Raw genomic sequence first — 56,907 nt, 5'->3', positions numbered from 1 at the left:
TGCTTGTTAAAATTGTCTTTTTTGACATCTTTATCGTTAAATTTTTCAACCATATGTTCACATATGCTTGAAAAATTTATCAATAAATCTACTCAAAAAATTTCAATTTTTCTAAGCAAAGCTAATTATGCAAGAAGTCTAATTCAATGTTTGCCAGTGGGGCAAAATTGGGAAATAATTATGATTATTCTGTAAAAAGGCCATAAAGATTTTCTTATAATTACCATAAAACTGTATCGATAATGTTCTACCCTAATTTTGTGTATCAAACCGCCTTATTAGATGTGCATACCTCATCGATTTAGCCATATAAAAAGGATAATGACTATAAAAAATACATCAACAAATCGACAGTTGCATTTTTATTGACCGATTGTTGATGGAGCAAATCTAGCGAAGCAAGTGTAACAGATATTTGAGGAGATGCAATGATTTCTAAAAAACGCATTGCAAGCATTTGCTTGTTATTATAGACAAAATGAGTAGCTTCTTGTACCGATGTCTTCACTATTTGAAGGAAATGTTGTACGGGATCTAGAGGTGTTGGCAATTTATCTTTAATGACTTTATCAAGTACATCTCTTGCTCTTGTTTCTAAAGAAGCGTAAAACTGGTCTCTTATGGTAGTTAAAGCGCTATTATCTAATAGCTCTATCTGTTCAGCTCGCAGCCATCGTACATTAACTAGGAGTAAAATGAAAATCCGACCAAAAGCCTTTAGAATTCATAGCCGATGCCCATACCAACATTAACCCCACCTACATTCAGCCCAACACCTTCTACAGCCAGATTATCAATAGAAGGCGCTCTAAAATATTTAAATGAATAAGAGACAAATAGATCCAAAATAATGTGATCATAAATAGCCGTCATTACACCAGTTTCAACAACAGCTCCAACACCACTCCTATCAATCACTTGTTGAACAACATTAGAATCATTATGCGTATGCACAAAGTAATACCGCATACCAGCAGCTACATAACAAGTCAAAGGTAACTTAAAACACAAGCTTGGTAGATAATACTTCAACCCCAATGTTAGTGGAATTATTTGTATATGAGTTTTATCACTTAAAAACGTTGAGTGTCCATCCTTATAAAAATAGTCTATACCTGTCCATAAGGTAGCTCTTTTTAACCACAAATTTTGCCTTTTATAAATCGGAATTGTACTGGTTAATTGAAAGTTAACTCCTCCCTGAAACATATCTCGAAAAGTAGAGGAGCTTGGATAAAAATAGCTAGTGCGAAACGCTACTACAACCTTTTCTAAAGGACATGCCTTATGAATCACATTAGCATGTAGATAGTGGCTCATCGCGACAACACAACCAAAAATTATAGAAATATATTTTTTCATCATTGGCCTTAAAACTATTGGATAAAAACTGTTATAGGAGCACTCTCTGAACCAATTGCGTTCACGGCAGTTACGCCATATGTATATCCTTCTGATTTATTAATAGAAGTATCTATGTAACTCAAAAGGGCGCTAGAAGAAACAGAGCCAATCAAAACACTATCTCTATAAATATTATAAGACACAATATTACTACTTGAGCTTGCAGTCCATGATAATACATTTATAAATTGCTTTTGAAAAGGAAAATTATTTGTTTCTTTTTGTCCGGTTAAACTAGCTGGAGGTAGTGGGGATGAAGTAATAGCAATTCCTTGTGGTCCAGCACCAGTACTAATAGTCTCTATAACTAGATTGGTGTTAGTATCAATTACAGAGGCATTGTTACTACCGTTATTTGTGACATAAACAAAACCACCCCCTGGTACAATTGCTACACCAAAAGGACTTACTCCAATAGAAGCAGAAATTGTGTCTGTGACTGTATTGCTTGCAGTAGTAATTACCGAAATTTCATCACTACCACTATTGGCAACATAAACAAACTCACCATTAGGAGTGATCGCAAGATATCTAGGTTCTGATGCAACAGTAATTTCATCCACAACTATGTTGCTACTTGTGTCAATTACAGAGACAGTACCAGAAGTTAAATTAGTTGCATAAACATAACTTCCATTGGGAGTAACTGCAACACCAAAAGGAAATCCTCCAACAGGAACTGTATTTATGACAGAGCCACTTCCTATATCAATTACAGAAATATTATCTTCAAAAGTATTAGCTACATATGCAAAATTTCCATCGGGAGTAAATGCAATTCCAACTGGAGCAAAACCCACAGTAATAGAGCCAGTAACGATATTAGTTTCTGCGTTGATAACAGAAACCGTGCTTTCACCATTATTGGATACGTAAACAAGGCTTCCATCAGGAGAAACTGCAACCCCGACAGGAGTAACTCCTATACCTACTGAAATTACATCAACAACGGCTTTAGTAGTTGTATCTATAACAGAAACAGTATTACCACTTGCATTTGTTATGTACGCATAGCTACCATTTGGGGTGACAGCAACCCCCTGAGGACCATTGCCAACAGGAATTGTTTCTATAAATACTCTTGTATTAGCATTAATTACGGTTACACTATTATCACTATTATTAGCTATATATGCCTCACTGGCAAAAACCTGCTCAAAATAAACCACAAGCACTAATAACAAGAAAATTATAAAATTAAAATAAGTTACATTCTTCTTCACAAAAATTCCCAAAACCATTTTTTAAACATCCGCTTATATACCCCACGCCTTTATTTTGTCAAAAAAATCTCATCAAAGAGCACGAAAGAACTTAATAAATAATGATAAGCATTTTTCCAAGCCAACCTGCATTTTCAACACCGTGTTAAAAAAATGCAGTTCTTAAATATCTTTAACGCACTGAAAATTTGGTTTTCCCCATCGCCGGCATCTTCACCTTTGAAACCGCGATCGTCAGCCATGTACTTACACATGGCTGACGATCGCAACCAACAACAACCAAGATGGTTTAGCACAAAAAGTTATTGCCGCCATTTGTGGAGCCCTAATTTTGTGTATCAAACCGCCTTATTAGATGTGCATACCTCATCGATTTAGCCATATAAAAAGGATAATGACTATAAAAAATACATCAACAAATCGACAATTGCATTTTTATTGACCGATTCTTATATTCACAAAATCGATCAACAAATCAACAAATATCATTCCAGCGCTAATCCATGTAAATGGGGTGGATGAAAGTGTTTTAGATGAGGGTTATTTTGATAAAGTAATCGATTTTGGCCGGCTTTTAGAATAAGTTTTTATCCTTCTTTTGCTAAAAATTACCCAAATGACAACTCATGATGTACCAATCTAAAATGGACCCACACCTCAAAACTATTAATCATAATAACTAAGAAGAGCGATGTTTGCTTTTAAGTGCTTCCCAACGCTTATACTGCTCTTGTTTCACAGGGTTTAGGTCTTGCTTATCAAGTAGCCAAAAATTAAACCAGTCCGTTTTACGTTGCATAGAAGCTACGCGAACCTTGGGTCTTACAAAGTTGCGCTCTTCTTTATCATATACAACAAGCTCTGCAGGGACACCTAAATAACGAAGAGGCGCATACATTTCAAGCCCTCCAAGACCATCATGTGCAAATTCTAAAAGCAACGGTGTTGTCACTTTATCCACCTGAAAGAATGGAGAAAATCCGACATAATTTTTTAATGAATCACCCCAAGGAGGGCCTCCAAACATATTATTATAAATTCCTTGCCAGGATGAATTTCCAGATAACCAGAAGTTCATAATTCCATAATCTCCCCCATCCAATAAACAAACGATTGAAAAACTCATCCTTGTTGCAACAGGTCCTAGCCATCGCTTTATCTCAACAGCTAAGAAAAAGCTGGCAGAGATCGGCAGTCCTGAACAAATCCAAGTCAGCCAAAAATTATGGGAAGGACGATTTACTTCCACTGAAGAAGTGGAACGCTACCTTCAATTGATGATGCCATTATATTCAAAAAGACACGTCCCAACAGTGCCTTCAAAAGACGAACTTCCTTTTGCTTACGAGCCTCTTAATAAAGGGTTTTTAACAGACCTGCGTACTGTAGATTATAACAATCAACTCAGTGCAATCGCCTGTCCAACTTTTGTGATTACTGGGGACAGCGATTGGATTTTTGATGAGATGTACTCAAAATTCATGAGTAATAAAATCCCAAACGCGGAACTTGTGATTTTGAAAAACGCGGGGCATTTTATTGAGATGGACGCTGCGGAAGAGTTTTATGGCGCTATTCGAAAGTTTATCAAAGGTTTTTCGCATACGCATCGATGATATGTCTAGAAATGCTGCATGGATGGGGCAAAGGAGGTAGTTGTTTAGGATCAAACCACCGGGCATCTTCGATTTCTGTTGGATCCATCTGAATTTCCCCCGAGTCATGTTTTGCCTTGAATGCAACTGCTATTGAGGAAGGAAACGGCCAGGATTGACTTCCAAAGTAAGTGAGGTCTTTGACTTTAATTCCAACCTCCTCCTGGGCTTCTCGGCGAACCGCATTTTCATACGATTCTCCCGCATCAACGAAACCTGCAAGAGTACTGTACATCCCTTTTGCAAAATGGGGAGAACGGGCTAATAAAAGTTTCCCTCCCTTTTCAATGAGTACAATTACAAATGACGAGGTGGTAGGATAGATCGTTTTTTTACAGGTTTCACAGATTTTGGCGATTTCGGTCAGACTTAATGTTGTCGGCACACCGCAACATCCGCTGTAAAGAGAAGAGTGATGCCAATTGAGCAAATGTTTCGCACGGCAGATGAGATGAGAGGTTTTTGCATTTGCCATCACGAGTGCATCCCGCGCTGGAGTCAAGATTAATCTGCCTTCCTCTTCTGGTAGATTATAAGAAGCCCCAAATATTTTTTTGCTGGCATAGTCACCGATATAAAAATAATCTCTTTTGCTAGGCAGTTGATTTGGACTTTTGTATACATCGCCGCAAGGAATGATAAATGAATCTTTGTCTTTGTGTTTGAGAACCTTGTCACCATTAAAAAAAATGGCATAATCATCTTGTGTTAGCATCTTAATTCTCTCTTGTCTGATCGGTAATGATAAACAGGGTATAGCCGATGTATTAAACCTTCTTTGTACAATAGACTTCTTGCGTAATTACATTTGCTTGTTAAAATTGTCGTTTTTGACATCTTTATCGTTAAATTTTTCAACCATATGTTCACATATGCTTGAAAAATTTATCAATAAATCTACTCAAAAAATTTCAATTTTTCTAAGCAAAGCTAATTATGCAAGAAGTCTAATAGAAAAGGTTCTTGGGGTACCGTATAGTGCATTGCGACTCTAATTGATTGTAGGCCTGCCCAGCTTAGTGTAGTCTAGAGGAAAGAGCTCTAATTGCATACATAAAAAACCTTATTTGTTAGAGAGTATATTAAAGAGAAGAAATGTTGTCAAAGGACAGAAATCGCAATCTTATGGCTGGCTAATACATTGTGATACACATACACCTCTATATCCTTGGGAAGGTAATGCGCCACCCCTTTCAAGCAATGGCTCTCTTCATCTATCCTCTCCATGGCAATAAATCGAGGGATAGGGTTTGCAGAAAAACCGATACCGACAGCTTTAAGCAAAGCCTCTTTTGCGCACCATAAAGCCAAGGCCCCTTCGCCGGGATCTTTAAAGGAATTGAAAAGCCATTGTTTTTCACAAGGAAACAGAAAACTTCCTGCCGCTTCAATAATGCCATCATCCATCTCCTCAATGTCAACTCCTATCTGTTTTGAAGAATGAATACCTAGAAATGCGTAGCTTTTTGTATGAGAGATATTGAAATGCAAAGGATAGCCTTGCAAATAAGGTTTTCCGAATTCGTTTCGTTGGAGTGTCAATTTTTGAGGTGGTTGATTAATTAGGGATCCGAGATAAAATTTCACAATTGCATAGACCAATGCAAATTTGTATCTGTCCTGTTCAAAAACTAATGCCAACGATCTTTTTAAATCATCTGGATTTAACAGAATTTTGGCTTTCTCGACTTCATCAAAACGGATCTTTTCCAAGTTAATTAACCAAAACCATCCCTCTTTAAAAGGAGATAAAAAAAGCCTAGATGATCGATGTAGCAAGCCAGTACCTTATTAACAAAATCTTTGCTGGTGCGCTTTTCCGAGAGGTAATCTATCAATTAGAGGGGATATTATCCAAAACTTTCTAAGTGAAAAATGACTCATGAATGCTTCAAATTCCTAAAAGGAATTTTATACAAAGATGATTCTTTTTTGCAAGATCGCATAGCATAAGCATGACAAGTTCAGATGAATAATATGCTTTTCTATCCCGATACTACGGAAAAGCTGGACAGGGGTTAGACAAAAATTGCCTTTCAGAATTTTCTGCTGAAAGGCAATTCCTGTAACTCTTTGAAAGTAAATATGCTCGGAGCGAGCGTCGAACTCGCACGGGATTGCTCCCAGGGGATTTTAAGTCTTCCACAGTCCCACACACTACAACACATCGCCAATCGTAACAACAACCAGATTAAAAGTTTAGCACAAAAAGTTATTGCTGCCATTTGTGGTACTTTACTGTAATTCAATGTTTGCCAGTGGGGCAAAATTGGGGCATAACACATTAAACAATCCAAATATTTTCTCTTGAATAATATTCTTATATCTTGCACCCTCCTCAATTTATTTTGAGTGAACATTATTTTAAAAAATACAATTTGGATTCAATCCACTCTAAAATCAAAGGCAAATATGAAAAATAAAATAACACTTACATTACCTGCTATTTTAACCTTGTTTACCTCAATAGTGCATGGAAGCTCTACAAATAAGCAATTAAGCACATTAGAGTGTGTTAATTTTAGAAATCCTGCTTATTGTCAAGATGACGTTCAAATATCTGGTGAATTACTTTATTGGAAAACAAATGTTCAAATTCCTTATGCTCTCACTCATGAATCTTCAGTTTCTCCAAATATCGATACAAATCAAAAAATTCAAAATGTTTCATTTGATTACAACCCTGGCTTTAGAATAGGTGCTGGCTATAAATTCTCTGAAAATCAATGGGATACGAACGTCATTTGGACCTATTTTCAAGAAACGGACCATAGTTCTGTATTTAGAACAGATACAATAGACGTGCATACTCTATGGGATGTTGGTACTGCCTCAGGAATACTTTCAGCAACATCTGCAACGGCGGGTTTTACTCAGAACTTTCAAACTCTGGATGCAGTATTAGGGAAAACTTTTTTTCCGAACAAACCTACAATTTTACGTTATTTTATAGGAATAAAAGGTGCTTTGATAAAAGAAAAAGAAAATATTTTTTATAATGGCACTAGCAATGGAGATGGACTACCTCTATCTTCTACTGTAACTTTAACAAATGATTTCAAGGGGATCGGATTAACCAATGGCCTCAATGCAACATGGAATATTGCAGAGGGTTGGAGTCTATATGGAAAAGGAGAATTTGCTGCTTTGTGGGGTAATTTCGATTTAGAACAAAACTATTTTTTTCAAGGAACTACAACAGATTTTCCTGTGCCTTTTACAATAAACAACCAAAATACTATTTACGCTCTTAAAATGAATCTCGTTACTGCAATTGGTGTAGCATGGAAATATCGATTTAACAATGCAGCATTGCTTACATTGAGTTTTGGATATGAATTCAATTATTGGCCCAACCAAGTTCTTCTGGCCAATTTTTTCGAAAATGACCAGAATTTAAATGGAGGTTTAGCGCTCTTATTTCAGCAACCAAGTGACGTAGGCATTCATGGATTTGTCTTGAAGGCTGGATTAGATTTTTAAATAAATTGCATCTCATTTTGTAAGCATCTAATCAAGAATCCTTAATATATATAAACAACTTGAAGGAACGATTCTTGTCCATGGCTTTTCCCAAATTTTGAACAAGATCTTTTACTTGTATTAGATGACTATTATCAAGTTATTTTTATGCGCGTGCGTAATGTAAGTAACTTATGTTACGCAAAAACTTTAAAATAATTAACAATAATGTAGACAGGATCAGCCGAAACGGCTGATAGGATAGGGCAAGAAAGCATTTTTCAAGAAACATTGCTTTTTTAATCAAAGGCTATCCTGCTAGCCGTTTCAGCTGATCCTGTCTACCCTGTTATTATTTATACACAAACAAGTTCAAGAATTGGCTTGTGTATAATTTTCTAAAGTGACTCATGCGTAACATGAGTCACTTATTCCGGAAAATGGTACTTTATAATAATTCAATGTTTGTCAGCACTCTTACTCGTCATAATGAAGGTATTGCTGTAATCATTTCTCTCGACAAATGGAAATCCATTGAACAACTCCTGCAAAAGTTAGAAGATGAAGAAAAATAAAGTTTGAAGAACCCTTGGCGAGCCGAAAAATCGAAAGATATCGTGCTATTTTAAGAAAGATAAAGCGTTTATAAGATTGCGAGGAGCAGCGACGAGCATGAGCAAAATATCGAAGGATTTTTTACAGAAACCCGGCAGATTTTGATTTTGGAAGCAAAGCCAAGGTTTGAAGAACCCTTGGCGAGCCGAAAAATCGAAAGATATCGTGCTATTTTAAGAAAGATAAAGTGTTTATAAGATTGCGAGGAGCAGCGACGAGCATGAGCAAAATATCGAAGGATTTTTTACAGAAACCCGGCAGATTTTGATTTTGGAGGCAAAGCCAAGGTTTGAAGAACCCTTGGCGAGCCGAAAAATCGAAAGATGCTGGGTTTCTGTGGAAAAGACGAGATATTTTGCGAAATGCTCGGAGCGAGAGTCGAACTCGCACGGGATTGCTCCCAGGGGATTTTAAGTCCCCAGTGTCTACCATTCCACCATCCAAGCAAGAAAGAGCTAAAGACTACAAGTTTTTGGAATTTGAGTCAATTAGAACACTTCTAGTCATCAGGAAAAGAGGGAGGAAAGGGCATCTCATCATTATGTAGCTCAGTATCTACATGAGATGTTTCTTCAACCTTTGGCTCTTCTTTTTCTTCATCAAAGAAAGCTTTACGGTACTCTGCATTACCTTTATACATAGAAATCGTCTCTGAAATCAATGTTGTTGGAGGCGGCAATAATGTTGGAAAAGATGGCAGAGATGCATGAGTTTCAACAACACGTTTAATAGGCGTACCAAATAATGCATTTTCTGAAGGAGCCTCTTCTTGATAACTCTCACCCATGTCATCTAAAACAAGTCCTTCTGGAGCGTCTGGTGTAGGAGCTTCTTCTTTCTCATCTACACGTGTTTTACGCCTTCTATTTTTTCGTCTATCCCTTTTCTTGTCAAAACGAGTATCTGCAGTAGCCGCTTGTTCTGCAGTCTCAGCTTGATTGAATTCCAAATCACTATCATCAAACTCATCTATCAAAGAAGATGACTCTTCTTTATCCTGTTGATGCCCTTTATTCTTGGAACTAACTTCTCTGCCACCACCAATTTTTATTCCTTTATCTGTTGGAGCAGCCTTTAAAATCATGCGGGTTTCTCTCGTTTCAATGACTTCATAATCCGTTACAGGGACTAAAAACGATTTGGGTCTCTCTGACGATCTAAAGAAGAGAGCTTGTCCAAAGGAGACAACTTCAATTGCGTCCACATAATACTCTTCTTGCCCCACACACTTACTACTCTTTATTACGAGCTTACACCCCTCTCTTGGGGTGATTACAGTTTCTATAATAGGTTCTCTTGTAAAATTCACTGGCTTAATCCATTGTTAAATCGTTTTATAAACCTGTTCAAGACTATTTCTTTTCTCTCGAAGCCATATAACTTAGAAAATCAACTATTCTATGAGCATATCCCATCTCATTGTCATACCATGCAATTAACTTAAAAAATTGATCATTTAAGGCAATACCTGCACCTGCATCAAAAATACCAGAAAACGTAGTTCCAATAAAATCAGAAGAGACAACTTCTTCATCGGTAAAACCAAGAATACCCTTCATTTCCCCTTCCGAAGCTCTCTTCATTTCTTGAATAATCTCTTGATATGACGTTTTTCTAGACAAACGAACAGTTAAATCCACAACTGAAACATCAGCAACAGGGACTCTAAATGCCATACCCGTCAATTTACCTTTAACTTCAGGTATGCACAAAGCAACGGCTTTTGCAGCCCCTGTAGATGCAGGTATAACATTTTGTGTAGCTCCACGACCACCTCTCCAATCCTTACGAGAAGGGCCATCAACTGTTGGCTGAGTTGCTGTCAATGCATGCACCGTCGTCATAAGGCCTTCTTCAATACCAAAAGCATCTAACAGCACCTTTGTAATCGGGGCCAAACAATTTGTTGTACAAGATGCATTCGAAACAACTCTATCAGTATGTGGATTATATTTTGCATGGTTCACACCCATAACAAACGTAGGAACATCTCCCTTGGCAGGAGCTGAAATCATTACTCGTTTTGCTCCAGCATCTAGATGCTTACTTGCATCGTCCATATGTGTAAACAATCCTGTTGCCTCAACAACATAATCAACATCCAATACCTTCCATGGCAAATTTTTTGGATCTCTTTCAGAAAATACTTTTATTTTATTGTCATTAACATACAGATGGCTTTCATCTGCTGTTACAGACCCTTTAAATCGTCCATGAGTAGAATCGAACTTGAGTAAATAAGCAAGATTGTCACTTGGAACCAAGTCGTTAATAGCAACCACTTCTAAATCCGTGTGCGCACTAATCAAACGACATACAAGCCTTCCAATGCGACCAAAACCATTGATACCAATTCTTATAGCCATATGTTCCTTTTCGTACATATCAAACAAATCCTACCAAACTATAAAGAAAAAAAAGGCGCGCTGCAAGCAAAAACAAAGAACATGAAAAAATTGTTATCTTTGGAAAGTTTATGGTACAGCTTTTCAAAATGAAAAGCTGTAGGTCATACTTATTAGAAGGAATTATTCGGTTAAATACTCAAGTAGGCATACTGGAGCACTGTCACCCTGTCTTACATTTGGCATACGTATGATACGCGTATAACCGCCCTGACGGGTAGCAAAACGGGTACCTAAATCGTCAAAAAGCTTTCCAATAACAAGTCTATCATTATTATAAGAACTTTTGTCTTGGTCTTTAGTTGCAGCCCTTGCTTCCTTAGGCGTTAGTGAATTAAACACAACCATCAACTTAGCAATTGCAAGTCGTCTACTAGCCAAATCATTCTTTTTAGCTAACGTAACCATTCTATCCGCATGTCTGCGAAGCTCTTTAGCCTTTGTGATTGTGGTTTGAATACGACCATTAATAATTAACGACTTTAACATGTTCGCAATCATACAACGTCTGTGCGCACCTGTTCGTCCAACTTTAAAAGTAGCTTTACGATGTCTCATTCTTCCTTACCTTGAATCTCTTGAATATATGCCAAAATAATATCTCTAACATTATCTCTAGTGATACCATATTTAGCAAGATCCATACCGAGATGTAAACCCATTTCCATTAATTTAGCTTTAATTTCATTAAGCGATTTCTTGCCAAAATTTCTAAACTTTAACATTTCAGACTCAGCACGAACAACCAGCTCACCTATAAACTCAATCTCAGCACCATTTAAACAATTTGTGCTACGTACAGATAATTCAATCTCACCTATACGTAATGCGAGTTTTTGTAAGATCTCATCCCTATCTGAATCTTCTAAAATTTCTTCCTGCTCAAAAATAAGCTGATGTTTTTGTACTTTATTAAAAACTTCAAAATGCTTAATACCAATTTGTGTTGCATAAGAAAGTGCCTCTTCAGCAGTTACTCTACCATCTGTCGTAATTTCAAGAATTAAACGATCGTAGTCTGTATCCTGACCAACACGTGTGTTTTCAACATAGTAACTTACTAAGCGTACAGGTGAAAACGCTGAATCGATAACAATTTCATCTGTTATTCTATCTAAAATGACATGACGCTCTGAAGGAACATATCCTCTGCCAACGGCAACTTTAAAATCAACACGCTTTGTCATCGGCTTTGTTACAGTAAATAAATAGTGATCTGGATTAACAACATCAAAATCACTATTGCCCCCTGCAATATCGCCTAAAGTTACTCTTACCTGTCCTTTTTTCTCAAGATCTTCAGCAGTGATCGTTAAAATTTTAGAGACCACCCTATGACCCCTAAAATTGTAATGCTCTTCTGAAGGAGCTCTACGCAACAAAGCACCTTTAATGTTAAGGATGATATTAGTCACATCTTCAACAACACCATCAATTGCCATATACTCATGTGGAACCCCTTCCATATAAAAAGATATGATTGCGGGTGCCTCTAATGAAGTAAGCAACATGCGCCGAAGAGAGTTCCCTATAGTATGGCCAAACCCTCTTTCAAAGGGCTCTGCAATAAATCTACAAAAGGAAACCCCTTTTTTCTCCTCAACAGTAATTTTTTCTGGCATTTCAAATTTGCCATAAAGAACCGACATGAACCAACTCCACTTTCAACTGTTAGATATACATAGTCACTTATGCGTAACTTTTCTTAGACACGTCTACGCTTACGTGGCCTGCAACCATTGTGAGGCACGGGTGTCTTATCTCGTATCACAGAAATTAAAAGCCCTGAACTTTGAAGTCCGCGCACAGCCGACTCACGACCAGCTCCAGGTCCTTTTAAATTTACTTCAATTTCTTTCATTCCCATAGACATAGCCGTCTTAGCTGCATCTTGAGCTGCTACAGTCGCTGCAAAGGCAGAAGATTTACGTGAACCAGAAAAGTTCACTTTACCAGCAGAAGCCCATGATAAGACGCTGCCAGCAGGATCTGTAATGACAACAATTGTATTATTAAATGTTGCCTTTACATGAGCAACACCCACAGGCACGTGTCTTGCCTGTTTTCTTTTAACCTTTACATTCGGTTTTTTTGTCGAAGCTACTTGCTTGCTCAAAATATTGACTCCTATATCAACTATTTCTTCTTATTAGCGACCGTCTTACGACGCCCTTTTCTCGTTCTTGCGTTTGTCTTTGTTCTCTGTCCTCTGACAGGTAAACCGACTTTGTGACGCATACCTCGATAAGAATGTATACTTATTAATCGTTTGATATTGTTTTGAACTTGCCTGCGCAAATCGCCTTCTACAACATACTCTTCCTGAAGCACACCATTGATTCGAGCAACATCTTCATCCGTCAACTTTCCAGCACGCATGTTAGGATCAAGCCCTAACTTACTAATCAGTTCCTTTGAAAGATTACGCCCAATACCATACAGATATGTCAGACTTACTTCTAATCGTTTATCATTTGGAATATCAATTCCTATTATTCTAGGCATCGGTTACATCCGTTTTAAAAATAAAGCACACATGCTATCATATAGCATCATAAATAACAAGAGGAGTTCTTTTGAGGAAAATGCTACATTAGCGCCCCCTCATTACTCTCCCTTTTTTCATGAAACCGTCATAACGTTTCATTAGCAGATGAGATTCAATCTGCTTCATTGTATCTAAAACCACACCCACTAAAATAAGGAGAGCGGTCCCTCCAAAGAAATAGCTTATCGTCTGATCTACTCCAAGAACAGCTCCGACGATGGTAGGTAAAATGGCAATCAAAGCTAAAAAAATAGCACCAATCAATGTCACCCTATTCATCACGGACTCAAGATAGTCTTGAGTTGGCTTGCCTTGCCTTACTCCTGGTATAAAAGCACCATTTTTCTTCATATCAGAAGCTATTTGCTCTGGATGAAACTGTGTTGCTGTCCAAAAATACGTGAAAAACAAAATAAACATTACAAAAAACACCATGTACAACCAGTTTCCAGGTGTTAACATATTTGCAAAATCACCGATCCAAGAACCTACACCAATAAATTGTCCGATGGTCGCTGGAAACATCAACAAAGATGATGCAAAAATGACCGGTATAACCCCTGCATAGTTAATTTTTAAAGGGATATAAGCATTCCCTCCTTGAACTTCTCTCCTTCCAACAACCCTTCTAGCATATTGAAGAGGGATCTTTCTCTGTCCTTGTATAATCAAAATAGTTGTCAATATGACAAAGACAAAAACGCCAAGCAAGACTACAAGAGAAGAAAATGTCAGTTGCCCTGTAACCTGAGAATCCAAATTTAACTGTTTAATAACTGAACCAATCGTTGTAGGTAGTGAAGATAGAATGCCGATCATAATAATCAAACTAATACCATTGCCAATACCTTTCTCAGTAATTTGTTCGCCTACCCACATAAGGAATAACGTTCCCGAAGTCATTGTTATCATAACAACTACGTAAAACAAGACAGGAACTCCAAAGATGTGCGAAGAGGCAAGCTCACCCACAACTATCCCAGGTTGAGTAAGGTTCATCTGAATTGCATATTTTGCAAACAATCCAGCTTGAAAAAGCGCTAAAAATAATGTTGCAAAACGAGTCCATTTCCCAATTTTTCTCTTACCAACTTCACTGTTTTCCTTAATTTCCCTCTGTAAACTAGGAATGAGCGCTGTTAAAAGCTGCATAATAATCGAGGCTGAAATGTAGGGCACTACTGACAATGCTGTCACAGTCATCTGAGAAAATGCACCACCAGAAAAAATATCAACTAACTGAAATAAATTTTGCCCGCCACCCGTAACATTCTTAAAATAACTTAATGCAACCTCACCATTAATGCCGGGTACAGGAATAAATCCTCCCAAACGGCAAACAACTAACATCAAAAGAGTAAATAAAATCTTCTCTCTCAACTCAGGTATACGAAAAACTCGTGCAAAACTCTCAAACATTGATATAGCAGCCCTAAGCACATAATTAATCAAAAAGTGAACACCGGACTTGCATTTTCCGGCCCAAACATATCAAAACAGCGTCTTAAACAGATGCAACTGAATAAGAAATACCAGCAGCATCTAACTTTTCTTTTGCAGAAGATGAAAATGCATGCGCTTCTATAATTACCTTCTTCTGAATCTTACCATCACCAAGAATCTTAATACCGTCAACACGACCCTTGACTAACTTTCTATCTCGAAGCGATGTTTCATTAATCGTATCCCCGTCATCAAACCACTCATTTATTTGACCAAGGTTGATTACATAAAATTCTTCTTTAAAAGCAGCATTAGAAAACCCTCTAACAGGAAGCTTTCTAAAAAGACGAAACTGCCCGCCCTCGTAACTGTGCCTTTCTTTATAACCTGAACGAGAACCCGCACCCTTATTTCCTCTACCGCACGTTTTTCCAAGTTTTGAACCTCGGCCACGTCCAACACGTTTAGGGGCTTTACACGGCCTTGATGTGTTTTTTAAGGTATGTAATGTTAGCATGAAATTCCTCTTGACTGTAAGGCTTTCTGACGATTTCTAAGAAGCGATAACGCTTTAAATGTAGCTTTAACCTGATTAATTGGATGGTTTGACCCCAAACTCTTTGCAATAACATCTTTTATACCAGCAAGCTCCAACACAGCGCGCACTTTAGACCCTGCGATAATTCCAGTACCTTCTGGCGCTGGCTTAAGAAGTAAACGAGACCCATCGTACTCAACAACAATTTCATGAGGAATGGTAGTCCCTTCTAGTTCATAAGAATTCAAGCTCTTGCGAGCTGCTTCTCCACCTTTTCTAATAGAATCTGATAGTTCATTTGCCTTAGCAAACCCATATCCTACATTACCCTCACCATCACCTACAAGTATAAGTGCTGAAAAGCTAAATTTTCTTCCCCCCTTAACCACTTTTGAGCAGCGATTAATGTAGAGAACTTTTTCTTCTATAGAACTATTTTCTTCTTTGTGCTTCTCTTTATGATTTGACATCATGACCCTTAAATAAATGTAGTTATATTTGAAGCCCAGATTCACGAGCACCATCAGCTACTGCTGCAATGACTCCATGATACTTTGAGGCGCCGCGATCAAAAATTACACTTTCGATATTCTTTTCTTTGGCTATCAGCGCTATACGTTCACCAATACGGCGCGCAGACTTTTTGTTTCTTCTGCAAAATTCCGTATCTCGAAATTCTTTAGCAAACGTAGAAGTCGAGCCCAAAGTTAGCCCTTGTTCATCATCAATAAGCTGAACAATAATATGTGCATTTGTTTTGACAACACAAAGTCTAGGTCTCTTAGCACACCCTCTCAACTTTTTTCTAACTCTTTGAGCACGCTTATGGCGTTTATAAATAGTTTTTGATAAACTACTATCCATTAAATAACCCTCATTACTTCTTACCAGATTTTCCAGCTTTGCGTCTTACGTACTCTTCTTCATAACGAATCCCCTTACCCTTATAAGGCTCTGGAGGTCTAAAAGAGCGTACATTAGCAGCGAACTGTCCAACTTTCTGTTTGTCAATTCCTGTGATACTAATCGCAGTATTTTTTTCTACTTTAACTTCAATTCCTTCAGGGATAGCAACTTGTGTAGGATGAGAATAGCCAACCTGCACATCCAGAACTCGTCCTTGAACAGCTGCCCTATAGCCCACACCAATCATCTGAAGCTTTTTCTCAAATCCTACTGTAGTGCCAAGAACCATGTTGTTAATCAGCTGTCTCCAAAGGCCATGAAAATTTCCCATCTGGGCTGCCTCATCAGTAAGAGACACAACAACTTCCTCTGGCGAAACTTGAACCTGAATTTCTTTAATTACTTCTTTAGTTAAAGAACCCTTTGGCCCTTTCACTGTAATCTTATTTCCGTCCATCTTGACTTGTACGCCCTTTGGAACAGATATTGGTAATTTACCTAAACGAGACATCGCATTTACTCCTTACATCTTACCAAACATAACAAAGCAGCTCGCCGCCCGCTCTATCTTTTCTCGCTATATGACCTGCTAAAACACCTTTTGAAGTAGAAACGATTGAAATTCCAAGTCCACCACAAACCAAAGGAATGGCTGCATGGTTGACATACTTCCGTAAACCTGGCTTAGAAATTCTTCTTAAGCCATTGATTACAGATCGTCTTCCTTCAGTATATTTAAGCAAGACACGAATTACACCCTGCTTATTGTCTTCTTTAACCATAAAGTTTTCAATAAAACCTTGCTCTTTTAAAATAGCAACAATGCTCTTGGCCATGCGGCTATTTAAAATATCGACGTATCTATGCCTTGCAAGCACTGCATTACGAATACGTGTAAGAAGATCTGATATTGGATCATTTGTTGATGACATCTAGTTCTTTCGCTCCATTACACTTTTATTTAGTGACACTATTAAGGGGTTGACTAAAAGGCAGTCCTAACAAGCTCAACAACTGAACGCATTCATCATCTGTTGCTGCACTTGTAACAAAAGTAACATTCATTCCCTGTGTTCTTTTAACCATATCTAAATTCAACTCTGGAAAAATCTGTTGATCTTCAAGGCCTAGTGAATAGTTTCCTCTTCCATCGCACTTTGACTCAAACCCTCTAAAGTCACGAATGCGTGGAGTAACAATATTAAAGAAACGATCTAAAAAGTCAAACATTCGTTTGCCACGAAGAGTAACTTTTGCACCAATTGTTTGGCCCTCACGAAGCTTAAAATTGGAAATAGATGTGCGTGCCTTAGTCAATATTGGTTTTTGTCCAGATATAAGAGTAAGCTCGTTTACACAATCCTGTATTGAATTTCTATCTTTAGATGCTTCTGCAAGCCCCATGCTAATAACAACCTTTTTCAAGGCTGGAACTAACATAGCATTTTTATAGCCAAACTTATCCTTCATTACCTGGATAATTTCTTCTCTGTATTTTTTCCTTAACCTAGACATTCCCATCATCACTTTACTTAGATGTTTTTACTTGGCGATAATGAACATGTTGCTTACCATTTGTGTAATACAACTCTTTTTCATTTTCGGCATTAAACCTTACTCTTAATTTTACTGGCTTGCCATCATCTGAAACTACCTTAAGATTCGATATATGAAGAGGCATCTCTTTCTCAATGATACTTCCTGCAGCTTGTTGTGTACGCTTAGCATGTTTTTTACGCACATTAAGCCCTTCAACAACAACCCTTTCTCCCTGTCTAGAAATCACTTTGCCAACTCTACCTTTGTGATTTCCTGCAATAGCGATTACCTTATCGCCTTGTCGTATATGTTTGCTCATTGCCTCACCTTTTTCATGCATCTACCCACACTTAAATCACTTCTGGCGCTAATGAACTAATCTTAACATAGCCACGATCACGCACTTCTCTGGCTACAGGGCCAAATATACGAGTACCACGCGGATTGCCTTTATCGTCTATTAACACACAACTATTTGTATCAAATCGCAACTTTGATCCATCTTTACGTCTAATATAGCTCTTAGTACGTACTACAACAGCTTTGACAACATCACCCTGTTTAGCACTTGACTCTGGCTCTGCATCTCTTACCGAGCAAATAATCACATCACCAACCGAAGCATATCGCCTTTTAGAGCCACCAATGACCTTAAAACACTTAACTCGCTTAGCTCCAGTATTATCAGCAACTTTAAGCTTTGTTTCTTGTTGAATCATGTTCTACATCTACCTCTTATATAACTCGCCAATGCTTTAGCTTTGACAAAGGTCTTGTCTCCATAATGGTCACTTCATCACCAATTTGTAATTGTCCAGACTCATCATGTGCATAATACTTCTTACTGCGAGTCACGACTTTTCCATAATTTGGATCTGTGCATATACGATCTACTCGCACTGTCACTGTTTTTTGCATCTTGTTAGAAACAACAGTTCCTTTTTTAACCTTTCGGTTTACTTCACGCATAGTTGACGTCATTGCTTTTTTATCCTACCTGTGTAAGTTCTTTTTCTCGCAACACAGTAAGGATGCGAGCTATCTCTTTCTTCTTTGCGCCAATAAGATGAGGTTTTTCAGACTTTTTCGTCGATCTTACCATATTAACAAGATCAAATAGATTTCTGTTTTCATCTCTATGTAGAGCTTTTAACTCTCCCACATTTTGGTTTCTTAGGTCTTCTGTCTTGTTCACTATACCCTCAAACTCTTTCTACTCTTTCAACAAACCTTGTCTTAATACCAAGCTTTGCGGCAGCTCTTTTTAAAGCATCCTGCGCAAGCTCTCTTGGTACATTAGCTACTTCAAAAAGAACACGCCCAGGTCTAACAACCGCAACCCAATGGTCAACAGCGCCTTTACCCTTACCCATACGTACTTCTGCAGGCTTCTTTGTTATAGGCTTGTCTGGAAAAATACGAATCCAAACTTTTCCACGTCTATTAAAGTGACGATTAATTGCAATACGACAAGCTTCAATTTGCTTATTGCTAATACGTCCCCTCTCAAGAACCTGCATGCCAAACTCACCGAAATCAACAAAGGTGCCCCCCTTGCTCATACCGCTCATCTGACCTTTTTGTTGCTTACGAAATTTTGTTCGCTTTGGCATTAATGCCATGACTAACCTCCTACCACAGCAGCAACTTCTTCTTCACCTTTATTGATCCAAACCTTGACACCGATCGTACCATAGGTTGTCTCAGCACGCGCTGTAGCATAATCAATATCTGCACGTAAAGTGTGAAGAGGAATTTTTCCCTCTTTATAACCTTCATCTCTTGCAATTTCAGCACCACCAATACGCCCAGAAATAAGAATCTTTATTCCAGCAGCACCAGCATCCATAGTTGCTTGCATTGCTTTCTTAAGAACTCTTCTAAAAGGAAGCCTTTTCTCAAGTTGTCTTGCGATGTTTTCAGCAACAAGTTTTGCTTCTAAATCAGGTCTTTTAATTTCATCAACCTCAATCCAGACTTCCTTACCAAGCAGTTTTTTTAAATCTGCTTTTAAAACGTCTATTTCAGCACCCTTCTTGCCAATTACAAGCCCTGGTCTTGCTGTATGGATAGTCACTTCTATCTTTTCACTCATACGGCGAATTGTAAGCCGTGAAGTACCCACAAACGATGGTTTCTTCATTAAAAAACGACGAATTTCCTGATCTTCAATAAGAAGAGATCCAAACTCTTGTTTATTTGCAAACCAAATGGATCTCCACTTTCTATTAGTAACGAGACGAAACCCAATTGGACAAACCTTTTGACCCATATTCTACTCCTTTAAATCCCGACTACTACAGTGAAATGGCTTGATCTTTTCAAAATCGCGTGACGTCCACCGCGATTTTTTGGTTTTGCTCTTTTAAGTGTTGGTCCACAATCAATACGAACCTCAAGAACCCTGAGATGATCGCGGGAAGCATCCAACAAAGCTTCAGCATTAGCTACCGCGCTATCCAACGTTTTCTTTAATAGGCGCCCACCTCTCAATTTACTGTAAAGCAATTGAGTCGAGGCAACATTTACAGGAAGTCCCCTGATTAACCCTGCAGCAAGTCTCGCTTTACGCGGACTAATTCGCACATATTTTGTTACAGCTTTAGCGTTTTCCATTCTGCTTTCCTTATTGTTTCTTCAAGGGGTGACCTTTAAAGACACGCGTTGGAGCAAATTCTCCTAACTTATGACCTACCATATTCTCTGACACAAAAACCGTTATAAATTTACGACCATTGTGCACTTCAAACGTATGACCTACCATATCAGGAATAATCATAGAACCCCTTGACCAGGTCTTAATCGGCTTCTTTGTTCCAACTTGATTTTGTGTTGAAACTTTTCGTAAAAGATGGTGGGCAACAAATGGACCCTTCTTAAGTGATCTAGGCATACTTATCCTTATTATTTCCTGCGGTCTTTCACAATCATCTTATTAGACTTACTCTTAGTACGTGTACGAAATCCTTTCGTCTGCATCGCCCATGGCGTCTGTGGAATATAACCATTATGTTTACCCTCACCACCACCGTGTGGGTGGTCAACAGGGTTCATAGCAGTACCACGAACAGTAGGTCTTACACCCTTCCAACGCATACGTCCAGCTTTCGACTCAACACGTAAGTTATGCTCTGGGTTAGAAATCACGCCAAAGGATGCTCTACAATTTTCATTAATCATACGCATCTCGCCAGATGGCATCCTTAAAGTCACATTTCCACCACTTCTTGCCATTAGCTGTGCGGATAACCCAGCTGATCTAACAAGCTTGCCACCACGGCCAGGAAGCATTTCAATATTATGAATTACAGAACCAAGCGGCATAAACTTCATCTTCATACAACAACCAACATTAAATGGTGGTTCATCACTAGTTTGTACTATGCTACCCTTCTTCAAGCCTTGCGGCGCAATAATGTATCTTTTCTCTCCATCTGCATAATGCAATAGAGCGATATGAGCAGTACGATTAGGATCATATTCAACAGAGTAGACAACAGCTGGAATATTTTCTTTGTCCCTCTTAAAATCAATGACTCTAAGTCTCTTTTTATGACCACCACCAATATGGCGACAGGTAATGTGCCCATGGTTGTTGCGCCCACCTGTGCGTTTTTTCACTCTAAGCAGTGCTTTGTTCGGCTTTACTGTTGCACGGCTCTTCTCACTTACTTTTGTCAACTGATCCAGTGTTGGCAAAAGAAGTTGACGCAGTCCCGGTGTGATTGGTCGAAATTTTTTCAGCATAATCAACTCACTTTATTCTCATTAAACAATCTCTATAAGATCGCCAGGCTCAAGGGTAACAATCGCTTTTTTGAAAGCAATTGTTTTTCCAGGACGCCCTCTTCTTCTGTTTTTGGCTTTAGGCTTTACATAAATCGTGTTAACAGCTTTAACTCTCACCTTTTGCTCTCGATAAATCTCTTCTACAGCAAGTGCAATCTCATGCTTGTTAGCTTTGGTATCCACAATAAATACATATTTTGGATTTTCACATCGTGCTAACGATGGATTGCTTGTAGCTGTATGTAGGCTCTCTAAAACAGTCGATTTTTCTGTAATATAGCGCTCTTTTACAATACTAAATGGATTTTTCATAATATTACCGCCTCTTCATCCACCTTTAGTTAATCCACGAATGCAGCTCTTTCCAAGCCTCTTCTGTTATGATAATGTCATGAGCTAACATAAGATCATATCCATTCGCATTAGGCACTAAAGCAAACTCTACTTTTGGCAAATTGCGTACGCTTTTTACAAAATGAGCATGTCTATCGCTATAAACGCTCACTTTATTAACTTTCCCTTCAGTCTCAATAGTCTCGTAAGCACCTTCACCGAGAAAAAGTACTCTTCTGCCCTTAATCTTTAACGCTTCTAAAAAGTCATGTACGGTCTTTGTCTTTGGAGCTGCAAGCTCGGTAGACTTTAAGACATGCACTCTATCACCTTGTATTTTTTCAGCGAGAAGATAACGCATCGCAAGACGTCTTTCTTTTTTATTAATTTTTACATGTTGATCAAACTTTGGTTTTGGCCCAAAAACACGACCACCACCTTTATACTGCGGGGCTGCAAGAGATCCTTGACGAGATCTTCCAAGCCCTTTTTGACGGTGAGGCTTTTGCGTCGAATGATTTACCTCAGAACGTCCCTTCGTATTTGCAGACCATTGCCTAGCGTTTGCTCGCAGGGCAACTATGTAATCTTTAATCATTTGGCTATTAGCAGCAACATCCATAAATGCTTTATCAACTGCCACTTCACCTAATTGCTTTCCGCTCAAATCATATTTTTTCAGACTAGTCACCACTTAACTCCTCAGAAACCTTAAGCCAAACTTATTTCTTTTTAGAACTGCTTTTTTTAGTTGCAGAGCTAACAGTCACAAGAGCTCCACATGCACCAGGCACTGAACCTTTTACTAACAAGAGATTTTTTTCTTTATCGATCATAACTACTTTTAAATTCTCAACAGTCGTCACATCGCCACCCATGCGACTTGCACGCTTTCCACCTGGCAAACAACGGCCTGGAGTACTTCTCATTCCAGTTGATCCAGCATGTCTATGAAAACCAGAACCATGAGCTGCAGGTCCACCACCAAAGCCATGAAGCTTCATAACACCTTGATAGCCTTTTCCCTTAGAGACTGACTGTACATCAACGTAGGTAATGTCTTCAAACAGATCCACTCCAAACTCTTGACCAACTTGATGCACGGATGAATCCTTAACTCTTGTCTCTTCAAGATGACGTCTTGGCTCAACCCCGCCCTTAGCAAAATGACCGCGAAGCGGCTTAGAAACCCTTTCAAGTTGTCTACGAGGATCTTTAGCCACAACTTTTTCAAAACCCATCTGAACAGCCTGATAGCCATCATTTTCTTCTGTCTTGATTTGCGTAATCACATTTGGTTCGGCCTGGATAACTGTGCAAACAACAATGTTGCCACTCACATCAAACTGCTGAATCATGCCACGCTTTCTTCCCATCAACTTAAGCGTCATAGGTCTACCTTTGCATTGGAAATTTTCTATTTTTTTTTGCTTAGCGCCAGATTTTAAATTCCTTAAGCAAGCTACTTTCCTTAATCTTCAGCGAAAGTTATGCTTCTTTTAAGATTTTTTGTCTAGCATTATCTGAAGGTTCTATTGCGATGCTGTTAATTCACTCATATTCATCTAGATTAGAGATGATATTTATGCTTGCGAACAGCGCGCTTTTGAATTGCAAAAGCCCCCTCAAAAAGCGGAAAAACAAGAGACTACCAAATAGCGTGATTTTTTCTCAACCAAAATTTCGCATGACACCTAAACAATTAAAGAAACACCACTGAAAATGGCACAACAACCGTTTTATTCTTTTTGATAGCAGAAGAAAGTTTTAGCCTTCTTATGTCTGCTGCCTCTAAAAGTTTCGCGTTTTCCAAAACCTCTTGCAACAAGACACCTTCTTGCACTTTATAAACACCTGGGAATTTGACTGCGCCTTTCACCGTAATCTCTATAATTTTTTTAGGCTTAAGCTCATGAATTTCTTCTTCTAAAGTATAGTCTGATCCATAACTAGAGTGAAATGAAAGTCCAAAAACTACCAGAAGAATAGAGCCAATAAATGCAACAAAATACCAATCCCTAAACCCTAACTGCTTTTCTGACATAACAGGCCTCTTTAAATATATACACAAACAAATTCAAGAACAGGTCCAATTCACCCACATCATACTATGATAAATTATAAGCCTCCGTGTTTTAACTATTCAAGTTATTGATTAACAGATAGTTGAAAATTAAGCTGACGCTAGATACCCTGCATTGATTGCAAAAGCAGCTTGGCTTTTGGCAAGTAAGACTTGTTTTTCTGCAATTGTTATTCCAAATTGGTCTACCAATACTTTTAAGCGATTCCTATCCAACTTAAGCTGATCCTCATCTAAATCCCTTATGCCTTCAAGACGCTCTAAATACTCTGTTTTTTGTGCCTCATATGCAAGACTCGTATTAGCAAATAAAGTAGCTTTTTCCCGATAAATGGCTGTGGCAGTATTAAAACGCTTTTCTGCTGATTTTAAAGTTCTTGCTCTACCCCTACCTACTGAGCGTTGTATTTCAATTACCTTTTTATTGAGATCTGCAAAATCTAAAGCATCTTTTGCCCCCTTAATGGCTACTACAGTCGAATTGTGACATTCCCCCAACGTTTGCAAAAGTAATCGACAATTTTCTGCTTCTGTGAATTGTGAAAGCGCGCTTTCTATTCCTTGAAGATCAGCTACGACCTTTGCATGCTCTTGATTTTTTGTCATAACTTCTTGCTGCAAAAGGGCAATATCCGCGCTGAACTTATTCTGCTCTTCTCGGATATTAAGTTTTTGGGGAGGAGCTTCTTTTACAGATATATCCCTCCATAGCTTATAAAGAGCTATACCTGCTGAAACCACGCTAAATAAGGCCATTGCTGAAACAAACAAAACAGGTGCTGCAAAACAGGCAGCAAAGCCAAAGACAAGCGCTACAATATCTGCAACCCTTTCAATAATACTTAAAATATGCCTAAATTTTATTTCTTCAAGCTCGCTACACTCATATTTTAAACTTACTAACTCGTTTTTCTGCCCAGAAACTGGATTTTGAACTGCAGAAAGCTCATGGATTCTTACTTGATTTACAAGCAGATGATCTTTTACTTTAACGTAGTCATATACTCTGAGGACAATAGATGTTGTAAGGCCTGCCAGATAAAGTACTTCTCCAATTCTTCCAAGATGCTTTTTGTGATCATCGCTAAGTTCATAATCGGCTTTACCCGCAATAAAATTAACAGGTAAGAGCAGATCTCTTCCCGCATAAAAAGCGCTCTCCAAATAACCTACATATTTTTTTACCGAATCAACGGAGCTAGAAAGAAAAAAGCACTTTATACGCTCTGCAAGACTAAGTGGTAAACGCATAGCTCTAAATGTAGACGCAAGTCGCTCACACGTGTTGCTTGCATTCATAGTTTCCACGCTACAGGCAAGCACGGAAGATGCAAGCTCCATTGTATTTGCTACAAACTTTAAGCTGGCACTTTGACCACTTGTACGCTCCATTAAGGTAGATACTCTATCTATAAAAAAAGGTTGATTAATTGCCAATACCATATATGAACGACTATCTCCTAACTTTGCGTAACATGAGTAATTTAAACTCGAAACTAAGGTAATGCTCCTCCAAGCCTCGTAATCGCCGCTTTTATCTCATTACAAAGAGTTTGATCTTGTGCGATTTTGCCCTCTAGAAATTTTTTAGCAGTTGGATTTGTCATCTCCCCTAAACTCTTTCTATCATTAGCAATCCTATCGTGTAAAAGCTCTCTCTTCGCAATTAATGCTGGTAAATGAGCTTGTGTTGCATTACCAAGGTCTGTTAAATCAAGTTCTACGACTGGAGGTGGAATTGGGGGCAAAAGTGGCTCTGGCAATATTTCTGGGTGCTGTATTATACAAGTCTCTCTCCACATTTTATATAGAGCAATTCCTGCAGAAACCACCAAAAGGAGAGCCACAACGGGCAAGAGTTGTACAACAAAACAAGAAATAAAACCAAATACAATGGCTGCTATATCAATTACTTTTTCAATGATTGTAAGATTGTTTTTAAAATTCAACTCGTTCAACGCATCTTTTTCATAAATAAGACGAGTTCTCTCATTTTGTTCCCCAATTGCAAGGTTATTTCCTTGTAAAGCAAGTAAACGAAGATCTTTTTGAGCTATTTTTTCTGCAACAACCGTATTACCATAATGAGCAGAAAAAAGTGTTACAAACACACCTACAAGAGATAGTATATCTGCGATGACGCCAATGGCTGCTCGTGTTTTATTATTAAGTTCGTAGTGCCCACTATCTGCAAAATAAATAATAGGAGTAGATAAATCACTAATACCATAACAAACATTTTCTACTAAGTTCATCTTTTTTTGTTTATCGTTTATCCCTATAGGGCTTGCAAGAGCTGAAAAGGCGCCAAAAATAGTAACGCTTGTATATGCACTTTTAAACAGAGATGCTGTAGATGCAACAACTTTACTAGAGAGCCCCAAGCAAGAACAAAAAACCAGCTCATAAGATATAAGCTCTAAAGTATTTGCTATAAACTTTGATCCATGCTTTACTCCTGAAGTTTTGGAAGAAATCATAGCAACTCGGTCCATAAATGCCGGTTGAACAATTGCAAATGTCATAAATAACCTCATACAATAAAAAGGGCAGCCAATATGCTGCCCTTAATCACTTTATATTTTTGTAAAAAGACTGGAAAAGCTTTATGCGACTATTTCTAGAATTTCCTGATTAGTTGGCTGCGGAACTGCATTTGTTGCCAACCAAATCCTAGCAAGAGCTATACCAGAAGAAATAAGAGCTAAACTAGCCATTACAGGAACAAAAATAACTGGAGCTACAAAACAGCCCAAGAAACCAAATACAATTGCAGCAACGTCCAAAACTTTTTCTACAACGGCCATGATGTGATTAGTTCTTGCCTCTTTTGCAAGAGCAATATCACGCGTAGCTACTTTGAATGCAGCTCTTTCAGCTGGGCTCGAAGCAGTCCAATTTGCATCAAAAGAACTCTGAGCATGCTGATTAATTGCTTCATTAGCCAGTACAAGTCTTTGTTCCGCATCAGCCAACATACCCTTCAATTGATGCAACTTGTAAGAAGACGCAACAACACCTGTTGTAAGGCCACATGCAGCAGTAACTCCGCCCACATAACCAAGTGCTTCGTTAACATCTACATCAGTTTTTCCATAACCCGGAAGATCTACTGAAACTGTAGGAAAACTATAATCCGATGCTTGTGCAATATAAGTAACAATATCAGTAGCATCGGATATTATAAAGAAAGGCTTTTGAGTAATATCCAGTGCCTTTTCAACACCTTTACCCTTTGGAGAGCGAAAATTATCAACCATATCACCCAGTTTCAGCGCCTTACGAAACCCTGTACATGTTTGTGCACAAGCATTAAATGTACCTGCTTGTCCTCTCACTTCTTCTGAGAACAACCACTCTTTTCGCCACTGCTGGGAAACAAATTCTGCTAGTTTACTGAAATTTATCGTAAATTTTAAACCTTTATCTAGGGTTCTTCTCTGTTCCCATGCACCTGCCACGCGTGAACCAAATGTAGGCTCTGTCGTTACTGCTGTTGCTGCTGCTGTCATAATACCTCTCCAAAAACTATATTTTTAATACTCTAGTAATCCAAAACATTACTTGTTTCGAAAATCCTTAGTTCGTCGACTTAGAATTATTACACAATTATAAAATTTTAGTAAAGTGTTTATCAGCAAAATGTTTAGAAAAAGGATATGTCCTGTATACTATATCCATTTGCAAAATCCTCCGCCGACATCGCTTTTTTTCCTTCTAGCTGAATATCAATGAGTTGCAATGCGCTTTTCCCGCAAGCTACAATCCATCCTTTTTTTCCAAATTGAAGAATACTACCTGGGATTTCTTTAAAGGAACAAACTAAAGGCTTTGCCCTTATTACCTTTAACTTCTTTGCTTGCCCTTTAACAAAAATCTTTACCCAGCTACCAGGAACAGGTGTGCATCCTCTAATAAGGTTATGTAAATCTATTGCCTCTTTGCTAAAATCAATTTCACAATCTACAAGTTCTATTTTCGGAGCGTAGGTTGCAGCTGAATGTTCTTGCGGCAATGCTGACACATGCCCTTCTTTAAAAGCTTGCAGCGTGTCTAATAATGCATGGCATCCAACTTCGCAAAGAACATCTTGAAGAGCCCCTGCATCCATATCAAAAGGAATTGAAACCCTAACTTGATGTAAAATATCACCCTCATCCATTCCAAGAGACATTTTCATGATCGTGACTCCGCTTTCTTCTTCTCCCTCAATAATCGCTTTTTGAATGGGAGCAGCTCCTCTATACTTTGGAAGCAAACTTGCATGTACATTAACACATCCTTTTAGAGGAATATCCAAAATATTTTGCCTTAAAATTTGCCCGAAAGCTGCAACAATAAAAAAATCTGCTTGATGAATCTTTAATTGCTGTGCAAAATCAGGGTCAGAAGCTTTTATTGGCTGATAAATAGGTATGGAAGGTAAAAGTTTGGTCGCCACTTCTTTGACAGGGGGTGGTACAAGTAAAAGACCTCTACCCTTTGGCTTGTCAGGTCTTGTAACTACTGCAACAATATTAATACTCTTATCTACAAGATATTCTAAGATTTTAGCAGCAAATAGAGGTGTGCCAAAAAAAACAATCTTCATTCTTCAAGAGTATCGCTGTCGCTAAAAGCTGAATCTTGAGATGCATTGACAATGCCTTGCTGACAAATCAAACCTCTTTGAGAAGCTCTACAAAATGCAAGCCAATGAAGAATTTCAGGTGTTTTAGGAAGCTCTTCTTCTACTTTACGCAGCGCATCCTCAATATGTAATCCAGAGCGATACATCCATTTAAACGCTTGGCTAAGTAATTTACGAGTTTCATAAGGGAAAGCCCTTCTTTTTAACCCTACAAGATTGATCCCACCTAATTTGTAGGGTATACCACCACCAATTGTATAGGGCGGCACATCATTCGTTACTCGGCTCATCCCCCCAACCATGGAATAAGCACCGATACGAGAAAATTGGTGCACAGGAGTGTGCCCTCCAATGATTGCAAAATCTTCAACTTCTACATGACCCGCAAGAGTTGCATTATTGCTCATAATGACACCTTTACCAACCGTACAATTATGCGCAATATGACAATAAGCCATAATTAAACACTGATCTCCTACTTTTACAGTGGAACCTTCTTGAGTAGATGAATTAATCGTAACAAATTCTCTTATCTCACACTGTTTACCAATATCAACGTAAGTCTTTTCACCCTTATATTTAAGATCTTGAGTTTTTGTCCCTACACTTGCAGAGGGCCACACAATCGTACCTTCTCCAATGCGAGTAAACCCATCAATATAGGCGTGAGATTTAATCACCACATGATCTTCTAAAACAACATTTTTCTTAACAACAGCAAAAGGCTCAATTACAACATTTTTACCAATGACTGCTCCCTTTTCAACAAAAGAAAGAGGATGAATATTATTATCTGACATGAATTATTCTCTAACTTTAGATTTGACTTTTGTCTACTAATGCGCAAGCAATCTCTGCTTCCGCAGCAATCTTGCCATTTACTTTTGCAACAGCTTTTATACGCCCTGCTCGGTTACTAAAATGCAATCCTTCCGCATGTAAGAATAAAATATCACCGGGACGTACGGGATTGCGAAACTTTGCGTGATTTACATTTAAAAAAAGAGCTATCTTATCGATATATCCCTTTTGATGGATCAAAATTCCGCCTGTTTGCGCCAAAGCTTCCAGCACAAGCATTCCTGGCATAATAGGCGCCTCTGGGAAATGCCCCTGAAAAAACAACTCGTTCATCGTTACATTTTTTTGCCCGATAATTGTGCCCGCTTCAAGGTTAATATCTATAATTTTATCAACCAACAAGAGAGGGTAACGGTGTGGCAAAATTTTCATAATATCCTGAATGTCTAAAACAGTAGAATATTTAGAATAGTCTTCACTTGCTACCATTAGTGACTCTCCATTGTAATATAATTAAATATTTCTTTTGCAAATGCTGTATTTGCAGTATGCCCAGAACGAATAGCAATAATATGAGCCAAAAAGGGAAATCCTACAAGAGATAAATCCCCAATAATATCTAAAATTTTATGTCTTGCCATTTCATCTGGAAATTTTAAACCCTCTTTACTAAAAATGACATCATCTTTAATAACAACAGCATTTTCTAAACTGCCTCCCTTAATTAAACCACGATCCATTAAAAGCGCAACTTCATCATACAGAGCAAACGTGCGACAAGGAGCAATTTCCTTTTTAAAAGAATCTTTATCTATAACAGCAGAAAAATACTGGCAACGAATTGCAGCCGAACTTGGATAGTGCAGTGTATAACTTACTCTATACTCTGGAGAAGGTAGAGCAACAAGATGAATGTCCCCCTTAGACCAATAAACTGGCTTGTTTAACTGCACGATAGGAAGAGATAACGCCTGTTGCTGAACGCCGCTTTTTTCTATCATCTCAACAAAAGGCAAAGAACTGCCATCACCCACGGGTGGTTCTGCAGCAGAAACTTGTATGCGCACGTTGTCCACCCCATAAGCGCAAAGTGCGGCAAGCACATGTTCTACGGTATGCACCCTTACACTTCCAATTCCAATTGTTGTGCTACGAGAAGTTTCTTGTACATACTCAATAGTTGCAGGAATCACCGGATTTCCAGGCAAATCTACTCTCTCAAAAACAATACCAGTCCCCTCTTTTTCAGGACAAAAAGTCATTGTAACTTCATTACCCGTGTGAAGTCCCATTCCAGAAAAAGACACCTTCTGTTTTAGGGTATTTTGACACCGACTCACAGCGGAAACATAAGCCGTAGGAACGCGGGGATTAACAGACGTGATAATAATTACCTCGCTTATACAAATTTAACTCTTAACAAAAAACTCCTAGAGCATATCTTTTGTTTTTATTTTGAGCAAGAAGGATAAAACACAAACTAGCGAAATAGTTAAAATACAATAATCCCCCCAATAAGTATAAAGCGTATTATAGGAATAAAGAGGTACTTTTGCTAAAATGCCCCCCGCAGAAAGCTCATGCTCTAGTGGAATTTGACAGATTACCCTACCTACACTATCTACTACCGCGGTAACTCCAGTATTACAAGCACGAATGAGAGGCACTCCATTTTCTACAGAGCGCAGTCTACTATGATAAAAGTGTTGCTCTGGCAATTTAGAACCAGGATACCATCCATCATTTGTTATGTTCACAAAACATTTACTACCCTGCAACTTACCCTCTCTCATAAGATGACCATATGTCTCTTCATAACAGATCGATAGTGACGTAACAACCTTACCATCAAATACTTGCATACAATTCCCCGGTGTAAACGAGTCGTAAATTCCAAAACGAGATGCAAGTTTCTTACACCAACTAAAAGGGATATATTCTCCAATAGGAACAAGTATCTGTTTATCATAGTGATCATGAATGTGCGTACCCGGCTTTACATAAAAAGCAGATTGAAAGCCTAAAAACTGCTCCCCTCTCTTTTCAATTGCTTCAAGACCAACAACCACATCCGCTGAAAAAACATTTGAAATAGCCCACGCCCAATAACGATTGGAAACCGCCCAAAACCTCCTATCTTCTTGCCAGACGGCAAGAGGTTCAATAAGAGGAGGTAAATGGGCAACAGATTTACCACCAAAATAGTGATCAAAATGGTAAAATAAAGAATCATATGAATAGAGAAGGAGATCTGACGGATAAGAAACAGTGCCTTCTGGAAAAACAATAAGATCGATATCCCTTCCCCTATGTTCACTGAGAAGATAAAGAATTTTCTCCCACTGCTCTAAAGGAGTGAGCTGTTTTTCCCCATCGTCAAAGCTCGCCTTTTGATTAGGTAAAACCGCCGTTTGTACTAATAAAGCCGATAAAAAACCTTCTTTATTCTGCATACTCTCTTTTTCATGATAAGCTAGCGTAAAAAAACCAAAAATATAGGGAAAAATTGCCGAAGCAATCCATGCTATTTTTGTTTTTAGAGTCCCTCTATTTATAATTACTTTCAAAGCTAGTAAATTGGCACAGATAACTAAAAAAGAGAGACCATATATCCCAACAACAGACACAAGCTGCAAAGACAAATTAAAAGCTGTAAGAGAAAGTCCTACGGGGTTCCACGAAAATCCAGAAAGCACAAATAACCTTGAATACTCCATAAATACCCAAACACCAGAAATAAACAAAATTCTTGATAGAGAAAGTTGTTTATTGAAGGGTATCAAAAGACTCAAAAGGCCAAATTGCACACCTATAGCAAAAATTAAAATAAAATATAAAATTAAAATGGAGGCGCCCACGAATGCCGTTGTCGTCATCCATGAAAGATGAACGGCAAAAATAGATGCAAACCAAAATGTTGCAAGGGAAAAACGGTAGGCCCTAGAGGGCTTTTGTAACATTGCCTTCCAAAAAAGGGCGTAGCCTACCGTTGCAGCGATGGGAGCAAGCAGTGGAAACCAAGCAGGCTCACCAAATGCTACTAATACAAATGAAACAATAACTAAAAAGAAAAAGCTCAACTCTTAAAACCTTAAGATCAAGAATAAACAAAATCTTAAAGTATGCTTCATTAATTAGGAAACCTAATTTTATTCATTTACTTTTACAGCAAGCAGTATCTATGCTACAGCAACTGGCACCACAGCCGCTAACGAACAAAAGAGCCCCTAAAATAAATACATTTCTAAAAAAATCCATCGCAGATTGCATGACTTGATCTGGGCCGACACTCCAGAAATGATGAAAAAGAAGTGTTGCAGGAACGATGAAAATAATCAAAAGCAAAGCTCCAAGGCGAACCTTATAACCAATTAATAAGCTAATACCACCCAAAAGTTTCAGCACAATCGCAATAGAAAGCGCAACTGCTGGAAAGGGCAATCCTACGTCTACAACTGCTTTAATAAAAGTTTGCCAATTGCTATACACAGAAATTGCTGCAATAATAAACACAGCACCCATCAAGACCCTACCAATTAATACCGCAATACTGCGTCCACAATGGCTTTTACAAGAACTTTGACAAGTATTTGATTCCATAATAACTCCTAAAAAATTTAATTCCTCTGGAAATATTCTTTTATATAGTTAATAAGATTTTTTTCCACAAAAATATTTTGCTCTTTTAAAAAATAATGTGTTATAATAGTTGCCCATATGGCAATTCATTCACAAAAATCAAGCTTTCAAGCCTTTCGAGAACATCATCTTATCCAACTTCTTAATGGGTTTGAAGGTACACACTACCCCCTCGACCTATATATTAGTTTTTATTTTAAAGACAACAGGGCTCTTGGCTCAAAAGATCGTGCTGAAATCAGCGATTTAGCCTATTCATTAGTGCGCTGGAAAGGATTACTCGACCATCTATCTAAAAATTCCTCTTCTTGGGAAGAGCGCTACTACACTTATAAAAAATATTCTCCTTTTGACAGTACAGAATTACACTCCCTTGACCTTTACATTCAAGCAAGTTTTCCAAAAGAACTCTTTCAACTAATTGAAGAGAGCTATGGTAAAAATACACTTTCTCTTTGCAAAATTTGTAATACAAGAGCACCTACTACTGTGAGGATCAACCCTTTAAAAACTACAAGAGATAAACTACTACAATCTTGGCAAGAGACGCACAATCTATCCCCTTGTAAAGTATCTTCTTTAGGCATTACTTTTCATGAAAAAGTCCATTTTTTCTCCATGCCAGAATTTAAAAATGGTCTTTTTGAAATGCAAGATGAGGGAAGCCAACTCATTGCAGAAATGATCCAAGCAAAACCTGGAGATCTTGTATTGGACTATTGTGCAGGTTCTGGAGGCAAAACGCTTGGATTTGCACATAAATTGCAAGGAAAGGGCCAAATCTATTTACACGATGTGCGCCCCAAGGCGCTTCAAGAAGCAAAGCAGCGTCTAAAGCGCGCAGGGATCCAAAATGGTCAAATTATTCGATCAGATGATACCTACCTAAAAAAACTCAAAAAAAAGATGGACTGGGTCTTAGTAGATGCCCCTTGCAGTGGAACAGGAACGCTTAGAAGAAATCCCGATATGAAATGGAGGTTTTCAAAAAATAATTTTAATTTATTACTTGGAGAACAACGTCTAATTTTTGAAAAGGCCCTCAGTTTTGTAAAACCCCACGGATTTATTGTTTACGCAACATGTAGCTTATTGAAACAAGAAAATGAACTGCAAACAGAGCACTTTTTAAAGACTTATCCTATTGTGCAGGTAGGAACTGTTTTTAAGTCACTTCCAACTCTCAATGGAATGGATGGTTTTTATGCAGTATTATTTCAAAAAAAAGAGTCTCTTCTGTTAAACTCGCAACCTGGACTTTGCACAAAGGATTAAGATGAAAAAAGTTCTTATTTTACTCGCATCTATTTCCCTATTTGTTATGACACTAAATGCAGCATCTATGATGCCCTCTCAAAGGGTTCCTGAGCTAACTGTTAACAACATTGTTCTTGCAAAAATCAATGGCAAAGCTATTTCTGTTTATGACCTCATGAAAAAGATGGATTTCATCTTTTACAGAGAATTTCCTCAATATGCTCATTCTACAGAAGCTCGCTATCAATTTTTCAAAGTTAATTGGTCTCATATGTTAGATGAGATGATCGATGCAGAGCTTATTCTTGCAAATGCCAAAGAGGTAAAGATTACTGTATCAGAAGGGGATGTAAGACAAGAAATAGAAGCTATATTTGGCCCTAATGTCGTTGTCAACATTGACAAACTAGATCTTACCTACCAAGAAGTATTTAAGATGGTCCAAAATGATATTACAACAAAGCGCATGACCTATTCGATGGCGCAAGTGCACGCTTTCAATCGTGTGGGACCCAAAGAAATTAAAGCAGCTTACGAGGCTTATAATAAAGAGCACCCCATAGAAAGGGCATGGGATTATCGCGTCATCTCCATTAAAGCTCCAAACCAACTAAAGGGCTCAGCTGTTGCTGAACTTACTTATAAATTACTTTCTCAAGACAATACCCCTCTAGACTCTCTTGCTACAACCCTAAATAAAAGCCACTTATTAACTCAAGATACAACCGTAAGCGTTTCTGAAGAAATGCATAGTACATTTAAAGAACTTTCAGACACCTATAAAAGCGCTCTTACAGAGCTTGCTCCCAACACTTATTCTAAACCAGCTTTTCAGGTAAGTAGAAGTAACAAACAAGCACTCTATCGCATCTTCTATATTACTAAATATACGCCTTCTGGAGTAGTTCCCTTGGCTCAAGTTGAAGAACAACTTAAAAACGTTCTTCTAGACCAGGCGATCCAAGAAGAGACAGCACTTTATCGCAAGAAGCTGCGTAAACGTTTTGGAATTGACGATACATACCTCAAGTCGATGATTCCAGAAGGGTTTGAACCCTTTACCTTAAACTAGCCCAATGCCTCTATATAAACCCTCGGAACTTAGAACATTTCTTGACGGTCTTGGCGTCTTTGCAAAAAAAAGCCTTTCACAAAATTTTCTAATCGATGCAAATATTCTACAAAAGATTGTAGCTCTTGGCAACATCGATAAAGATGACCTTATATTAGAAATTGGCCCAGGCCCAGGAGCCCTTACCGAAAGTCTTTTACAAACAAAAGCCAGCATACTTGCAGTAGAAAAGGACCCTATCTTTGCAAAAGAACTCTTGAGGCTGCAAACAGAGCATCTTCAACTAACTGTATTTGAGGATGATATTTTAAAATTTCCTATCGAAAATGTCCTAGAAAAACATTTAAAAAAGGGAAAAAAAGCAAAACTCATCGCCAATCTTCCCTATCACCTTACAACGCCCATACTTGCCAAAGTAATTCCCATGCATTCCTACTTCTCTACGATCATCGTCATGGTACAAGAAGAAGTTGCAAAGCGCTTTGTTGCACATCCTGGAAATGCAGACTACTCTTCTTTCACAGTATTTTTGAATTTTTATTCAACTCCTGTTTATGGCTTTAAAGTCAGTAGAAAATGCTTTTATCCAGTTCCTAAAGTAGACTCTGCTGTTGTAGTACTCAATCTAAAAGAAGCTCCAAACATTAACACAGAAGCATTTTTCAAACTTACCCGCACAGCCTTCGGACAGAGACGCAAAATGATGAGAGCATCTCTTAGTTCACTTTATTCCTCCAAGGATATAATGGAGGCTTTAGAAAAACTTGGAAAAAATCCTCTTTCAAGACCTGAAGAATTATCCCTCAATGAGTTTTTAGCTCTTTTTGAATTACTTAGCTCATGTTACTTAAATATACACAAATAAGTTTAAGAATTAGTTTGTGTATAGAAATGTATTTAATTGAATTTAAGGCTAAAATCAGTAATTTTTAGTCGATGGTCTTCCAAGTAAATCTTACAAGAAAGTTCTGTAGTAATTGTTATAAGTGGTTTAGATACAGCATCTTTTAGAGCTATTGAATCAAATACATCGATGGGTCTTTGGATCTTAACATCGAGGTATTCTTGCTTGCCCCCTATAGAGACTTGATTAGTTTCAAGTCTATTTTGTAATACTATTTTATGCCCTCTTGGAAGTTCCTCTTCAAGAAGCCCGCGCACAAGAAGAACACATTGTGTATAAAGAGAACTTAATCCAAAAATAGTATCAGTCCTTGATGAATCTTTATTACTTGCTGACAAGCAATCTTGCAATACTTCTATCCATTTTTTACTTATCTCTTCTTCACTAGCAAGTGATTTCTTAACATGAGCTGCAAATTTTTTTTGCAATTCTTCTGAAAAATTCTCTTCTGCCTGCTCTTTAAGGGTTCTCTTTGTCTTCTTATCTCTTTTATTCACAAACTCATTAATTGCACTTCCCAATTCTTGAGAAAACCATTCCGCATGCGTTATGCCAAATCCTTGAAGGCTATCATAGATCACTGCCTCTTTTGCATTTTGCAGCTCAACCTTATTCAAGGGCTCTTGAAATTTCTGAATATGACAAAGACGTCCGATACAATTAAGCGTTCTTACAAAAATATGGCCTATTTTATGCTTGAATTTATTCGATTTTGTCCTTTTAAGGTGGCGTACAGAAGCTGTAATACTCCTTTCAGAAACTGGATCAAACTCTTTTAAAACCATCCATCTGCTGACTCGGATGATCTGCTCAAAACACATCTTTTTATACCCGCGTTTTTTCATGGCACGGCGTGCATCTTCTACGATAATGCTATGATCGTGCCCCCAGCTTGCTTCAAACAATTCTATATCATCTTCCTTAGTCCCTATATAGCTTAGACAGGCATGAGAAAAGCTCTTCTTATCTGCTGGCAGATTCTTATGTCCACAAGATTTAACACTAACCTTTTCTAACATATACGCCCAGTCTTTTGGCGTCATTTCATTTAACTTCATACCTCAACCTTTTGCGACCCTTAAGCCACCAAAAAACACCCGTTATTACAGATATAATCCCTAGCAACAATGTTCCTCGTGCAACAACAGACCACTCACTTAATTTTCCAAGCTTACTTTTTAATGAAAACCAAAATGAGGGTTTAACATCGCTGTACGCAAGAAGAGGTATATCCGCAATCAATTTATCATCCGCTCTGTACAATAAAATACTTCCTACTTGATCATTTTCATGTACCGGTAAAATAAGCTCATTTTTCCATTGCAAAATAGCTTTAACATCCTGTTCTTCTGAAGGAAAATATTCTAGCTCAAAATCATTTACAAGATATGTTTGAAGCAAGGAAGAAGCTCCTTCAATTGCAAGTTGGTGCTGCTGCAATCCCTTTTTTAACATAGATTGCTTTACAGGTACTTCAGAAAAGGCTGCATTAAATAATGTAATCACATCCTGACAAGTTTCTTGCCTCTCATTACATGCAAGCACTACGGCTATCAAAGTTCGATCTCCTTCTCTTGCAGCAGCAACTAATGTATGCCCTGCATCTGATGTGTAACCATTTTTAATTCCGATTGCCTTTTCATAATAATAAGAGCCTTTTTTTAACAATAAATTTGATTGAGCAATAGGTCTTGCCGGCTGCTTGTTAGTTTTTGCGCATACATAATTTTTTTTGGCAACAATTTCTGAAAAAAGCTGAATTTTCATAGCTTCTCTTGCAATAAGAGCCATATCACGCGCTGATGTTTTATGGTCAGGGTGGTGAAGGCCATGTGGATTTAAAAAATGAGTCTCCTGACATCCAATTTCCTTTAAATAAGCATTCAAACCTTCTATAAAATGCTCTATAGACCCCTTACCAATATATTGAGCTACAATATTAGATGCATCATTTGCGGATGCAACTAATATGGCATGCAAAAGGTCTCTAAAAGGGAGTTCTTCCCCTTTTTTGATTCCAATGTGTGTTGAGCCTGTTTCAATCCAATATGCAGGTTTCTTATAATTGTTTTTTCTCTTCGCTGATGGCGTTATAGAGCCAATTGCATCTTGCTCTGCTACAAGCTTTGTATCCAACTCCTCTGGCTTTTGCTTTAATGCATAAAGAGCTGTTGCAATTTTGGTAATACTGGCTGGAAAATGTTGTGCGGATACATTTTTTTCAAAAAGGACCATTCCTGTATCCGCGTTAATTAAAATAGCAGATTCGGCTGAAACAGAGCAATTTAAGGGATCCGCGTGAATACATGCAATTAAAGCACAAGAAAGAAAACCACTTAAAGAAACAAAAAGGCTATCAAAAAAACGCATTTATTTTACACCACTACTAACCTGAGTTTGGGGTTTAAATTACTCAATCTTAGGGATCTTCTGGCAACTTTTCAATCTTTTTTGCTCGTTTATAGTTTTTAAATATGGACTTTTCAAAAATGATTAAAAATTTATCCAGAATCCCCTCTAACCTTGAGTCATTTAAACTCAAAACTCAGGTTACTAACTTAAACTTTGTATATATACACAAACAAGCTCAAAAATCAATTCTTGAACTTGTTTGTGTATACACAAGCGCTTCTTACAATGCAAATCCTGCGTTAAATAACTTAATAACATCTTGGTTTGCATTGCTTCTTTTTTTACAAAGAAGCACAACAGCAATCAAAGTGCGACCATCTTTTTTAGCAGCAGCCACCAATGTAGGGCCCGCATCTAATGTATAACCTGTTTTAATCCCAATTGCATATTTGTAATAGTCAGATCCTTCTCTAAGAAGAGAATTGCGCTGAACAAGACTACGACAAGGTTTTTCATTCGTTTCTTTACATACATAACTCTTTTTACATACAATATCGGCAAATAGCGGTATCTTCATCGCATTTCTTGCCATAATTGCAAGATCTCTTGCTGATGTTTGGTGCTTTGGGTGATGCAAACCGTGAGGATTTAAAAAACAAGTTTCTTTACATCCTATTTTTTTCAAATACAGATTCAAGTCTTTCATGAATTTATCAATTGAACCATCACCCACATATTCTGCCAATACATTAGATGCATCATTTGCAGAGCCCATCAACACTGCGTATAGCAAATCTTTAAAAGAAAGTTTCTCTCCTTTGCAAATCGAAATGTGAGTCGAGCCTGTCTCAATCCAGTATGACGGGAACTTATAATTATTTTTACGTTTTGCAGCAGGAGTTATAGTACCTATCGCATTTTGAGAAGCCTCTATTAAAGTATTTTGCTCTATTTTTTTTGCCTTTAATGCATAAAGAGCTGTTGCAATCTTTGTAAGACTTGCTGGAAAACAAGGCTTTGATGCATTTTTTTGAAAGAGAATTTCTCCACTATCAGCATCTATCAAAATAGCAGACTCTGACACAACCGTACATTGAGCCAATTTTAAAACTATTTTTGCATCTAAGGCAATCTGATAAAAACAGAAAAATAGGGTTATAGAAAAAATTCTAATCCATTGAATAATATACATTCCTTCAACCTAAACAAAATTCGTTAAAAATATTATTTGACTCAACAGCTATCTTTCTTTATAGATAGAAAAAAGTAAGGATAATAAGGTTAACGAGAATATAGGTAAACCATATGTTAGACCCAGTAGAATTAGAAACTACATTTAAAGAATTTATCAATCATTTAAATGAACAGATGCCCGACGGTATGATTGAAATTAACTTAGACTTACTCAACTCGCTCAACTTATTGGATGTTCATCTCCTAGACCATCATCTTCTCTTTTCATCCTGTACTGATCCTTTTTATATGGTAGAAACAGATGAAAAGCTCACTTTGTTTAATCAAGATTTTATTATCTGGATTCTTCCCCACCTTACAGAAAAATCTACAACCACTTATGTTCTGATAGCAAATAATCGACAAGAAAAACCAAAGCTTGAGCTTGTATTCTCTGCATCTGGAGTTTACAACTCATCAAAAATTGTTTTAAATACGCTCAATGCCTTTTTAGAAGAAATCAAAGAAAACGAGAGCATCATGGACAAAATTTCTTATCAGCCAGATATTCAGGATTAATTTTTTTGACCATCGTCAGAATATTTGCTCCGCCTTCTCTTTTATAGGAGACAGCGTCCATAAGTTGATGCATAAAATAGACGCCAAGCCCCCCTACTTTTCTCTCTTCAAGAGACAGATCTTTCTGAATTCTGTTTGCAAAGGTCTCGGGATTAAAGGGAATTCCCCAATCTTTAATTACTATTTCTATTTGATTTAACGCAGGAGATATGCAGACAATCTCAACTTTACCGGGACTTTCGCAATATGCATAATTAATCACATTTACAAGCGCTTCTTCAACAGAAACTTCAATTTGATGTCTTTCTTTACTTGTACATGCCATTTTTTTTAATTGAGCATTTATAAGCTCAAGCATACTAGGAAGCATTTCTAAAGAAGCTACAAACTGCAAGTTTTCCTCTCCTTATGTCAGAAAGATCCATATTCATCTCAAAGAAACATGTCTGTCAAGCTAAAAACTAGCATATACAAGGTAATCAACAATTTTTTTGGCTAAACTACGATGGAGTGGAGCTCTGGCTGCATCCACAGCTGCTGGCTTAAAATCCAATTGACCAAGCGAAAATGTTGTGTCATTTTGCGGGCTCGTTTCGGGAGCAAAATCGTAATTTATACTATCTGCAATACAAAAAGGACCGGCAATAACTTTTTTTGTCCTAAAATCCATAAGTTCTACCTTTGCAATAAGTGTTACTCTTTCCTCTGATGCAACAAGTCTCTTGCCCAGCTGATTTTCATACGTTCTCTCATAGCGATAGCCTATGGCGTCTTCTTTTCTATCTACAAAAGTCACACACAAAATATAATCTGCACAAGATGATACATATCTAAGTTCTGTGGTTCTACTAACTTGTTTGATAAGCTCTTGCGTAAAAGTCCCATCTAGATCACCTCGAACATAGGGGATCATGATTGTCTTATTTGTGTCTAGACAAGAAGAGCTTCCAAGCCTATATCCACAAGAGCAAAAAAATAATCCCACTACTAAAAATAACAAAAGCTTCATCACAGGAAGCCTAATCCCTTATCGGAGATTTTGGACCAAAAAGTATTTGCCATTCTTCAATTTTTTCTCTTGCAAGACGAGCATAAGATGTGCCAGGAAACTCTCTTACTGTCGTTGCATAATAAATGTATGCTGCATGAAAATACTCTGTTCTTTCATAAAACTGCGCCATTTCATAAAAGCCACTAGCATACAACTCCTCAATTTGACAAAATTGCTGTTCTACAACTTCAATTCTAGGATCCCCTGGAAAATCATTTCTAAATTTTTTAAGATTAAGAATAGCAAGGGCCAATAAGTCAGGATTATTTGCTTCCAGACTACTCTCTTTTAGGTAGCAACAAGAGACTCCTAAATAACTTGCAGGTGCCACAGGATGCCTTGGAAAACGCCTAATCACAGCTTGAAACTCTTCTGCACTTTCACGAAAATTACACATCTGTAACAAAAGAACTGCTTTACTATACAGTGAAAGTACGGCTATATCATCATTTGGCAACGTTGTTGCGATTTCATCATAGATATCTAAGGCCTCTTTTTCCGCAGAAACCCACTGAGGAAGCTTTTTAAAACCAAAAAGATGCTTACATGCACCCATACGAAACTTTTCTGCTATACAAAATTTATAGCGCAAAGCCTCTTCAAAATATCTTGGCGTACAATTATCCCTTAAATATGCAGAAAATGCCTTATTAGCTTGTTCATAATCAGAAAGCTCAAAATAAGAAATACCTAAATAAAACCTTGCATCATTCGCCATAGACGCATTGGGATAACGATGAATGAATTCAACAAAGGCAGCTACTGCTCGTCCCCAATCTTTATCATTATAGGCCATGCATCCTTTTTCGTAGATTCCACCTGCAAATAATTGCGAAGGAACACCTTGAACGTCATTGCTTTGAATATTATTAGTTTGAGATTCTTGTAGATCACTATTTAAAGGGGTATCTGCCTGAATCTCCACCAAAGCGCAACAAATCACTAAGGCACTAAATATTAATGATTTAAAAAATTGCATACTCACCACTATCATCCCAACATCATTTCAACTCTTAATTACTGGCAACCTAAAGACTAGATTGGTAAGCATTATCCCTTGCTAAAGCGTTAATTGCAAAATAAATCAATGACTTTCCACACGAACTACTGCCGACACTTGCTCTAATTGTTTAATTAATTGATCATTCACTGTGATTCCCCAAGAAGAATCAATAAAAAGAGCTCCAACCACTTTATGATCTCTTTGAAAGTCTATGTGTACAGACATACTACCTGCTGACGAGCGAAACAATTCTTTTATTTGTAAGATATGGCTTAGACGAATCATATCTATATTAATAACTACTTTCATAGGCTTTACTAATTTTGAGGGTTCATTTTTTTCTTTAGATGATACCGATTGTGGCTTGGATTTAGAAGCAAAACCTTTGGTAATATAAGCTTTTGCCTTATCATAGGCTAAGTCACATGCAAGTATTGTTTCTTCTTTTACGCTTGTTAAATCATCAAACCAACGACAAGAAATTTTTGACGCACTTTCCCTTTTATCCACCTGTAAAACAGCATACAGTAGCTGATTTTCTTTAAGAAGATGTGCTTTTTCTTCATATAAGTCCGACCATATGGGCATTTCAAAGCGATCTATTCCATCGCTAATTTCAGTAATTGCGAACTTACGTTGTGTTTTTTGCGCGGTGCGTATCTGAACAGATTCTAAAATAAATGCGGAACGAAACACTGTATCATGCGGCATATTTTCAATTTCACTTAAAGAAACACACGCCAATCGCCTTAAAATATCTTTATAGGTATCCATAGGATGGCCTGTTAAGAAAAATCCTAGCAACTCCTTCTCTCTAGTTAGCACTTGCAACTTAGAAAGCTTTTGTCGTATAGCAGGCTCAGCCAAAAAATGCTGCTCTTCTGTATCACCAAGCAAAGAAAAAAAGGTCATCACACCTTTTTTTGCATCCTTTTGTTCTTTTAAAGCTGACTCATACATAGGCTCAATACTTTCTTTAAGAGCTTCTCTTTGCCATCTAGTAAAATCAAAAGCTCCAGCTTCTACCAGGCTTTCTATGGCCTTTTTTCCCACACGCTTCATATCGATGCGTTTAAAGAAATTGTAGAAGTTAGTGTACACACCTTTTTGCGCACGCTCTTGAATAATAGCATCAACAACCGCACTACCTATGCCTTTAATTCCAGTCATTGCAAAACGTATTCCAGAAGCAGCTGCAACAAACTCAATTTCAGCCTCATTGACATCAGGGGGCAAAATATCAATAGAAAGCGATTGACACTCCCTTATAAATTTAGCAATTTTTGTAACATCATCTCTATCACAGGTCATAAGGGCTGCCATCCATTCTTCTGGATAATGGGCTTTTAAATAGGCTGTTACATATGTCAAATACCCATAGGCTGCAGCATGAGACTTATTAAAACCATAGGCTGCAAACTTCTCCATCTTATCAAAAATGCGCATTGCTGTTTCTGTATCAATATTATTTTTAAAGCACCCTTGAACAAATTTCTCTCTTTGTTTACCCATTTCAGCCATGTCTTTCTTACCCATAGCACGGCGTAAAACATCTCCCTCGCCAAGAGAATAATTTGCAAGCTTCTGAGCTATTTGCATGACCTGTTCCTGATAGACCATAATTCCATAGGTCTCTCTTAAAATCTCTTCCATCCAAGGATGATCGCTCTCAATCTCTTCCTTACCATGTTTACGATTAATAAAAGAGGGTATCATATCCATAGGGCCTGGACGATAGAGCGAGAGAACCGCAATAATCTCTTCAAACTTGTCAAGGTGCAAATTTCTTGCAAGTTCTTGCATTCCACCAGATTCCATCTGAAATATGCCCAATGTTTTACCTTGATTCAAAAGAGAGAATGTTCCTTTATCATCTAAGGGCAAATTAACCCAATCAATTTTAACTCCTTTATACTTTGCGATAGAATCTACGGCTTTTTGAATACATGTAAGCGTCTTAAGACCTAAAAAATCTATCTTCAACATACCTACAAGCTCTACTGGCTTCATAGAATATTGCGTTGCCGCAATAGAAGAATCTTTAGCGTTACAGAGTGGAATATGGTTTGTTAGCGGATCCCCACTGATAATGATACCAGCTGCATGGATACCTGTATTGCGAATCGAGCCTTCCAACTTTTTTGCAAGGGAGATAATTCGTTTTGCATCTGAATCCTCTTGAGAAAGCCTATAAAGATCTGGATCAGTATCTAAGGCCTTTTCTAAGGTCATATTTGGATCTTCAGGAACTAATTTGGCAATCTCATTTACCTTAGAAAGCGGAATATTAAGCACTCTACCAATATCCCTGATTGCCATTTTTGCTTTCATTGTACCAAAAGTAATAATCTGAGCAATATTATCCTTGCCATACTTCTGTAAAGTATAATCGATCACTTCTGAGCGTCTATCCATGCAAATATCCACGTCAATATCAGGGTAAGAGATACGCTCGGGATTAATAAACCTTTCAAAAAACAAATTAAAACGCAAAGGCTCAATATCAGTAATACCCACCAAGTAACAAACGATAGATCCAGCTCCAGAGCCCCTTCCAGGCCCCATTGGAATGCCTTTTAACTTTGCCCAATTAATAAAATCATACACAATGAGAAGATAATCACTCATTCCCTTAGATATAATAAGATCAAGTTCATAAGCCAAACGATCCCTTACAACTTGTAAAGGATCTTTTTCAGGGTATTGTTCAGCTACTTTCTCTAATTTTTTTATATCATATCTTTTAACAATACCTTCTTCACAAAGGCTTTTCAAATATAAAGCCACCGACTTTGCTTGCTCTTCCTTAGTAAAGCCATCATGAAAATCTGGCGGAATATAAATAGGGTAATGTTTAGTTTTAAAATCCAACTCTACATTGCATTTGTTAGCAACTAGCAATGTATTTGACAAGGCTTCCGGAACGTCATGAAAAAGCTCTCCCATCTCCTCTTGTGACTTAAAATACACCTCATGAGATGGATATACGCGTCTTTTTGGATTCGGAACACACCTTTTTGCATTTCCAAGAGAATCCCTCTCCCATATTTCACAAGTTTCTCCTGAAGCAATATTTAACAAGATCTCATGAGCTTTCCAATCTGCACGATCTATATAATGACTATCATTTGTAGCAACAAGTGGAATGCCAAGCTTTTTAGATGCCTCTATGAGAAGGGTGTTTACTTTTTCTTGCTTCTCAATAAAATCAACATAGTTTTGATAAAGCCACGTTTCTTCTCCCAAACCATCTATAAGAATGTTCTCATCACTCATTCGATGCCGCTGAATCTCTAAATAATAATCCTCCTTAAATAAATCTGAAAACCAACTAATTTCCTGTATTAACTCTTCATGACTAGAATGTAACGCTTTTTCTGCAACACTACTACTCAAGCAAGCCGACAAACAAATAATCCCTTTAGAGAATTGTTTTAAAACTTGCTTATCGATGCGTGGATGATAATAAAAGCCTTCTAAATATCCTATAGACGATAATTTACAGAGGTTATGATAACCTTCTAAATCTTTTGCAATAAGAACTAAATGATGAGCTGTTTTTCCAAATGAAGATTTTGCTTTCTCAAAGCGGGATGAAGGAGCAACATAAACCTCGCAACCGATCAGAGGCTTTACATTTACCCCCTTACATGTTTTAAAAAAATCCACTGCTCCAAAAAGATTTCCATGATCTGTCAAAGCAACAGCTGGCATGGCATAAGCTGCAGCCTTTTCGGCTATATCCTTAACAGATGCTGCTGCATCCAATATAGAATATTGTGAGTGAACATGAAGAGGGACCCAATCCATTCTAGTCATGCTTTAGGGTTTATTTTAATAGACCAAAGCGGCATAAGCACAAGTGTTGCAATCAAGCCACAAACACTTAAAATGGTAAAATAGTCTACCCAGCCCCAATCGCGAATCACAATACCTATTGGAAAACCCGCTGATGCAGCCCCAAGATAAGCAAAACACCCAACAAAGCCTGTTGATGTTGCTGCTGCTTTTTTATGCGAAAGCTCTGCTGCTGCAACACCTATCAACATTTGTGGGCCAAATATACAAAACCCAATGATAAACAACATTGTAGCATCCCAGTGTGTATATCCTAATAAATGAAAACCCGCTGGGATCTTGTAGAATAAATAAACTCCTACCAAAGCCCCTAAAGTAAAAAGAACGTTGATAGGCCCTCTTTTTCCTGCGCATATTTTATCAGATGACCAACCAGCAGTAAGACCACCTAGAAAACCACCCAATTCAAAAAGAGAAACTGAAGCTGCAGCACCAATTTGCGAATATCCCTTTTCTTTTACTAAAAATAACGCTGTCCAATCATTAATAGCTGTCCTAATCACGTAAACAAAAAAGTACGCGATAGCCAAAACCCAAATGTACTTATTCTTTAACACATATTCGACAAGGATTTCTTTTACCGACAACTCTCTTTCTACCACATCTTCGCGCCTACCTGGATAGTCATTACGAAACTTTTCAATGGGAGGAAGTCCTAAAGACTGTGGCGTATCTCTCAAACGATTGATAATAAAAAAGCCAAGCAAAATACACATACAGCCAGGAATAAACATAGCAGCACGCCAGCCCCACAACTGGGCTGCATAGGCTGCAATAAACGGTATGAGAAATCCACCAATATTATGGCTTGAATTCCAAAGCCCCCACCAAGTTCCTCTTTCTTTCTGCGAATACCAATGAGTTAAAAGCCTTGCACAAGGAGGCCATCCCCAACCTTGAAACCACCCATTCAGCCCCCAAAAAAGAGCAAAGAAGAAGAGGGAAGAAGACATACCAAAAAATAGGTTCATAACACCTGTAAGAATAAGTCCTATCCCCATAAAAAAACGAGGGTTTGACTTATCTGAAAGAATACCGCTTGTAAATTTACTAACCCCATAGGTTATGGCAAGAACCGTACCTAAAAAGCCAAGCTGACTCTCATCAAAGCCCAAGTTTTCCATAAGGGCTGGCATGGCAAAAGTATAGCTCTTTCTTGTAAAATAGTAAAAAGCATACCCGATGTACATCGTATAAAATATACGAAGTCGCCAGTACTTGTATTGCTTTTTTACAATTTCCTCGTCTTGAATTTCTTTTAGGTGCGGTGCTGGCTTGAAGACATTCCATACGGTACTCACGTTCACACTCCTAAAAAATACAACATATCAAAACACCACTTCTTAAACTTGGTTTATACGTAAAGATTACTAAACTTCTTGTAAGAAGTCTATACCCAAATAGATTGAAAATTTGGTTTTTGGCTAACAAAAAAACTTCTAATCGTTTAATCTAAATGCAAGAAATCTTTACCCCTAAAATTATGTCTAGCAAGAACCAATCCCCAAAAAAATTTTCCGACGAAGAAATTATTCATTTAATTCATTCTGTCAATATAAACTCATCTAAATGCCCAGCAGACACTCCATCTCCCTCTGAGAACTCTTTTTTTGCTGAATCTTATGACATACCAACTAAAGCATCACCATCATGGCATTCTAAATTAATGATTCCAGTAGCCTTTGCTATCTTTATTTGCAGTGCACTCTACCTTTACAATACCAATCAAAAAAATACACTTCCTATCATCCAAAATTATTCAGAATCTCACGCTGCAAATAAAAAAAAGCTCCTGCTATCAAATGCTCCACTTGGCTATCATCAGCTTGCAACAACATTAAAGGCCCTTGCAAAGACACGTACCGACTCACTCAAACAAGCAGACAATGACCTATCTTTTCTACTAAAAAAAAATCAAACAGAAACACTTACAGATTTTACAAAGCTTTTCAACCACTGCATGGATGCATATGCCTTAGCAGAGAAAGAACAGCATCAGTTTATAGAACAAGAACTAGATCATGTTTTTAGTGAAATTAACCCTACAACTTATGAACACTTAGAACTTTTTCTATTGCTCGTAATTGACTCTAAATTGGAAACTTACCTCTCATCTTCCTTACTTAAAAAACTAAAAGCATCTATTCCTATCAACCCTAAAAGCATTAAACTCAATATGCAAGCTATACATAAACACTTGATCATTGAAAAATAATTTTTATTTTCTATAGAGTGAAATATATCCAAACAAGGAAAATCACATGCTATTAAATAAAATTTTATCTTGCATAATCTTCATGCTCGCTACAAATGTTCAAGCCCAGACCAATAACTCCATTACAAGAAATGATCTCAATGGAGCTGTTACGCAGAAATTTATAGAACTAGAAGGACAAGTAAGTAGCCCACGCTTGCAAGCTGAGGCCTCTGGTTTATTGTTTAATGGATCTTCCTACTTTACAGGCGAAACTTATCAAAATTTAAATAGCCCTAATAGTACTCCAGAAGTAGATCTGGCACAAGCAATTCAAAAAACACTTCTCTCTTTAAAAGAGCGAAATATCAATCCTCTCAAGTACAATACTGCTAGTGAATTATACGCAGCATACCCAAGATCCGACATCAATATTCCCAATCAAACAGCACTTACCACGGTTTATAACGCCTCAAAAGATCCTGAAATAAAACTTGCCATAAGCGGCGCCTACCGCACATATCCAACAGAGAAACTCTCTCTCTTCATCATCGGGATTTCAGGCTTGCAGCCTAAAGATTTATCTTCTGCTAAAAACCTTGATCCCATCTTCAATGCCGTTGATGCCTACTCAAAATAGAGCCATTCCCAAAAAGGAGCAGATATCTCATGAAATACCTTGAGCATTTTTTGCACTCAAAGCCTTCTCCTGGGCATTTTGAGGGATCTGCCCCCAAGATCCTTTCCATCGAATAGGATCTTTTGCAGGAACACTATCACACCCTACCTAAAAGAAGAATCTGGAAGGCTATCCACTACCTTATGAAGCACTTTTTTGCTAGTTTCTGCAACACTAACAATCGATGAGCCTATCGAAGGACCCACTGCCTGCATGGAAGAATTAGTTGCTGCTTCTACACTCGTACTAATAGACGCAGCCATCACACACCCGCTTCCAGGCAGGGAAGACTCCGCAGCCGCGCTCACTGCCGCTACACTTGCAGTTCCTGCAATATCCAAAGAAAACTTAACTCCATCTTTTACTACCGTAGTCACTGCTGGAACGACCCGATCAACTGCTCTATCGGCACGATCTTTCATAGCACGCCTTAAAAAACCAACATCTACTACTGCAGGTCGAGAATTACTTCCAGATGCTCCATGAGCCATAAACACCTTCTTTTCTTGTTAAATTATAAGAGAATACAGCGAGACGTATCCTCGAGATCTTTAGGATAAGATTTAGCACCATTCCTATATTCTACAGGGGCAGTAAATAACATTCCACCATCATCTAGCCATATGTTTGCCTGCGATAATACTCCTCTTGCCCATGTAATGCAATTTTCTACAGGTCTTGAACTACTTCCAACTTCTCTTTCTGCATCCACAAGTGCTGCATTAGATCCCCTTGCATTAAAAAAAACAGCAACATCGCCTTGTTCTTGAAGAACAATTTGTTCCTGTATAAAGCTTCTCATACGTGCTACATCAGATTTACGAACATGCCAGGTATCTGCCCTCTCTTCACACCTAAATTGATCTGGCGAATCTATTTTTATATGCTCCACAAGGCCTGGTGCTGTATTAAGTGGTATTGTTTTGGTAGGACGATCCTTAAGTCTCAAATGAGCTTTATACATACAGTATTGCCCCTCTTCCATAGTTTCGATAATAATCGCCGCATGTCCATACCAATGTTTTTTATCTGTATTAACCAAAGAAACAACCCACATATTATTATCGATAGGCCTCGTTGGATCTAATTTACTAGAAGCGACAAGAGTAGGCTTTAAAAGAATAGAACACAACGGGTGATTGATTACAGACGTGTTTACATGCTCCAAGGAAAAATTACCTAAAAATTCAATGAAAAAACGGTTATAATCCGACACAGAAGGCAATGCATTAAAATCACTCACTGGACACGGAGAATGAGATAATGCCTTATATATCTTCTGTATACGGATGTTCTCTTGTTGAGAGCATTCTTCTCGAAATAATGCTGTGTGAAACCCTTCAACAGTTGTAGTTATTGATTTGAAATTTTTAGGTTCTCTTGGTTCATGTTTACAGCCTGTTATTCCTAATGATAAATCTACACGATCTCTTACTGCCATCGTATAGCGGTCCACATAATAGTTTCTTTCAAAAAATGTGTTATTTGAAAGAAATGCCACACCAAAAGGCGCATAACTTGTCGTTCTCCTAGCTTTATCAAATAACTGCCATATAAGTTCATCGTCGTGCTCCAATACAGTCACATTTTTATCTTCCCAAGACCAACTCCGAGATGTAAAAGAGGGAGGCATGAAGGAAACACCTTCTTGTATATCTCTCTTACTCGATATAGTAAAATTAGGTACCATTTCCTCTATAAGTACCTCAACAAGTTCATCCGTAATGAGAACATCTTCTGAAAAAGATATGGGGCCTCGCTGCTTCACCTCTCCCAACTGATTTAAAATTATATAATCCAGACCGTCTATTTTTCTAATAAGGCAAAATACTTGATATCCATAAATCCATTGATGGATAAGTGTTTCTCCTTCAAGTAAGGGCGAATCAAATCTTATCCTCGAAGGAGGAAAAGGGGAACATTCTACTTTAAAAATGATATCCTTACCATCTGGACTCCAGTCACAGCGCTGGACTATTCCTTGCGACAAAATATGCTGGGTAACTAGTTGTTTTGCTTCATTAATCACAGATCCATCAACAGAGATGGGCCTTTCAACAGAAGTAGGAATCTCTGAAGTACTTCCTTGCCCCTCCTCTTCAGCAATTAACCGAAACATAAGGTCTAAGTGAAAAATCACTCCTTTGGTTCTGTAATCAGCTAAGGTCTTTTTGCTTACTTCTAGAGACAACCATTCATTTTGACCTTTGCTCTTAGCTAGTTTGATTAAGAGACGCATGACATCCACGTGAGGGTAAATACTTGCACTGTGCAAAGCTGTAGTTCCATCCTGAGCTAACTGAAATAGCCAATCGATTCTTCCCTCTTCTTCAGCCATTTCGATTAATTTATTGATCACAGATAAGCGACCTTGCCGACAAGCAAAATAGAAAGAAGTCTGCTTCCCCATCCTCTCTCTTACTTGAAAAATTAAATTTTTATTAGACTTAAGATTGGCAACAATTTCTTCAAAAGCTTCCGGCTCACAATAGACTTCGGGATAGATAAAGAGTATTTGACTTGATAATACACGCTTTAAAATAGCATTGATATCAGCAATAATTTGTACATCAGAAATTTTAGAACGTGAATATTCCTTAATACGACCCGCAAGAATGACCTCTTCTATTAAGATTCCTTCGTTTTTAAAGTCTATATTTTTAAAAAGATAAAATATTTTGGGCACAACACCCCCTTCTAAGGCCATGTGGCATGGGATGATCTGAACGAGGTAGTCTAACCATTGATCCGGTACAAACTTCTTCTGTATACCTTTTATATCTAATAAGAGGAAACCTGAATCATACAAAGAATGGATCCTATCTAACTCTCTCACAATACCAGCCATATCTATACCTCAACGATTTATACACAGACTGTAAATTTTCATTAAAGTTTTATGCAAGAAAAAACAAAGCTATACACATCATAAATGCAGAAAAGTTTACGTACCCGTATGCACATCTTAATTACCCATAAGTCAAATTTTCCCAATTGAAAAGCACTCTTCAAGTATTTTTTCATCTTCCAAAAACCTCCCAAGCAATGGCAAAATCTACCATTCTTGCCATCCCCTTCCACATCGTTTTTACACCTGGAGGTTCAGACCCTTTTTGGTTAATATACACAAACAAGCTGAAGAATTGTTTGTGTATAAAAGAGCTCTTTACTCTTTATCGCAATCATTTTATAATCCCCTGCTTGCCTGTCTAGTAATTGAGTTATATTTATGAGCATTGCCATCCCCAAGGGAACATATGATATTCTGCCAGTTGAGCCGGATGTAAATTTTTCTTGGAGACAATCACGCTTTTGGAATTATTTGGAAACAACCATTTGCACCCTTGCCAAAAGTTACGGGTTTCAAGAAGTACGTACTCCACTCTTTGAACGTACAGAATTGTTTCAACGAGGCGTTGGTGATAGTTCTGATATTGTTTCTAAAGAAATGTATACTTTTGAAGACAAAGCTGGCAGATCTATGTCTCTTAGACCAGAGATGACTGCTTCTGTAATGCGTGCATTCATTGAAAAACAGCTTCATTTACAGTCGCCTCTTCACAAGCTCTTCTACATAGGCCCCATGTTTCGCTATGACAGGCCACAAGCTGGAAGGTATCGCCAATTTCATCAATTTGGTGCAGAAGCCATCGGAAATGGATCTGAAGAGCAGGATGTAGAGATAATTGACCTACTTTATTCTCTTTATGAATCTTTAGGTCTTAAAAATTTAACACTCCATATTAATTCTGTTGGCGATTCTAACTGCAGGGGAGCATTTAGACAGGCCCTACAAGATTTTTTAACTCCCGTTGCAGCCAAATTATCACCAGATAGTCAAATACGTCTTAAAACTAACCCTCTTCGTATTCTAGACTCAAAAGATCCTGCTGATCATGCTCTGTTAGAGGAGGCGCCATCCCTTAAAAATTATTTAAACGATGAGTGCAAATCTAACTTGGAAAAAATCTGCAATCTTCTTACGCAGCTCAACATTCCCTTTAATGTTAATGCAAAGCTAGTAAGAGGTCTCGACTATTACAATAAAACTGTATTTGAGATCACATCAGGAGAACTTGGTGCTCAAAATACAATAGGAGCAGGCGGGCGCTATGATGGCCTCATTAAGACTCTGGGGGGCCCAAATCTTCCAGCTGTCGGCTTTGCAACTGGCATTGAACGCATTTTACAAACATTAATTGCACAAAATGCGTATCTTCCAGTCCGCCAAGGCCCCACTTTATTTATTATCGCACTTGGTGCATCTGCAAATACATACTGCTTTACACTCCTTAAACAACTGCGACAAAATGGGATTTTTGCAGAAATGGACTTTAGCGATAAAAAACTTAAAGACAAACTTCGCTATGCAGATTCACTTAAAGCCAAATATTCTCTTGTTATTGGCGAAAATGAACTGCTTTGCGATAAGGCAGAACTAAAAGAAATGCAAACACATACTACAGAAACTGTTACACTCTCTTGCCTCATTCAAAAATTAAAATCATTACCTTAAGTATTATAGAAGGGTCCTATGTTTGACTATAGAAGAACTCACACCTGCAGTGAGCTTAATAAATCTCACGCAAACACTTTCGTTACATTATCTGGGTGGGTACACAGACGAAGAGATCATGGTAACTTAATTTTTATCGACTTAAGAGATCGTTACGGTATCACACAACTTGTTTTTGACCCAAAAGTTAATGAAGACCTTTGCATAAACGCCTCAAAACTTCGCTCTGAATGGGTTATCTCCATAAAGGGCAAAGTCTCTCTTCGAAAAGATGGCATGCATAACGCCAAAATGGCAACGGGCGACATCGAAATCGAAGTCTTAGAATTGGAAATCCTATCCAAAGCAAAGACCCCACCATTCTCTATTTCTGATGAAACTATCGATGTTAATGAAGAACTACGCCTAAAGTACCGCTACCTTGATCTAAGAAGAGGTGATATTGCAAATAAGCTAATTCTTCGACATAAAGCAACTCTTGCAATTCGTACATTTTTAGATTCTTTGGGCTTTTTAGAAATCACGACCCCCATACTTGCAAAATCTACACCTGAAGGGGCAAGAGATTATTTAGTGCCATCTAGAGTGCATCATGGACACTTTTATGCGCTGCCCCAATCTCCACAGATCTTTAAACAAATTCTCATGATTGCAGGCCTAGATAAATACTTTCAAATAGCCACTTGTTTTAGAGATGAAGATCTTCGTGCCGATCGCCAACCAGAATTTGCTCAAATTGATATAGAAATGAGCTTTGTCACGCCAGAAGAAGTCTTTAAAACTGTAGAAGGTCTAATTAGCAGTGTATTCATGCACTGCCTCAACACAAAAGTTCCAACTACTTTTAAACGAATGACTTTCCATGAATGCCAAGAACTATACGGAACGGACAAGCCCGACTTGCGCTTTGCCATGCCCTTTATTCGCTTAGATGACGTTGCAAAAGACTCAACAGCTCCTTTCTTTCATGAAACCCTAAAAAATGGAGGCATCATAAAAGCGATATGTATCCCTTCTGGTCACGACCTGTCAAGAAAAACACTGGATGAATATGCTGTCTTTGCAACTAAATTTGGCCTTCAAGGTACTTATTACACAAAGCTCACCGATGAGGGGCTCTCAACTGGTATTGCAAAATTTTTCGATGAAACAATACAAAAAAAACTGATCGAACAGTGTAAAATGCAGCCAGGAGACTTATTACTTCTTGTTGAAGGAAATGAAAAACAGGTTAACCAAACACTCGATCATTTAAGAAGACGTATTGCAAGAGAGCGAGGGCTTATTGACTTTACTCGCTTTGAATTTCTATGGGTAACAGATTTTCCTCTTTTCAAATGGAATGATGAAGAAAATTGTATCGAAGCAGAGCATCACCCCTTTACTTCACCTTCTCTTGATGACCTACACTTAATTGAGACAGATCCTTTGAAAATGCGCTCATCGAGCTATGATCTTGTTTTAAATGGTTATGAGCTTGCTTCTGGATCACAACGTATCCACAGCGGTGACCTTCAAGAAAAAATATTTAAATATTTGAAACTTTCAGAAAAAGAAATTACCGAACGTTTTGGATTTTTTATTGAAGCTCTAAAATATGGCACACCACCCCATGCAGGAATTGCCCTTGGCCTTGATCGCCTCGTTATGATTTTAACAAAAACAGAAAACATCAAAGAAGTTGTTGCCTTCCCAAAAACACAAAAAGCATGTGACTTGATGACGGAAGCACCATCAACTGTTTTGATGAAACAACTTAATGAATTAAAAATAAGCATTGAAAAAGAATAAATATTATAGGACTTAAACTATGCTAAAAAGACGCTTATCTTATCTTGCAGCTCTGATAATTACACTATGCTCATCTCTTGCATACTGTACAGAGCCTGTTGAAAAACCTAATGAAAACAAAGAAGAGCCAACTCTAGATGCAGGCCTTGTTTCTGAAGCCTTTGGATTCTATATGATGCAAAACCTAGACAATTCCGGATTGCATTTAGATATAGCTCGCATCATCCAAGGCATGAATTTATATACCGATAAAAAATCAGCTCCTCTTAATGAAGATGTTTATGAATCCTCCATACTCGCTCTGCAAGAACAATCCCTCAACCAACTTGCGGACAAAAACCTTCAAGAAGCAGAAAACTTTCTAAAAGAAAATGCCAAAGCTGAAGGTGTTGTGGAACTTATTCCCGGAAAATTACAATACAAAATTATTCAGCAGGGGACCGGTGAAGAGGTAAAACCACATTCTACCCCCACAATCCACTATACAGGAAGATTTGCTGACGGAACTATTTTTGGATCTTCTCTTGACACTGATGAGCCCATTAACCTACCCCTCGATCAAACCATACCAGGCTTTTCAAGTGGTCTTGTTGGTATGAAAGAAAAAGAGATACGCACTCTATTCATTCATCCAGATCTTGGATATGGTACTTCTGGCCAATTACCTCCCAATAAACTTTTAATCTTTGATGTAGAAATTGTCAGCGCAACACCTCCAAAGGAAGAGCCTGAGAACAAGTGAAGATTGTTCTCTTTCGGCCACAAATCCCACAAAATGCGGGTAATATTGTAAGAACCTGCAAAATAACAGGGGCGGACCTTATCTTCGTTCGCCCTCTTGGATTTAGCACATCTGATCGCTGGTTAAAACGCGCAGGCCTTGACTACTGGGACGGTGTGTCTGTTGAATTTATCGATAATTTAACAGAATATATCGAATCTTTAGAAAAAGATAACACCCCCTTTTATTTCTTTTCTAGTAAAGCAAAACAGCGCTACACAGACATTGCCTACTCCAAGAACGCACACCTCATTTTTGGCTCAGAAACAAGTGGTCTTCCACAAGAATGCCACGAAAAGTGGGCCCCTCATTTTGTCAGCCTTCCCATGAAAGAGGGTCGCTCATTAAATTTAGCAAACAGTGTAGCCATTGGGCTCTATGAAGCCTGGAGACAGCAGGACTTTTTGTAATTTTATTGCAATAATTCTTAATATAACGCCAGCTCGATTTTCAACTATCTGCTAATCAATAACTTGAATAGTTAAAACACGGAGACGCGGAGACACGGAGATTTATCATTTATGATGCGTTCACCGTCTTATAAAATTATTGGAGCAGCTATTGAAGTCCATAAGGTGCTTGGAGGGCCTGGTTTGCTTGAAAGTGTATATGAGTCTGCATTATGTCATGAATTGTCGTTGCAAGGATTGCAAATTCAAACACAAGTCCCTGTAAATGTAACAT

The 56,907-nt window shown here is 37.9% G+C and carries 63 protein-coding genes and 1 tRNA gene; 12 read left to right on the top strand and 52 right to left on the bottom strand.

The genetic code is table 11. The features are described 5' to 3' along the window. Positions 1-325: 325 nt before the first annotated feature. From P4L16_02905 to P4L16_02890, 4 genes are all read right to left on the bottom strand, one after another. Positions 326-550, bottom strand: coding sequence for a hypothetical protein (locus tag P4L16_02905; protein MDR3624073.1), 225 nt, complete (start codon positions 548-550; stop codon positions 326-328). 167 nt (positions 551-717) lie between these two features. Further along, positions 718-1,320, bottom strand: coding sequence for an OmpW family outer membrane protein (locus P4L16_02900; GenBank protein ID MDR3624072.1), 603 nt, complete (start codon positions 1,318-1,320; stop codon positions 718-720). Between the two features lie 56 nt (positions 1,321-1,376). Then, positions 1,377-2,573: a beta-propeller fold lactonase family protein gene (locus P4L16_02895; protein ID MDR3624071.1), complete on the bottom strand. Its 1,197-nt coding sequence runs from the start codon at positions 2,571-2,573 to the stop codon at positions 1,377-1,379. A 733-nt stretch (positions 2,574-3,306) separates the two neighbouring features. Beyond that, on the bottom strand, positions 3,307-3,876 hold the full coding sequence (locus P4L16_02890; protein ID MDR3624070.1) for a hypothetical protein: 570 nt from the start codon (positions 3,874-3,876) through the stop codon (positions 3,307-3,309). Between the two features lie 28 nt (positions 3,877-3,904). Between P4L16_02890 and P4L16_02885 the strand changes: the two genes are divergently transcribed. Continuing rightward, complete coding sequence (locus P4L16_02885; GenBank protein MDR3624069.1) at positions 3,905-4,243, top strand: alpha/beta hydrolase; 339 nt, start codon at positions 3,905-3,907, stop codon at positions 4,241-4,243. On the opposite strand, the gene nudC is transcribed toward P4L16_02885, so the two are convergent. Then, on the bottom strand, positions 4,215-4,997 hold the full coding sequence (gene nudC / locus P4L16_02880) for an NAD(+) diphosphatase (GenBank protein ID MDR3624068.1): 783 nt from the start codon (positions 4,995-4,997) through the stop codon (positions 4,215-4,217). The genes P4L16_02885 and nudC overlap by 29 nt on opposite strands. 386 nt (positions 4,998-5,383) lie before the next feature. Then, the gene (locus tag P4L16_02875) at positions 5,384-5,995 is read right to left on the bottom strand and encodes a 4'-phosphopantetheinyl transferase superfamily protein (protein ID MDR3624067.1); all 612 of its coding nucleotides are present in this window, start codon (positions 5,993-5,995) and stop codon (positions 5,384-5,386) included. Positions 5,996-6,694: 699 nt separating this feature from the next. Here P4L16_02875 and P4L16_02870 point away from each other — a divergent pair. Then, on the top strand, positions 6,695-7,765 hold the full coding sequence (locus tag P4L16_02870) for an Lpg1974 family pore-forming outer membrane protein (protein ID MDR3624066.1): 1,071 nt from the start codon (positions 6,695-6,697) through the stop codon (positions 7,763-7,765). A 957-nt stretch (positions 7,766-8,722) separates the two neighbouring features. Here P4L16_02870 and P4L16_02865 read toward each other — a convergent pair. From P4L16_02865 to P4L16_02690, 36 genes are all read right to left on the bottom strand, one after another. Next, positions 8,723-8,805: transfer RNA gene (locus P4L16_02865), tRNA-Leu, on the bottom strand. A 53-nt stretch (positions 8,806-8,858) separates the two neighbouring features. Beyond that, positions 8,859-9,668 (bottom strand): hypothetical protein, encoded by an 810-nt coding sequence (locus tag P4L16_02860; GenBank protein ID MDR3624065.1) that lies wholly within the window; start codon positions 9,666-9,668, stop codon positions 8,859-8,861. 43 nt (positions 9,669-9,711) lie between these two features. Next, entirely contained in the window at positions 9,712-10,719 is a 1,008-nt protein-coding gene (gene gap / locus P4L16_02855) for a type I glyceraldehyde-3-phosphate dehydrogenase (GenBank protein MDR3624064.1), read from the bottom strand. Positions 10,720-10,887: 168 nt separating this feature from the next. Continuing rightward, complete coding sequence (gene rplQ / locus P4L16_02850) at positions 10,888-11,322, bottom strand: 50S ribosomal protein L17 (GenBank protein ID MDR3624063.1); 435 nt, start codon at positions 11,320-11,322, stop codon at positions 10,888-10,890. Beyond that, on the bottom strand, positions 11,319-12,413 hold the full coding sequence (locus tag P4L16_02845) for a DNA-directed RNA polymerase subunit alpha (protein MDR3624062.1): 1,095 nt from the start codon (positions 12,411-12,413) through the stop codon (positions 11,319-11,321). Before P4L16_02845 ends, rplQ begins: the two co-directional genes overlap by 4 nt. A 56-nt stretch (positions 12,414-12,469) precedes the next feature. After that, positions 12,470-12,880 carry a 30S ribosomal protein S11 gene (gene rpsK / locus P4L16_02840; protein ID MDR3624061.1) on the bottom strand — a complete coding sequence of 137 codons (411 nt, stop codon included), beginning with the start codon at positions 12,878-12,880 and terminating at the stop codon, positions 12,470-12,472. Positions 12,881-12,900: 20 nt separating this feature from the next. Next, positions 12,901-13,269, bottom strand: coding sequence for a 30S ribosomal protein S13 (rpsM, locus tag P4L16_02835; GenBank protein ID MDR3624060.1), 369 nt, complete (start codon positions 13,267-13,269; stop codon positions 12,901-12,903). An 88-nt stretch (positions 13,270-13,357) separates the two neighbouring features. Beyond that, on the bottom strand, positions 13,358-14,731 hold the full coding sequence (gene secY / locus P4L16_02830) for a preprotein translocase subunit SecY (GenBank protein ID MDR3624059.1): 1,374 nt from the start codon (positions 14,729-14,731) through the stop codon (positions 13,358-13,360). Between the two features lie 85 nt (positions 14,732-14,816). Then, positions 14,817-15,272, bottom strand: a complete 456-nt coding sequence (rplO, locus tag P4L16_02825) for a 50S ribosomal protein L15 (GenBank protein MDR3624058.1) — start codon at positions 15,270-15,272, stop codon at positions 14,817-14,819. After that, entirely contained in the window at positions 15,266-15,763 is a 498-nt protein-coding gene (rpsE, locus tag P4L16_02820; protein MDR3624057.1) for a 30S ribosomal protein S5, read from the bottom strand. Before rpsE ends, rplO begins: the two co-directional genes overlap by 7 nt. A gap of 22 nt (positions 15,764-15,785) precedes the next feature. Next, on the bottom strand, positions 15,786-16,157 hold the full coding sequence (gene rplR, locus P4L16_02815; GenBank protein MDR3624056.1) for a 50S ribosomal protein L18: 372 nt from the start codon (positions 16,155-16,157) through the stop codon (positions 15,786-15,788). 13 nt (positions 16,158-16,170) lie between these two features. Beyond that, on the bottom strand, positions 16,171-16,710 hold the full coding sequence (gene rplF / locus P4L16_02810) for a 50S ribosomal protein L6 (protein MDR3624055.1): 540 nt from the start codon (positions 16,708-16,710) through the stop codon (positions 16,171-16,173). Positions 16,711-16,729: 19 nt separating this feature from the next. Then, positions 16,730-17,131 carry a 30S ribosomal protein S8 gene (rpsH, locus tag P4L16_02805; GenBank protein ID MDR3624054.1) on the bottom strand — a complete coding sequence of 134 codons (402 nt, stop codon included), beginning with the start codon at positions 17,129-17,131 and terminating at the stop codon, positions 16,730-16,732. A 25-nt stretch (positions 17,132-17,156) separates the two neighbouring features. Next, positions 17,157-17,714, bottom strand: a complete 558-nt coding sequence (rplE, locus tag P4L16_02800) for a 50S ribosomal protein L5 (GenBank protein ID MDR3624053.1) — start codon at positions 17,712-17,714, stop codon at positions 17,157-17,159. Between the two features lie 13 nt (positions 17,715-17,727). Beyond that, positions 17,728-18,057 (bottom strand): 50S ribosomal protein L24, encoded by a 330-nt coding sequence (gene rplX / locus P4L16_02795; protein MDR3624052.1) that lies wholly within the window; start codon positions 18,055-18,057, stop codon positions 17,728-17,730. 31 nt (positions 18,058-18,088) lie between these two features. Beyond that, positions 18,089-18,457, bottom strand: coding sequence for a 50S ribosomal protein L14 (gene rplN / locus P4L16_02790; protein MDR3624051.1), 369 nt, complete (start codon positions 18,455-18,457; stop codon positions 18,089-18,091). 16 nt (positions 18,458-18,473) lie between these two features. After that, positions 18,474-18,719 carry a 30S ribosomal protein S17 gene (gene rpsQ, locus P4L16_02785; GenBank protein ID MDR3624050.1) on the bottom strand — a complete coding sequence of 82 codons (246 nt, stop codon included), beginning with the start codon at positions 18,717-18,719 and terminating at the stop codon, positions 18,474-18,476. A 7-nt stretch (positions 18,720-18,726) separates the two neighbouring features. After that, the gene (rpmC, locus tag P4L16_02780) at positions 18,727-18,933 is read right to left on the bottom strand and encodes a 50S ribosomal protein L29 (protein MDR3624049.1); all 207 of its coding nucleotides are present in this window, start codon (positions 18,931-18,933) and stop codon (positions 18,727-18,729) included. Positions 18,934-18,940: 7 nt separating this feature from the next. Further along, positions 18,941-19,360 (bottom strand): 50S ribosomal protein L16, encoded by a 420-nt coding sequence (rplP, locus tag P4L16_02775; GenBank protein ID MDR3624048.1) that lies wholly within the window; start codon positions 19,358-19,360, stop codon positions 18,941-18,943. Between the two features lie 2 nt (positions 19,361-19,362). Beyond that, positions 19,363-20,010 carry a 30S ribosomal protein S3 gene (gene rpsC / locus P4L16_02770; protein ID MDR3624047.1) on the bottom strand — a complete coding sequence of 216 codons (648 nt, stop codon included), beginning with the start codon at positions 20,008-20,010 and terminating at the stop codon, positions 19,363-19,365. A gap of 11 nt (positions 20,011-20,021) precedes the next feature. Continuing rightward, complete coding sequence (rplV, locus tag P4L16_02765) at positions 20,022-20,354, bottom strand: 50S ribosomal protein L22 (protein MDR3624046.1); 333 nt, start codon at positions 20,352-20,354, stop codon at positions 20,022-20,024. Between the two features lie 10 nt (positions 20,355-20,364). Then, positions 20,365-20,631 carry a 30S ribosomal protein S19 gene (rpsS, locus tag P4L16_02760; protein ID MDR3624045.1) on the bottom strand — a complete coding sequence of 89 codons (267 nt, stop codon included), beginning with the start codon at positions 20,629-20,631 and terminating at the stop codon, positions 20,365-20,367. A gap of 11 nt (positions 20,632-20,642) precedes the next feature. Continuing rightward, positions 20,643-21,485 carry a 50S ribosomal protein L2 gene (rplB, locus tag P4L16_02755; GenBank protein MDR3624044.1) on the bottom strand — a complete coding sequence of 281 codons (843 nt, stop codon included), beginning with the start codon at positions 21,483-21,485 and terminating at the stop codon, positions 20,643-20,645. A gap of 21 nt (positions 21,486-21,506) precedes the next feature. Further along, positions 21,507-21,839, bottom strand: a complete 333-nt coding sequence (rplW, locus tag P4L16_02750; protein MDR3624043.1) for a 50S ribosomal protein L23 — start codon at positions 21,837-21,839, stop codon at positions 21,507-21,509. Between the two features lie 25 nt (positions 21,840-21,864). Then, positions 21,865-22,551, bottom strand: coding sequence for a 50S ribosomal protein L4 (gene rplD / locus P4L16_02745; GenBank protein ID MDR3624042.1), 687 nt, complete (start codon positions 22,549-22,551; stop codon positions 21,865-21,867). A gap of 31 nt (positions 22,552-22,582) precedes the next feature. Next, a complete protein-coding gene (rplC, locus tag P4L16_02740) occupies positions 22,583-23,251 on the bottom strand; it encodes a 50S ribosomal protein L3 (protein MDR3624041.1) in 669 nt (222 codons plus the stop codon). Between the two features lie 311 nt (positions 23,252-23,562). Next, the gene (locus tag P4L16_02735) at positions 23,563-23,904 is read right to left on the bottom strand and encodes a hypothetical protein (protein ID MDR3624040.1); all 342 of its coding nucleotides are present in this window, start codon (positions 23,902-23,904) and stop codon (positions 23,563-23,565) included. Between the two features lie 129 nt (positions 23,905-24,033). After that, the gene (locus tag P4L16_02730) at positions 24,034-25,386 is read right to left on the bottom strand and encodes a hypothetical protein (GenBank protein ID MDR3624039.1); all 1,353 of its coding nucleotides are present in this window, start codon (positions 25,384-25,386) and stop codon (positions 24,034-24,036) included. Between the two features lie 53 nt (positions 25,387-25,439). Continuing rightward, on the bottom strand, positions 25,440-26,468 hold the full coding sequence (locus P4L16_02725) for a hypothetical protein (protein MDR3624038.1): 1,029 nt from the start codon (positions 26,466-26,468) through the stop codon (positions 25,440-25,442). Between the two features lie 81 nt (positions 26,469-26,549). After that, on the bottom strand, positions 26,550-27,455 hold the full coding sequence (locus P4L16_02720; GenBank protein MDR3624037.1) for a hypothetical protein: 906 nt from the start codon (positions 27,453-27,455) through the stop codon (positions 26,550-26,552). A 134-nt stretch (positions 27,456-27,589) separates the two neighbouring features. Next, positions 27,590-28,534 (bottom strand): methionyl-tRNA formyltransferase, encoded by a 945-nt coding sequence (gene fmt, locus P4L16_02715; GenBank protein ID MDR3624036.1) that lies wholly within the window; start codon positions 28,532-28,534, stop codon positions 27,590-27,592. Further along, complete coding sequence (gene lpxA, locus P4L16_02710) at positions 28,531-29,373, bottom strand: acyl-ACP--UDP-N-acetylglucosamine O-acyltransferase (protein MDR3624035.1); 843 nt, start codon at positions 29,371-29,373, stop codon at positions 28,531-28,533. Before lpxA ends, fmt begins: the two co-directional genes overlap by 4 nt. Positions 29,374-29,389: 16 nt before the next feature. Beyond that, a complete protein-coding gene (gene fabZ, locus P4L16_02705; GenBank protein ID MDR3624034.1) occupies positions 29,390-29,863 on the bottom strand; it encodes a 3-hydroxyacyl-ACP dehydratase FabZ in 474 nt (157 codons plus the stop codon). Continuing rightward, positions 29,863-30,714: a UDP-3-O-acyl-N-acetylglucosamine deacetylase gene (gene lpxC / locus P4L16_02700; protein ID MDR3624033.1), complete on the bottom strand. Its 852-nt coding sequence runs from the start codon at positions 30,712-30,714 to the stop codon at positions 29,863-29,865. Before lpxC ends, fabZ begins: the two co-directional genes overlap by 1 nt. 90 nt (positions 30,715-30,804) lie before the next feature. Further along, the gene (gene lnt, locus P4L16_02695; protein ID MDR3624032.1) at positions 30,805-32,454 is read right to left on the bottom strand and encodes an apolipoprotein N-acyltransferase; all 1,650 of its coding nucleotides are present in this window, start codon (positions 32,452-32,454) and stop codon (positions 30,805-30,807) included. A gap of 73 nt (positions 32,455-32,527) precedes the next feature. Next, on the bottom strand, positions 32,528-32,974 hold the full coding sequence (locus tag P4L16_02690; GenBank protein ID MDR3624031.1) for a DoxX family protein: 447 nt from the start codon (positions 32,972-32,974) through the stop codon (positions 32,528-32,530). Positions 32,975-33,091: 117 nt separating this feature from the next. Between P4L16_02690 and P4L16_02685 the strand changes: the two genes are divergently transcribed. From P4L16_02685 to rsmA, 3 genes are read left to right on the top strand one after another with little or no spacing between them, the layout of a single operon-like run. Further along, the gene (locus tag P4L16_02685; GenBank protein MDR3624030.1) at positions 33,092-34,288 is read left to right on the top strand and encodes an RsmB/NOP family class I SAM-dependent RNA methyltransferase; all 1,197 of its coding nucleotides are present in this window, start codon (positions 33,092-33,094) and stop codon (positions 34,286-34,288) included. Between the two features lies 1 nt (position 34,289). Beyond that, positions 34,290-35,342: a SurA N-terminal domain-containing protein gene (locus P4L16_02680; protein MDR3624029.1), complete on the top strand. Its 1,053-nt coding sequence runs from the start codon at positions 34,290-34,292 to the stop codon at positions 35,340-35,342. A gap of 4 nt (positions 35,343-35,346) precedes the next feature. Then, on the top strand, positions 35,347-36,207 hold the full coding sequence (gene rsmA, locus P4L16_02675) for a 16S rRNA (adenine(1518)-N(6)/adenine(1519)-N(6))-dimethyltransferase RsmA (GenBank protein ID MDR3624028.1): 861 nt from the start codon (positions 35,347-35,349) through the stop codon (positions 36,205-36,207). Between the two features lie 32 nt (positions 36,208-36,239). Here the strand turns inward: rsmA and P4L16_02670 are convergent, their stop codons facing one another. The 3 genes from P4L16_02670 to P4L16_02660 all read right to left on the bottom strand — a co-directional run bounded on the left by P4L16_02670 (position 36,240) and on the right by P4L16_02660 (position 39,790). After that, positions 36,240-37,304 carry a hypothetical protein gene (locus P4L16_02670; GenBank protein ID MDR3624027.1) on the bottom strand — a complete coding sequence of 355 codons (1,065 nt, stop codon included), beginning with the start codon at positions 37,302-37,304 and terminating at the stop codon, positions 36,240-36,242. Beyond that, the gene (locus P4L16_02665; GenBank protein ID MDR3624026.1) at positions 37,291-38,616 is read right to left on the bottom strand and encodes a D-alanyl-D-alanine carboxypeptidase; all 1,326 of its coding nucleotides are present in this window, start codon (positions 38,614-38,616) and stop codon (positions 37,291-37,293) included. Before P4L16_02665 ends, P4L16_02670 begins: the two co-directional genes overlap by 14 nt. 262 nt (positions 38,617-38,878) lie before the next feature. Continuing rightward, positions 38,879-39,790, bottom strand: coding sequence for a D-alanyl-D-alanine carboxypeptidase (locus P4L16_02660; GenBank protein MDR3624025.1), 912 nt, complete (start codon positions 39,788-39,790; stop codon positions 38,879-38,881). A 113-nt stretch (positions 39,791-39,903) separates the two neighbouring features. Between P4L16_02660 and P4L16_02655 the strand changes: the two genes are divergently transcribed. Next, on the top strand, positions 39,904-40,350 hold the full coding sequence (locus P4L16_02655; GenBank protein ID MDR3624024.1) for a hypothetical protein: 447 nt from the start codon (positions 39,904-39,906) through the stop codon (positions 40,348-40,350). Here P4L16_02655 and P4L16_02650 read toward each other — a convergent pair. The 5 genes from P4L16_02650 to pgtP all read right to left on the bottom strand — a co-directional run bounded on the left by P4L16_02650 (position 40,310) and on the right by pgtP (position 47,563). Beyond that, positions 40,310-40,744 (bottom strand): ATP-binding protein, encoded by a 435-nt coding sequence (locus tag P4L16_02650; protein ID MDR3624023.1) that lies wholly within the window; start codon positions 40,742-40,744, stop codon positions 40,310-40,312. The two genes, P4L16_02655 and P4L16_02650, sit on opposite strands and share 41 nt — an antisense overlap. Positions 40,745-40,804: 60 nt before the next feature. Further along, entirely contained in the window at positions 40,805-41,359 is a 555-nt protein-coding gene (lptE, locus tag P4L16_02645; protein ID MDR3624022.1) for an LPS assembly lipoprotein LptE, read from the bottom strand. 10 nt (positions 41,360-41,369) lie between these two features. Further along, on the bottom strand, positions 41,370-42,380 hold the full coding sequence (gene bamD, locus P4L16_02640; protein ID MDR3624021.1) for an outer membrane protein assembly factor BamD: 1,011 nt from the start codon (positions 42,378-42,380) through the stop codon (positions 41,370-41,372). A 105-nt stretch (positions 42,381-42,485) separates the two neighbouring features. Continuing rightward, positions 42,486-46,214, bottom strand: a complete 3,729-nt coding sequence (gene dnaE / locus P4L16_02635; GenBank protein MDR3624020.1) for a DNA polymerase III subunit alpha — start codon at positions 46,212-46,214, stop codon at positions 42,486-42,488. A gap of 5 nt (positions 46,215-46,219) precedes the next feature. Beyond that, complete coding sequence (pgtP, locus tag P4L16_02630; GenBank protein MDR3624019.1) at positions 46,220-47,563, bottom strand: phosphoglycerate transporter protein PgtP; 1,344 nt, start codon at positions 47,561-47,563, stop codon at positions 46,220-46,222. Positions 47,564-47,718: 155 nt separating this feature from the next. Between pgtP and P4L16_02625 the strand changes: the two genes are divergently transcribed. Further along, positions 47,719-48,477: a hypothetical protein gene (locus P4L16_02625; GenBank protein MDR3624018.1), complete on the top strand. Its 759-nt coding sequence runs from the start codon at positions 47,719-47,721 to the stop codon at positions 48,475-48,477. 82 nt (positions 48,478-48,559) lie between these two features. Continuing rightward, positions 48,560-49,096 carry a hypothetical protein gene (locus P4L16_02620; protein ID MDR3624017.1) on the top strand — a complete coding sequence of 179 codons (537 nt, stop codon included), beginning with the start codon at positions 48,560-48,562 and terminating at the stop codon, positions 49,094-49,096. Between the two features lie 143 nt (positions 49,097-49,239). Here the strand turns inward: P4L16_02620 and P4L16_02615 are convergent, their stop codons facing one another. Together P4L16_02615 and P4L16_02610 are read right to left on the bottom strand one after the other, a co-directional pair. Further along, complete coding sequence (locus tag P4L16_02615; GenBank protein MDR3624016.1) at positions 49,240-49,626, bottom strand: hypothetical protein; 387 nt, start codon at positions 49,624-49,626, stop codon at positions 49,240-49,242. A 23-nt stretch (positions 49,627-49,649) separates the two neighbouring features. After that, the gene (locus P4L16_02610) at positions 49,650-51,983 is read right to left on the bottom strand and encodes a hypothetical protein (GenBank protein MDR3624015.1); all 2,334 of its coding nucleotides are present in this window, start codon (positions 51,981-51,983) and stop codon (positions 49,650-49,652) included. Positions 51,984-52,364: 381 nt separating this feature from the next. Between P4L16_02610 and hisS the strand changes: the two genes are divergently transcribed. The 4 genes from hisS to P4L16_02590 are packed head-to-tail and all read left to right on the top strand — an operon-like array spanning position 52,365 to position 56,633. Further along, positions 52,365-53,651, top strand: a complete 1,287-nt coding sequence (hisS, locus tag P4L16_02605) for a histidine--tRNA ligase (GenBank protein MDR3624014.1) — start codon at positions 52,365-52,367, stop codon at positions 53,649-53,651. An 18-nt stretch (positions 53,652-53,669) separates the two neighbouring features. Then, positions 53,670-55,442 (top strand): aspartate--tRNA ligase, encoded by a 1,773-nt coding sequence (gene aspS, locus P4L16_02600; protein MDR3624013.1) that lies wholly within the window; start codon positions 53,670-53,672, stop codon positions 55,440-55,442. A gap of 19 nt (positions 55,443-55,461) precedes the next feature. After that, complete coding sequence (locus tag P4L16_02595; protein ID MDR3624012.1) at positions 55,462-56,184, top strand: FKBP-type peptidyl-prolyl cis-trans isomerase; 723 nt, start codon at positions 55,462-55,464, stop codon at positions 56,182-56,184. Then, positions 56,181-56,633 (top strand): tRNA (cytidine(34)-2'-O)-methyltransferase, encoded by a 453-nt coding sequence (locus P4L16_02590; GenBank protein ID MDR3624011.1) that lies wholly within the window; start codon positions 56,181-56,183, stop codon positions 56,631-56,633. The genes P4L16_02595 and P4L16_02590 overlap by 4 nt, the downstream gene beginning before the upstream one ends. The last annotated feature ends 274 nt before the right edge of the window (positions 56,634-56,907 follow it).

This window comes from Chlamydiales bacterium, from assembly GCA_031292375.1.
GTDB lineage: Bacteria > Chlamydiota > Chlamydiia > Chlamydiales > VFKH01 > JARLHF01.
Note: the sequence above shows the minus strand (reverse complement) of the source record. Positions and strands in the feature narration are given on the sequence as shown.

Bases quoted from the DNA above. Each gene is read 5' to 3' on its own strand.
- P4L16_02900 (MDR3624072.1), bottom strand. From the start codon at position 1,320: ATGAGCCACTATCTACATGCTAATGTGATTCATAAGGCATGTCCTTTA.
- P4L16_02885 (MDR3624069.1), top strand. From the start codon at position 3,905: ATGATGCCATTATATTCAAAAAGACACGTCCCAACAGTGCCTTCAAAA.
- nudC (MDR3624068.1), bottom strand. From the start codon at position 4,997: ATGCTAACACAAGATGATTATGCCATTTTTTTTAATGGTGACAAGGTT.
- P4L16_02870 (MDR3624066.1), top strand. From the start codon at position 6,695: ATGAAAAATAAAATAACACTTACATTACCTGCTATTTTAACCTTGTTT.
- rplQ (MDR3624063.1), bottom strand. From the start codon at position 11,322: ATGAGACATCGTAAAGCTACTTTTAAAGTTGGACGAACAGGTGCGCAC.
- P4L16_02845 (MDR3624062.1), bottom strand. From the start codon at position 12,413: ATGTCGGTTCTTTATGGCAAATTTGAAATGCCAGAAAAAATTACTGTT.
- rpsM (MDR3624060.1), bottom strand. From the start codon at position 13,269: ATGCCTAGAATAATAGGAATTGATATTCCAAATGATAAACGATTAGAA.
- secY (MDR3624059.1), bottom strand. From the start codon at position 14,731: ATGTTTGAGAGTTTTGCACGAGTTTTTCGTATACCTGAGTTGAGAGAG.
- rplO (MDR3624058.1), bottom strand. From the start codon at position 15,272: ATGCTAACATTACATACCTTAAAAAACACATCAAGGCCGTGTAAAGCC.
- rpsE (MDR3624057.1), bottom strand. From the start codon at position 15,763: ATGTCAAATCATAAAGAGAAGCACAAAGAAGAAAATAGTTCTATAGAA.
- rplR (MDR3624056.1), bottom strand. From the start codon at position 16,157: ATGGATAGTAGTTTATCAAAAACTATTTATAAACGCCATAAGCGTGCT.
- rplF (MDR3624055.1), bottom strand. From the start codon at position 16,710: ATGTCTCGTTTAGGTAAATTACCAATATCTGTTCCAAAGGGCGTACAA.
- rpsH (MDR3624054.1), bottom strand. From the start codon at position 17,131: ATGTCATCAACAAATGATCCAATATCAGATCTTCTTACACGTATTCGT.
- rplE (MDR3624053.1), bottom strand. From the start codon at position 17,714: ATGTCTAGGTTAAGGAAAAAATACAGAGAAGAAATTATCCAGGTAATG.
- rplX (MDR3624052.1), bottom strand. From the start codon at position 18,057: ATGAGCAAACATATACGACAAGGCGATAAGGTAATCGCTATTGCAGGA.
- rplN (MDR3624051.1), bottom strand. From the start codon at position 18,457: ATGATTCAACAAGAAACAAAGCTTAAAGTTGCTGATAATACTGGAGCT.
- rpsQ (MDR3624050.1), bottom strand. From the start codon at position 18,719: ATGACGTCAACTATGCGTGAAGTAAACCGAAAGGTTAAAAAAGGAACT.
- rplP (MDR3624048.1), bottom strand. From the start codon at position 19,360: ATGGCATTAATGCCAAAGCGAACAAAATTTCGTAAGCAACAAAAAGGT.
- rpsC (MDR3624047.1), bottom strand. From the start codon at position 20,010: ATGGGTCAAAAGGTTTGTCCAATTGGGTTTCGTCTCGTTACTAATAGA.
- rplV (MDR3624046.1), bottom strand. From the start codon at position 20,354: ATGGAAAACGCTAAAGCTGTAACAAAATATGTGCGAATTAGTCCGCGT.
- rpsS (MDR3624045.1), bottom strand. From the start codon at position 20,631: ATGCCTAGATCACTTAAGAAGGGTCCATTTGTTGCCCACCATCTTTTA.
- rplB (MDR3624044.1), bottom strand. From the start codon at position 21,485: ATGCTGAAAAAATTTCGACCAATCACACCGGGACTGCGTCAACTTCTT.
- rplW (MDR3624043.1), bottom strand. From the start codon at position 21,839: ATGAAAAATCCATTTAGTATTGTAAAAGAGCGCTATATTACAGAAAAA.
- rplC (MDR3624041.1), bottom strand. From the start codon at position 23,251: ATGACGCTTAAGTTGATGGGAAGAAAGCGTGGCATGATTCAGCAGTTT.
- P4L16_02735 (MDR3624040.1), bottom strand. From the start codon at position 23,904: ATGTCAGAAAAGCAGTTAGGGTTTAGGGATTGGTATTTTGTTGCATTT.
- P4L16_02730 (MDR3624039.1), bottom strand. From the start codon at position 25,386: ATGGTATTGGCAATTAATCAACCTTTTTTTATAGATAGAGTATCTACC.
- P4L16_02725 (MDR3624038.1), bottom strand. From the start codon at position 26,468: ATGACATTTGCAATTGTTCAACCGGCATTTATGGACCGAGTTGCTATG.
- P4L16_02720 (MDR3624037.1), bottom strand. From the start codon at position 27,455: ATGACAGCAGCAGCAACAGCAGTAACGACAGAGCCTACATTTGGTTCA.
- fmt (MDR3624036.1), bottom strand. From the start codon at position 28,534: ATGAAGATTGTTTTTTTTGGCACACCTCTATTTGCTGCTAAAATCTTA.
- lpxA (MDR3624035.1), bottom strand. From the start codon at position 29,373: ATGTCAGATAATAATATTCATCCTCTTTCTTTTGTTGAAAAGGGAGCA.
- fabZ (MDR3624034.1), bottom strand. From the start codon at position 29,863: ATGGTAGCAAGTGAAGACTATTCTAAATATTCTACTGTTTTAGACATT.
- P4L16_02690 (MDR3624031.1), bottom strand. From the start codon at position 32,974: ATGGAATCAAATACTTGTCAAAGTTCTTGTAAAAGCCATTGTGGACGC.
- P4L16_02685 (MDR3624030.1), top strand. From the start codon at position 33,092: ATGGCAATTCATTCACAAAAATCAAGCTTTCAAGCCTTTCGAGAACAT.
- P4L16_02680 (MDR3624029.1), top strand. From the start codon at position 34,290: ATGAAAAAAGTTCTTATTTTACTCGCATCTATTTCCCTATTTGTTATG.
- rsmA (MDR3624028.1), top strand. From the start codon at position 35,347: ATGCCTCTATATAAACCCTCGGAACTTAGAACATTTCTTGACGGTCTT.
- P4L16_02670 (MDR3624027.1), bottom strand. From the start codon at position 37,304: ATGAAGTTAAATGAAATGACGCCAAAAGACTGGGCGTATATGTTAGAA.
- P4L16_02665 (MDR3624026.1), bottom strand. From the start codon at position 38,616: ATGCGTTTTTTTGATAGCCTTTTTGTTTCTTTAAGTGGTTTTCTTTCT.
- P4L16_02660 (MDR3624025.1), bottom strand. From the start codon at position 39,790: ATGTATATTATTCAATGGATTAGAATTTTTTCTATAACCCTATTTTTC.
- P4L16_02655 (MDR3624024.1), top strand. From the start codon at position 39,904: ATGTTAGACCCAGTAGAATTAGAAACTACATTTAAAGAATTTATCAAT.
- lptE (MDR3624022.1), bottom strand. From the start codon at position 41,359: ATGAAGCTTTTGTTATTTTTAGTAGTGGGATTATTTTTTTGCTCTTGT.
- bamD (MDR3624021.1), bottom strand. From the start codon at position 42,380: ATGCAATTTTTTAAATCATTAATATTTAGTGCCTTAGTGATTTGTTGC.
- dnaE (MDR3624020.1), bottom strand. From the start codon at position 46,214: ATGGATTGGGTCCCTCTTCATGTTCACTCACAATATTCTATATTGGAT.
- P4L16_02625 (MDR3624018.1), top strand. From the start codon at position 47,719: ATGCAAGAAATCTTTACCCCTAAAATTATGTCTAGCAAGAACCAATCC.
- P4L16_02620 (MDR3624017.1), top strand. From the start codon at position 48,560: ATGCTCGCTACAAATGTTCAAGCCCAGACCAATAACTCCATTACAAGA.
- P4L16_02615 (MDR3624016.1), bottom strand. From the start codon at position 49,626: ATGGCTCATGGAGCATCTGGAAGTAATTCTCGACCTGCAGTAGTAGAT.
- P4L16_02610 (MDR3624015.1), bottom strand. From the start codon at position 51,983: ATGGCTGGTATTGTGAGAGAGTTAGATAGGATCCATTCTTTGTATGAT.
- hisS (MDR3624014.1), top strand. From the start codon at position 52,365: ATGAGCATTGCCATCCCCAAGGGAACATATGATATTCTGCCAGTTGAG.
- aspS (MDR3624013.1), top strand. From the start codon at position 53,670: ATGTTTGACTATAGAAGAACTCACACCTGCAGTGAGCTTAATAAATCT.
- P4L16_02595 (MDR3624012.1), top strand. From the start codon at position 55,462: ATGCTAAAAAGACGCTTATCTTATCTTGCAGCTCTGATAATTACACTA.